The organism is Pseudomonas gingeri (genome assembly GCF_013385635.1).
GTDB lineage: Bacteria > Pseudomonadota > Gammaproteobacteria > Pseudomonadales > Pseudomonadaceae > Aquipseudomonas > Aquipseudomonas gingeri_A.
Map to the genome: position 1 here is coordinate 455,099 of NZ_JACAPR010000010.1, position 57,671 is coordinate 512,769.

The 57,671-nt window shown below is 61.2% G+C and carries 43 protein-coding genes and 1 pseudogene (2 of these 44 running past the window's edge); 26 read left to right on the forward strand and 18 right to left on the reverse strand.

Features of this window, described 5'->3' with window-relative positions; translation table 11 throughout:
* Positions 1 to 52 carry the 3' end of an NADPH-dependent 2,4-dienoyl-CoA reductase gene (locus tag HX851_RS12485; RefSeq protein WP_177065539.1) on the forward strand. 1,985 nt of this gene lie to the left of the window's left edge, so only the last 52 of its 2,037 coding nucleotides appear in the window; the start codon falls outside the window, past its left edge; it ends in the stop codon at positions 50 to 52.
* Between the two features lie 278 nt (positions 53 to 330).
* A complete protein-coding gene (locus HX851_RS12490; RefSeq protein ID WP_177065541.1) occupies positions 331 to 1,248 on the forward strand; it encodes a 1-aminocyclopropane-1-carboxylate deaminase/D-cysteine desulfhydrase in 918 nt (305 codons plus the stop codon).
* On the opposite strand, the gene HX851_RS12495 is transcribed toward HX851_RS12490, so the two are convergent.
* The gene (locus HX851_RS12495) at positions 1,238 to 1,789 is read right to left on the reverse strand and encodes a cytochrome b (RefSeq protein WP_177065543.1); all 552 of its coding nucleotides are present in this window, start codon (positions 1,787 to 1,789) and stop codon (positions 1,238 to 1,240) included. The genes HX851_RS12490 and HX851_RS12495 overlap by 11 nt on opposite strands.
* A 192-nt stretch (positions 1,790 to 1,981) precedes the next feature.
* On the opposite strand from HX851_RS12495, the gene HX851_RS12500 reads away from it, so the two are divergent.
* Together HX851_RS12500 and HX851_RS12505 are read left to right on the forward strand one after the other, a co-directional pair.
* Positions 1,982 to 2,329, forward strand: coding sequence for an ArsR/SmtB family transcription factor (locus HX851_RS12500; protein ID WP_177062441.1), 348 nt, complete (start codon positions 1,982 to 1,984; stop codon positions 2,327 to 2,329).
* Positions 2,330 to 2,372: 43 nt separating this feature from the next.
* Positions 2,373 to 3,659 carry an arsenic transporter gene (locus tag HX851_RS12505; RefSeq protein WP_177062443.1) on the forward strand — a complete coding sequence of 429 codons (1,287 nt, stop codon included), beginning with the start codon at positions 2,373 to 2,375 and terminating at the stop codon, positions 3,657 to 3,659.
* Between the two features lie 43 nt (positions 3,660 to 3,702).
* Here the strand turns inward: HX851_RS12505 and HX851_RS12510 are convergent, their stop codons facing one another.
* Entirely contained in the window at positions 3,703 to 4,653 is a 951-nt protein-coding gene (locus HX851_RS12510) for a DUF1853 family protein (protein WP_177065545.1), read from the reverse strand.
* A 106-nt stretch (positions 4,654 to 4,759) separates the two neighbouring features.
* Here HX851_RS12510 and HX851_RS12515 point away from each other — a divergent pair, with 106 nt between their 5' ends.
* The 12 genes from HX851_RS12515 to HX851_RS12570 all read left to right on the forward strand — a co-directional run bounded on the left by HX851_RS12515 (position 4,760) and on the right by HX851_RS12570 (position 17,909).
* The gene (locus HX851_RS12515; protein WP_177062447.1) at positions 4,760 to 5,650 is read left to right on the forward strand and encodes an NAD(+) kinase; all 891 of its coding nucleotides are present in this window, start codon (positions 4,760 to 4,762) and stop codon (positions 5,648 to 5,650) included.
* Complete coding sequence (locus tag HX851_RS12520; RefSeq protein ID WP_370590402.1) at positions 5,647 to 6,621, forward strand: metallophosphoesterase; 975 nt, start codon at positions 5,647 to 5,649, stop codon at positions 6,619 to 6,621. Before HX851_RS12515 ends, HX851_RS12520 begins: the two co-directional genes overlap by 4 nt.
* Positions 6,618 to 7,490: a rhomboid family intramembrane serine protease gene (locus HX851_RS12525; protein ID WP_177062451.1), complete on the forward strand. Its 873-nt coding sequence runs from the start codon at positions 6,618 to 6,620 to the stop codon at positions 7,488 to 7,490. Before HX851_RS12520 ends, HX851_RS12525 begins: the two co-directional genes overlap by 4 nt.
* Positions 7,491 to 7,521: 31 nt before the next feature.
* Positions 7,522 to 7,782 carry a YeaC family protein gene (locus HX851_RS12530; RefSeq protein ID WP_177062452.1) on the forward strand — a complete coding sequence of 87 codons (261 nt, stop codon included), beginning with the start codon at positions 7,522 to 7,524 and terminating at the stop codon, positions 7,780 to 7,782.
* The gene (locus HX851_RS12535; protein WP_177062453.1) at positions 7,779 to 8,609 is read left to right on the forward strand and encodes a DUF2797 domain-containing protein; all 831 of its coding nucleotides are present in this window, start codon (positions 7,779 to 7,781) and stop codon (positions 8,607 to 8,609) included. The genes HX851_RS12530 and HX851_RS12535 overlap by 4 nt, the downstream gene beginning before the upstream one ends.
* Positions 8,610 to 8,621: 12 nt before the next feature.
* Complete coding sequence (pepN, locus tag HX851_RS12540; RefSeq protein WP_177065547.1) at positions 8,622 to 11,291, forward strand: aminopeptidase N; 2,670 nt, start codon at positions 8,622 to 8,624, stop codon at positions 11,289 to 11,291.
* A 623-nt stretch (positions 11,292 to 11,914) separates the two neighbouring features.
* Positions 11,915 to 12,949: a YCF48-related protein gene (locus HX851_RS12545; protein ID WP_370590399.1), complete on the forward strand. Its 1,035-nt coding sequence runs from the start codon at positions 11,915 to 11,917 to the stop codon at positions 12,947 to 12,949.
* A 34-nt stretch (positions 12,950 to 12,983) separates the two neighbouring features.
* Positions 12,984 to 15,359 (forward strand): efflux RND transporter permease subunit, encoded by a 2,376-nt coding sequence (locus HX851_RS12550; protein WP_177062456.1) that lies wholly within the window; start codon positions 12,984 to 12,986, stop codon positions 15,357 to 15,359.
* 107 nt (positions 15,360 to 15,466) lie between these two features.
* Positions 15,467 to 15,760 (forward strand): DUF5629 family protein, encoded by a 294-nt coding sequence (locus tag HX851_RS12555; RefSeq protein WP_177062457.1) that lies wholly within the window; start codon positions 15,467 to 15,469, stop codon positions 15,758 to 15,760.
* Entirely contained in the window at positions 15,747 to 16,922 is a 1,176-nt protein-coding gene (locus HX851_RS12560) for a lactonase family protein (protein ID WP_177065549.1), read from the forward strand. Before HX851_RS12555 ends, HX851_RS12560 begins: the two co-directional genes overlap by 14 nt.
* Before the next feature lie 155 nt (positions 16,923 to 17,077).
* Entirely contained in the window at positions 17,078 to 17,257 is a 180-nt protein-coding gene (locus tag HX851_RS12565; RefSeq protein ID WP_177062460.1) for a hypothetical protein, read from the forward strand.
* Positions 17,258 to 17,702: 445 nt separating this feature from the next.
* A complete protein-coding gene (locus HX851_RS12570; RefSeq protein WP_177062461.1) occupies positions 17,703 to 17,909 on the forward strand; it encodes a hypothetical protein in 207 nt (68 codons plus the stop codon).
* A gap of 45 nt (positions 17,910 to 17,954) precedes the next feature.
* Here HX851_RS12570 and HX851_RS12575 read toward each other — a convergent pair whose 3' ends face one another.
* The 11 genes from HX851_RS12575 to HX851_RS12625 all read right to left on the reverse strand — a co-directional run bounded on the left by HX851_RS12575 (position 17,955) and on the right by HX851_RS12625 (position 31,857).
* A complete protein-coding gene (locus HX851_RS12575) occupies positions 17,955 to 18,563 on the reverse strand; it encodes a glutathione S-transferase (RefSeq protein ID WP_177065551.1) in 609 nt (202 codons plus the stop codon).
* Positions 18,560 to 22,201, reverse strand: coding sequence for an AAA family ATPase (locus HX851_RS12580; protein ID WP_177065553.1), 3,642 nt, complete (start codon positions 22,199 to 22,201; stop codon positions 18,560 to 18,562). Before HX851_RS12580 ends, HX851_RS12575 begins: the two co-directional genes overlap by 4 nt.
* The gene (locus tag HX851_RS12585) at positions 22,198 to 23,442 is read right to left on the reverse strand and encodes an exonuclease SbcCD subunit D C-terminal domain-containing protein (protein WP_177065554.1); all 1,245 of its coding nucleotides are present in this window, start codon (positions 23,440 to 23,442) and stop codon (positions 22,198 to 22,200) included. The genes HX851_RS12580 and HX851_RS12585 overlap by 4 nt, the downstream gene beginning before the upstream one ends.
* Positions 23,443 to 23,558: 116 nt before the next feature.
* On the reverse strand, positions 23,559 to 25,202 hold the full coding sequence (locus tag HX851_RS12590; protein ID WP_177062465.1) for a BatD family protein: 1,644 nt from the start codon (positions 25,200 to 25,202) through the stop codon (positions 23,559 to 23,561).
* Complete coding sequence (locus HX851_RS12595; protein WP_177065557.1) at positions 25,199 to 26,965, reverse strand: vWA domain-containing protein; 1,767 nt, start codon at positions 26,963 to 26,965, stop codon at positions 25,199 to 25,201. The genes HX851_RS12590 and HX851_RS12595 overlap by 4 nt, the downstream gene beginning before the upstream one ends.
* The gene (locus HX851_RS12600) at positions 26,962 to 28,038 is read right to left on the reverse strand and encodes a vWA domain-containing protein (RefSeq protein WP_177065559.1); all 1,077 of its coding nucleotides are present in this window, start codon (positions 28,036 to 28,038) and stop codon (positions 26,962 to 26,964) included. Before HX851_RS12600 ends, HX851_RS12595 begins: the two co-directional genes overlap by 4 nt.
* Positions 28,031 to 28,525, reverse strand: a complete 495-nt coding sequence (locus tag HX851_RS12605; protein ID WP_177062468.1) for a DUF4381 domain-containing protein — start codon at positions 28,523 to 28,525, stop codon at positions 28,031 to 28,033. The genes HX851_RS12600 and HX851_RS12605 overlap by 8 nt, the downstream gene beginning before the upstream one ends.
* Positions 28,522 to 29,466, reverse strand: coding sequence for a DUF58 domain-containing protein (locus HX851_RS12610; RefSeq protein ID WP_017127864.1), 945 nt, complete (start codon positions 29,464 to 29,466; stop codon positions 28,522 to 28,524). The genes HX851_RS12605 and HX851_RS12610 overlap by 4 nt, the downstream gene beginning before the upstream one ends.
* An 8-nt stretch (positions 29,467 to 29,474) precedes the next feature.
* Positions 29,475 to 30,434, reverse strand: a complete 960-nt coding sequence (locus tag HX851_RS12615; RefSeq protein WP_017127865.1) for an AAA family ATPase — start codon at positions 30,432 to 30,434, stop codon at positions 29,475 to 29,477.
* A 210-nt stretch (positions 30,435 to 30,644) separates the two neighbouring features.
* Positions 30,645 to 31,397, reverse strand: coding sequence for a CDP-diacylglycerol diphosphatase (locus HX851_RS12620; RefSeq protein WP_177065561.1), 753 nt, complete (start codon positions 31,395 to 31,397; stop codon positions 30,645 to 30,647).
* 103 nt (positions 31,398 to 31,500) lie between these two features.
* On the reverse strand, positions 31,501 to 31,857 hold the full coding sequence (locus tag HX851_RS12625) for a hypothetical protein (RefSeq protein ID WP_017127867.1): 357 nt from the start codon (positions 31,855 to 31,857) through the stop codon (positions 31,501 to 31,503).
* A 307-nt stretch (positions 31,858 to 32,164) separates the two neighbouring features.
* Here HX851_RS12625 and HX851_RS12630 point away from each other — a divergent pair, with 307 nt between their 5' ends.
* From HX851_RS12630 to HX851_RS12660, 7 genes and pseudogenes are all read left to right on the forward strand, one after another.
* The gene (locus tag HX851_RS12630) at positions 32,165 to 33,085 is read left to right on the forward strand and encodes a glycosyltransferase family 2 protein (RefSeq protein ID WP_305729174.1); all 921 of its coding nucleotides are present in this window, start codon (positions 32,165 to 32,167) and stop codon (positions 33,083 to 33,085) included.
* Between the two features lie 237 nt (positions 33,086 to 33,322).
* A complete protein-coding gene (locus tag HX851_RS12635) occupies positions 33,323 to 34,618 on the forward strand; it encodes an ABC transporter ATP-binding protein (protein WP_256262867.1) in 1,296 nt (431 codons plus the stop codon).
* Between the two features lie 46 nt (positions 34,619 to 34,664).
* Positions 34,665 to 35,519, forward strand: coding sequence for an ABC transporter permease (locus HX851_RS12640; RefSeq protein ID WP_177065564.1), 855 nt, complete (start codon positions 34,665 to 34,667; stop codon positions 35,517 to 35,519).
* Positions 35,509 to 36,255, forward strand: a pseudogene (locus HX851_RS38670) (ABC transporter ATP-binding protein); the annotation flags it as partial. The gene HX851_RS12640 and the pseudogene HX851_RS38670, both read left to right, overlap by 11 nt.
* A gap of 1,333 nt (positions 36,256 to 37,588) precedes the next feature.
* Positions 37,589 to 41,071: a glycosyltransferase gene (locus tag HX851_RS12650; RefSeq protein WP_256262771.1), complete on the forward strand. Its 3,483-nt coding sequence runs from the start codon at positions 37,589 to 37,591 to the stop codon at positions 41,069 to 41,071.
* A 384-nt stretch (positions 41,072 to 41,455) separates the two neighbouring features.
* Positions 41,456 to 46,324 (forward strand): NAD-glutamate dehydrogenase, encoded by a 4,869-nt coding sequence (locus HX851_RS12655; RefSeq protein ID WP_177065566.1) that lies wholly within the window; start codon positions 41,456 to 41,458, stop codon positions 46,322 to 46,324.
* Positions 46,325 to 46,587: 263 nt separating this feature from the next.
* A complete protein-coding gene (locus HX851_RS12660) occupies positions 46,588 to 51,618 on the forward strand; it encodes a dermonecrotic toxin domain-containing protein (protein WP_177065567.1) in 5,031 nt (1,676 codons plus the stop codon).
* A 64-nt stretch (positions 51,619 to 51,682) separates the two neighbouring features.
* On the opposite strand, the gene HX851_RS12665 is transcribed toward HX851_RS12660, so the two are convergent.
* Both HX851_RS12665 and pcrP read right to left on the reverse strand, forming a co-directional pair.
* A complete protein-coding gene (locus tag HX851_RS12665; RefSeq protein WP_177062476.1) occupies positions 51,683 to 51,946 on the reverse strand; it encodes a DUF4404 family protein in 264 nt (87 codons plus the stop codon).
* 121 nt (positions 51,947 to 52,067) lie between these two features.
* Positions 52,068 to 52,679 carry an HAD superfamily inactivated hydrolase PcrP gene (gene pcrP, locus HX851_RS12670; RefSeq protein WP_177062477.1) on the reverse strand — a complete coding sequence of 204 codons (612 nt, stop codon included), beginning with the start codon at positions 52,677 to 52,679 and terminating at the stop codon, positions 52,068 to 52,070.
* Positions 52,680 to 52,879: 200 nt separating this feature from the next.
* Between pcrP and HX851_RS12675 the strand changes: the two genes are divergently transcribed.
* A complete protein-coding gene (locus HX851_RS12675; RefSeq protein WP_177065568.1) occupies positions 52,880 to 53,566 on the forward strand; it encodes an MlaA family lipoprotein in 687 nt (228 codons plus the stop codon).
* 78 nt (positions 53,567 to 53,644) lie between these two features.
* On the opposite strand, the gene HX851_RS12680 is transcribed toward HX851_RS12675, so the two are convergent.
* On the reverse strand, positions 53,645 to 53,929 hold the full coding sequence (locus tag HX851_RS12680) for a PilZ domain-containing protein (protein ID WP_177065569.1): 285 nt from the start codon (positions 53,927 to 53,929) through the stop codon (positions 53,645 to 53,647).
* A gap of 272 nt (positions 53,930 to 54,201) precedes the next feature.
* Here HX851_RS12680 and rssB point away from each other — a divergent pair, with 272 nt between their 5' ends.
* On the forward strand, positions 54,202 to 55,383 hold the full coding sequence (rssB, locus tag HX851_RS12685) for a two-component system response regulator RssB (RefSeq protein ID WP_017127880.1): 1,182 nt from the start codon (positions 54,202 to 54,204) through the stop codon (positions 55,381 to 55,383).
* Positions 55,383 to 55,865: an anti-sigma factor antagonist RssC gene (gene rssC / locus HX851_RS12690; protein ID WP_177062480.1), complete on the forward strand. Its 483-nt coding sequence runs from the start codon at positions 55,383 to 55,385 to the stop codon at positions 55,863 to 55,865. Before rssB ends, rssC begins: the two co-directional genes overlap by 1 nt.
* A 181-nt stretch (positions 55,866 to 56,046) precedes the next feature.
* Here rssC and dusA read toward each other — a convergent pair whose 3' ends face one another.
* Both dusA and HX851_RS12700 read right to left on the reverse strand, forming a co-directional pair.
* On the reverse strand, positions 56,047 to 57,045 hold the full coding sequence (dusA, locus tag HX851_RS12695; protein WP_177065570.1) for a tRNA dihydrouridine(20/20a) synthase DusA: 999 nt from the start codon (positions 57,043 to 57,045) through the stop codon (positions 56,047 to 56,049).
* 185 nt (positions 57,046 to 57,230) lie between these two features.
* Positions 57,231 to 57,671 carry the 3' portion of a hypothetical protein gene (locus HX851_RS12700; RefSeq protein WP_017127933.1) on the reverse strand. Its footprint extends 57 nt past the window's final position, so only the last 441 of its 498 coding nucleotides appear in the window; its start codon lies beyond the right edge, outside the window; its stop codon occupies positions 57,231 to 57,233.

Below are 57,671 nucleotides of genomic sequence, written 5' to 3' on the forward strand. Positions count from 1 at the left end.
GGATGCCAAGCGGGCCATCAACCAGGGCTCGCGATTGGCCGCCGAGCTGTAAGCGTTTGATGCCCGGCGGTGTGTCTTTCCAGGCGCACCGCGTTATCGTTCTTCGCGGGCAAGCCCGCTCCCACAGGGACTTCGGCCAACCACAATACCCGGAGCCCCTCGAACATTGCAGGAGTCGGGCAAGCCCCACAGGGACTTCGGCCAACCACAATACCCGGAGCCCCTCGAACATTGTAGGAGTCGGGCTTGCCCGCGAAGAGGCCCTTCAGGTCACAGAAACCCTCCATGGTTGGTAGACTGCTGGTTCCTCTCCGATGGACTTCCACACCGATGCTGGCCCCGCTCGACTGGCGTCCCCACGCCGCCCTTGAATTGCTCCAGCTCGACTGGCTGGCCCGAGCCGGTGTCGAAGTGGCAGTTCTTCGCCTCGACCGGATCGACCCGCTGATCTCCGGCAATAAGTGGTTCAAGCTCACCGAGTACCTCGCCGCCGCCGGGCAAGCCGGTGCCGAAGGCCTGATCAGCCTGGGCGGCGCTCACTCCAACCATCTTCACGCCCTGGCCGCGGCCGGCAAGCGGTTCGGTTTCCCTACCGTCGGCCTGCTGCGCGGCCATCCCGTTGATACCCCGACCGTCAGCGATCTGCATACCTTCGGCATGGAATTGCACTGGCTCGGCTACGAGGATTATCGCCAGCGCCATGCGCCGGGTTTCTGGGAACCCTGGCAGGCACGTTATCCGAGGTTTTACCCGGTGCCCGAGGGCGGTGGTGGACTGGCGGGCGCGCGGGGCTGTGCGGCCTTGTCCGATAGGGTGGGCGAACAACTCGCGGCTATCGGCTGGACGGATTTTCATGGCTGGTGGCTGGCTGTGGGCACCGGCACCACCGCTGCCGGACTGGTGCTGGTCGAAGCCGGCCGGCGACCGGTGTATGCCGCCCTGGCGGTGCCGAACGATCATGGCGTGGCGCCGTTGATCGCAAGGATTCTCGCGCAAGCGGGGACCATGAACCGCGGGTATGAGTTGATCGACGCTTGCCGTGGTGGTTTTGCCAGGGTCGATCCGGCACTGCTGGCATTTATCGCCGAAAGCGAACGGCAAAGCGCTGTGCCACTGGAGCCGCTGTACACCGGCAAGGCCCTGTTGGCACTTCAGGAACAGGTGCAGGCCGGACGCTTCGCACCGGGCACGCGATTGGTCTTCGTGCATACCGGCGGCTTGCAGGGCCGCCGAGGGTTTACCGGTTGAGTTTGGGCATGATCCGCGCCAGGGTGTTATCCCGCACGAAGTAGTGATGATAAAGCCCGGCAATGGCATGCAGTCCGATCAGCCAGTAGCCGGTGGTGCCGGCCAGTTCGTGCCAGGCCTTTATTTCCTTGGCCAGAGGCTTGTTCTCGGCGATCAGCAGCGGCAGGTCGATCCCGTAGAACATCACCGAATGCCCTATGCCGCTGACCACCAGCCAGCCGAGCAGCGGCGTCCCGATCATGAACAGGTACAAGGCCCCGTGCATCAGTGTCGACAGCAGCCTCTGCCAGCCGGGCGGCGTCGGCACGATCTTCGGTGCCACGCCGATGGCCCGGGCCAGCAGCCGGAGCCAGACCAGTACGAATACGGTCAGCCCGAGCATGTAGTGGGATTCCACGATCAGGGTGCGACCGCCGCTACCCTTGGGAAACTGGCCACGAAACTCGATGCAGCAATAGACGAGGATCAATAACACCAGCATCAGCCAGTGCAAGGCGATCGACATGCTGCTGTAGCGGCTGTCGGTGTTCTTCCAGGGCATGGGCCGTTCCTCACTCATCAGGGCGTGAAGCTCCGTTCTTGAGCGACGGAGTCGTTCCTACACTCTAATACGCTTTTGAACCCTTTGCCTGAGATGGGTCAGTCGACAGGCGTTCACTTCTCATATACGAGTGGTTGCTAATACATATGGATTTTCGTATATTCGATATTCCATATGTTAAGGCGCTTTACCATGTCTCATGCGATCTCTCCCGTGGAACTCTTCAAATGCCTGGCCGACGACACTCGCAGCCGCATTGCCCTGTTGGTGCTGCGCGAGGGCGAGTTGTGCGTCTGTGAACTGACGGCCGCCCTCGAACTGAGCCAGCCGAAAATTTCCCGTCACCTGGCGCAACTGCGCAGTTGCGGGCTGCTGGCTGACCGGCGCCAGGGGCAGTGGGTGTTTTATCGCCTGCATCCGGAATTATTGCCCTGGGTCGGCACTCTGTTGCAGGGCACCCTCGTGGCCAATGAAGCCTGGCTGACGGCGGATATCCAACGTCTGCAAGGCATGCCCGACCGCCCGGCACGTTGCTGCTGATGACTTTCCGAGACCGCCACGCCGAGTTGAAAGGGTATTGCCCATGCTGATTGCCGTACTGATTTTCCTGCTGACCATCACCCTGGTGATCTGGCAACCCAAGGGCCTGGGGGTTGGCTGGAGCGCCGTGCTGGGTGCTGTGCTGGCCTTGCTGAGTGGCGTGGTCCAGCTCAGCGATATCCCGCTGGTGTGGCACATTATCTGGAATGCCACCGGGACCTTTATCGCGCTGATCATCATCAGCCTGTTGCTCGACGAGGCCGGGTTCTTTGCCTGGGCCGCGCTGCATGTGGCGCGCTGGGGGCAGGGCAGCGGGCGCAAGCTGTTCGCCGCCTTCGTACTGCTGGGGGCACTGGTTTCGGCGTTGTTCGCCAATGATGGCGCGGCGCTGATCCTGACACCGATCGTCATCGCCATGCTGCTGGCCCTGCGTTTTTCCAAGGCGGCGACCCTGGCCTTTGTCATGGCCGCCGGTTTTATCGCCGATACCGCGAGCCTGCCGCTGGTGGTCTCGAACCTGGTGAACATCGTCTCGGCGGACTATTTCGGCATCGGCTTCAACGCCTATGCAGCGGTCATGGTGCCGGTGAACCTGGTTAGCGTGGCGGCGACCCTGGGCATCCTGATGTGGTTTTTCCGGCGTGACATTCCCACGCGATACGACCCCGGGCAATTGGATGAGCCGGCCAGCGCGATCCACGACAAGGCGACCTTTATCGCCGGCTGGTGGGTGCTGGGTATTCTCCTGGTCGGCTGTTTCGCCCTTGAGCCGCTGGGCATTCCCATCAGCGCCATTTCGGCGGTCTGTGCCGCGCTGCTGCTGGGGATCGCGACCCGTGGCCATCGCATCTCCACGCGCAAGGTGCTGCGTGAAGCGCCCTGGCAGATCGTGATTTTTTCCCTGGGCATGTACCTGGTGGTCTATGGCCTGCGCAACGCCGGGCTGACGACCTGGCTGGCCAACTGGCTGGACTGGTTCGCCGGCTATGGCATCTGGGGCGCGGCCATGGGCACCGGGCTGTTGACGGCGTTTCTGTCGTCGATCATGAACAACCTGCCGACGGTACTGATCGGTGCCTTGTCCATCGATGCCAGCCACGCCAGCGGGGTGATCAAGGACGCGATGATCTACGCCAACGTCATCGGCAGCGACCTGGGGCCGAAGATCACGCCGATCGGCAGCCTGGCGACTCTGCTCTGGCTGCATGTGCTGGAGCGCAAGGATATCCGCATCGGCTGGGGCTATTACTTCAAGGTCGGGATCGTCCTGACCCTGCCGGTGTTGCTGGTGACCCTGGCGGCGCTGGCGCTGCGTCTGTCTTTCATTTGATCGTTCCCATGTGGTGGGAGCTGGCTTGCCAGCGATGAGGCCTTCAAGACTGGCCCGGTACGTTCGGCCAGAGATTGGCCACCAGGAACAGCCGTTCGGCTTCTTCCCAGTCGCCTTCGGTGTTTTTGCCCAGGCGTACCAGCAGTTGCGCCGGGGCCAGGGGATCGAGCTGGCCCAGCCAGTCATCCAGGCGTTCCTCGGTCCAGGCCTGATCCTCGGTGTAGTGCGCCGGGGCCAGCCAGGCATGACGGGGCAGGGGTTGCCAGCGTCCGGGTGGACTCTGGGTGCGAAAGTCGGCCCAGTCGCGCTGATGCAGCCAGCGCCCGTGCAGATGTTGCGGGTGCGCGCCGCGCGGCGGGCGCGAGGTGCCGGGCCAGGGATAGAGCAGGTAGCCACCGAGCCACAGTTGTGCGCTGAAGGCCTCGATACCCAGCGCCGCCAGCGCTTCGCGGCTTTCCGGGCGGGCGGAAATCGGCAACTGATGCTGGCTCAGGTGAGCCAGCTTGCGGTCCAGCCGATCATGGCAACCGGGACCGAGCCAGCGCGCGGCGTCTTCGCCCAGGCCTTGCTGCGGCCCCAGATAGAGCTTGATCGCCAGTTCCAGATGGTGCACGCCGTCACGGTCGCGCAGCAGCATGTCGAGTTCACCCAGGGTATGGCCTGCGCGGCGGATCGGCAGGTTGGCGCCGATCAGTTCGATGCCCGGTGCCTGCTGCACCGCGAACTGCCAGAGCCGTTCGTAATACAGCCCGAGCCGACGCGTGGCACCCAGGGCCAGCCAGTGCTGCAGGGCACTGCTGTCGCGGTCCAGTTGCCGTAGCCAGTGTTCCAGTTGTTGCGGTGCCTCGACCCAGTCGCTGCCGGCCAGCGGATGGCGCTGCGGCCAGGGCGTATCGAGGAGCATCGGCGGCGCGAGAATGACCCAGGCCAGGTCGCGCACTTCGGGGTGGCGCAACTGTCGGGGAAGGTTGAGCAAGCCGGGGAACAGGATCATTCTGCGAGCATAGCCGTTTGGCTCGCGGCTGAAAGGATTTTGTCTCGGGCCGGCTTTCGCCCATAATCGTTCTTTTGCCTGCAGCAGAACCTTTTTCAGGAGCCCCATGGAGCAATTTCGCAATATCGGCATCATTGGCCGCCTGGGCAGTTCGCAGGTGCTGGACACCGTTCGCCGCCTCAAGCGCTTTCTGCTCGAACGGCACATGCACGTGATCCTCGAAGACACCATCGCCGAAGTCCTGCCGGGCCATGGCCTGCAAACCTCGTCACGCAAGATGCTCGGCGAAGTCTGCGACATGGTCATCGTCGTCGGCGGTGACGGCAGCCTGTTGGGCGCCGCCCGTGCGCTGGCGCGGCACAATGTGCCGGTGCTGGGGATCAACCGTGGCAACCTGGGCTTTCTCACCGATATCCGTCCTGACGACCTGGAAGTCGAAGTGGCCAAGGTCCTCGACGGTCACTACCTGGTGGAGAACCGCTTCCTGCTGCAAGCCGAAGTGCGCCGCCACGCGGAAGCCATCGGCCAGGGCGACGCGCTGAATGACGTGGTACTGCACCCCGGCAAGTCGACGCGGATGATCGAGTTCGAGCTGTATATCGACGGCCAGTTCGTCTGCAGCCAGAAGGCCGACGGCCTGATCGTCGCCACGCCCACCGGTTCCACCGCCTATGCGCTGTCCGCCGGCGGTCCGATCATGCATCCCAAGCTCGATGCCATTGTGATTGTGCCGATGTACCCCCATACCTTGTCCAGCCGCCCCATTGTGGTGGATGGCAACAGCGAGCTGAAAATCGTGGTGTCCAAGGACATGCAGATCTACCCACAAGTCTCCTGCGACGGGCAGAACCATTTCACCTGCGCGCCGGGCGATACGGTGACCATCAGCAAGAAATCGCAGAAACTGCGGCTGATTCACCCGCTGGATCACAACTACTACGAAGTCTGCCGGACCAAGCTCGGCTGGGGCAGCCGGTTGGGTGGTGGAGGCGACTGATGCTCGATCCCGCGCGTGGCTACGATCTGATCGGTGATGTGCACGGTTGCGCTCATACCCTCGAACATCTGCTGGACATGCTCGGCTATCACAAGCTGGGCGGTGTCTGGCGCCACCCGTCGCGCATGGCGGTGTTCCTCGGCGATATCATCGACCGTGGCCCGCGCATCCGCGAGGCGCTGCATATCGTCCACGACATGGTCGAGGCCGGGCAGGCGCTGTGCATCATGGGCAACCATGAATTCAATGCCCTGGGCTGGACCACGGCCGCGCCGCCGGGCAGCGGCAAGCAGTTCGTGCGTGAGCACACGCCGCGCCATGCGCGCCTGCTGCAGGAAACCCTGACCCAGTTCGACCAGCATCCGGGCGACTGGCATGATTTCCTGCAATGGTTCTACGAACTGCCGCTGTTCCTCGATGCCGGGCGTTTCCGCGTGGTGCATGCCTGTTGGGATGCCGGCCTGATCGAGCCGTTGCGTGCGCAGTATCCGCACGGGCGTATCGACGAACATTTCCTCCAGGCCTCGGCGGTGCACGGCAGTTTTGCCAGCACCGTGTTCAATCGCCTGCTGCGCGGCACCGACATGCGCCTGCCGGACGGCTTGACCCTGACCGGTGGCGACGGCCTGACCCGGGCCTTCTTCCGCACCAAATTCTGGGAAGACGACCCGCAGACCTACGGCGATATCGTGTTCCAGCCCGACGCCCTGCCCGAACTGGTGGCGAGCAAGCCGTTGTCTTCCACCGAAAAGAACGCCTTGCTGCGCTATGGATTGGATGAGCCGATGCTGTTTGTCGGTCACTACTGGCGCAGCGGTAAACCGGCGCCGATTCGTCCCAACCTGGCCTGCCTGGATTACAGCGCGGTGCTCTACGGCAAGCTGGCGGCCTACCGGCTGGACCAGGAGAGCCGTCTCGACCCGAACAAATTCGTCTGGGTCGACGTTGAACGCCCCGAGGTCCTGAAATGAGTGCCACCGCTGTTCTGCGCCTGCCGCTGACCGCTGACCTGAGTGGTTTCGTCCAGTTGCTGCAACGCCTGCAGGTCCCCCATCGGGTCAGTGAGGAGGGCGACGAGCAGGTGCTGTGGGTGCCGGAGTCGATCGGTGCCGATGTGCTGTCGCTGTACCAGCGGTTCCCCGAGGGTGATCCGCAGAATCAACTGGAAGTGCCGCCCAGGGCCCTGGCGATGAAGCGCCCGAGCTTTTTCCAGCAAGTGCGCCAGAGCCCGGTGACGGCGTTGGTCCTGCTGCTGAGCGTGGTGGTTGCCGCGCTCACCTTGCTCGGCGACAACCTGGAGACGCTGCACTGGTTCACCTTCCTCGACTTCCAGGTGCGCGGCGACTATATCCAGTTCACGCCCCTGGCCGACGGCCTGGCGGCGGGGCAGTGGTGGCGGCTGGTGACACCGATGCTGATCCACTTCGGTTTCCTGCATATCGCCATGAACGGCATGTGGTACTGGGAACTGGGCAAGCGCATCGAGCTGCGCCAGGGCGGTATCAACCTGCTGGGGCTGACGCTGCTGTTCAGCCTGGTGTCGAACTTCACGCAATATTACGTCAGCGGCCCGACCCTGTTCGGCGGCCTGTCCGGCGTGCTCTACGGCCTGCTCGGCCACTGCTGGATCTACCAGGTGCTGTCGCCGAACCCGATCTACCGCCTGCCGCGTGGCGTGCTGGCGATGATGCTGATCTGGTTGCTGGTGTGCCTCTCAGGGCTGATCTCGCTGATCGGTTTCGGCGAAATCGCCAACGGCGCCCATGTCGGCGGACTGCTCATCGGATGTTTCACCGGTTTGTTGGGCGGGCTGTGGTCCCGACGTAAACTGGCTGCCTGATTCGAATGTCTTGAAAAAACTGGAGACTTTAATGTCCTCTTTCATCGAAATGATTGAAAACATCACCCCCGATATCTACGAAAGCCTGAAACTGGCGGTGGAGATCGGCAAGTGGTCCGATGGCCGCAAGTTGAGCGCCGAACAGCGCGAGCTGTCGTTGCAGGCGATGATCGCCTGGGAAACCCAGAACCTGCCCGAAGAACTGCGCACCGGCTACATGGGCCCGCAGGAGTGCGCCTCGAAGTCGGCACCGGTGCCGAATATCCTGTTCAAGTCGGATGCCATCCATTGATCGAGATTGGCCGTGGTGCAGTCAGCAAGATGTCGGTCCGCCTGGACGAACCGACCGCGCAATACACGTTTCGCCTGGGTGACAGCGAGGTGCCGGTCAATCCGTTGATCGGCCACAAGCTGCGCCTGGAATTTCTCGGTGCCATCCATTGCAGCCACTGCGGGCGCAAGACCAAGACCAGCTTCAGCCAGGGCTACTGCTACCCGTGCATGACCAAGCTGGCACAGTGCGACACCTGCATCATGAGTCCGGAGCGTTGCCATTACGACGCCGGGACCTGCCGTGATCCGGCCTGGGGCGAACAATTCTGCATGACCGACCATGTGGTCTACCTGGCCAACTCGTCGGGGATCAAGGTCGGCATCACCCGTGCCACTCAACTGCCGACCCGCTGGCTCGATCAGGGCGCCAGCCAGGCTCTTCCGATCGTACGCGTTGCGACCCGCCAGCAGTCCGGTTTCGTCGAAGACCTGTTCCGCAGCCAGGTGGCCGACAAGACCAATTGGCGCGCCCTGCTCAAGGGCGATGCGCCTGCGGTGGACCTCAAGCAGGTCCGCGAGCAGTTGTTCGAGTCCTGCGCCGAAGGCCTGCTAGCCTTGCAGGAGCGTTTCGGCTTGCAGGCGATCCAGCCGGTCCGGGATATCGAGCCGCTGGAAATCCGTTACCCGATCGAGTCCTACCCGACCAAGATCGTCAGCTTCAATCTGGACAAGAACCCGATTGCCGAAGGCACGCTGATGGGGATCAAGGGCCAATACCTGATCTTCGACACCGGCGTGATCAATATCCGTAAATACACGGCCTACCAGCTCGCCGTGCATCAGTAAAAGGACGCACCCATGCGCACCGAACAACCGAAGATGATCTATCTGAAGGACTATCAGGCCCCCGAGTACCTGATCGACGAGACGCACCTGACCTTCGAGTTGTTCGAGGATCACACCCTGGTCCATGCGCAACTGCTGATGCGCCGTAATCCTGTACGTGCCCAAGAGAACGGCACCGTTCTGCCGCCGCTGGTGCTCGACGGCCAGCAGCTGGAGTTGTTGGCGGTCAGCCTGTCGGACCGCGAACTGGCCGCCGCCGACTATCAGTTGAGCGAGAGTCACCTGACCCTGCAGCCCACCAGCGCCAGCTTCACCGTCGACACCAGGGTGCGCATCCACCCGGAAAGCAACACCGCCCTGGAAGGCCTGTACAAGTCCAGCGGCATGTTCTGCACCCAGTGCGAGGCCGAAGGCTTCCGCAAGATCACCTACTACCTCGACCGCCCGGACGTGATGAGCAAGTTCACCACCACGGTGATCGCCGAGCAGCATCGCTACCCGGTGCTACTGTCCAACGGCAACCCGGTCGGCAACGGCCCGCAGGAAGACGGCCGACACTGGGCGACCTGGGAAGACCCGTTCATGAAGCCGGCCTACCTGTTCGCCCTGGTGGCCGGTGACCTGTGGTGCGTCGAAGACAGTTTCACCACCATGACCGGGCGCGGCGTGGCGTTGCGTATCTATGTCGAACCGGAAAACATCGACAAGTGCCAGCACGCCATGAACAGCCTGAAGAAGTCCATGCGCTGGGACGAAGAAACCTATGGTCGCGAGTACGACCTGGACATCTTCATGATCGTCGCCGTCAACGACTTCAACATGGGCGCGATGGAGAACAAGGGCCTCAACATCTTCAACTCCAGCGCCGTGCTGGCCCGCGCCGAAACCGCCACCGATGCCGCGCACCAGCGGGTCGAGGCCATCGTCGCCCACGAATACTTCCACAACTGGTCGGGCAACCGCGTGACCTGTCGCGACTGGTTCCAGCTCTCGCTCAAGGAAGGCTTCACCGTGTTTCGCGACGCCGGGTTCTCCTCGGACATGAACTCGCGCACCGTCAAGCGTATCCAGGACGTGGCCTACCTGCGTACCCACCAGTTCGCCGAAGATGCCGGTCCCATGGCCCACGCGGTGCGTCCGGACAGCTTTATCGAGATCTCCAACTTCTACACCCTGACCGTCTACGAGAAGGGCTCGGAAGTGGTTGGCATGATCCACACCCTGCTCGGAGCCGAAGGTTTCCGCAAAGGCAGCGACCTGTATTTCGAGCGCCATGACGGCCAGGCCGTGACCTGCGACGACTTCGTCAAGGCCATGGAAGACGCCAACGGCATCGACCTGACCCAGTTCAAGCGCTGGTACAGCCAGGCCGGCACCCCGCGGCTGGCGGTCAGCGAAAGCTATGATGCGGCCGCGCGGACCTACAGCCTGACCTTCCGCCAGAGCTGCCCGCAGACCCCGGACAAGCAGGAAAAACAGCCGTTCGTGATCCCGGTGGAGATCGGTCTGCTGGATGCCCAGGGCGCTGAAATCGCCCTGCAACTGGCAGGCGAAGCAGCCCCCGGCGCGACCAGCCGCGTGCTGTCGGTGACCGAAGCCGAGCAGACCTTCACTTTTGTCGGCATCGCCGCCAAGCCGTTGCCGTCGCTGCTGCGCGGCTTCTCCGCACCGGTGAAGCTGAGCTTCCCGTACGACCGCGACCAGTTGATGTTCCTGATGCAGCACGACACCGACGGCTTCAACCGTTGGGACGCCGGCCAGCAATTGTCGGTGCAGGTGCTGCAGGAACTGATCGGCCAACACCAGAAGGGCCAGGCCCTGGTGCTTGACCAGCGTCTGGTCGAAGCCTTGCGCAGCGTGCTGGGCAACGACCGGCTGGACCAGGCCATGGTTGCCGAAATGCTCTCGTTGCCGAGCGAGGCGTACCTCACCGAAATCAGCGAAGTGGCGGATGTCGATGCCATTCACGGTGCCCGCGAGTTCGCCCGCAAGCAACTGGCCGAGCAGTTGTTCGACGGCCTGTGGCAGCGTTACCAGACCAATCGCGAGCTATCGAAGAAGACCGCCTATATCGCCGAGAACGAGCATTTCGCCCGCCGTGCGCTGCAGAACATCGCCTTGTCCTACCTGATGCTCAGCGGCAAGCCGCAAGTCCTGGCCGCGACCCTGGAGCAATTCGAGAGCGCCGACAACATGACCGAGCGCCTGACCGCGCTGGCCGTGCTGGTGAACTCGCCGTTCGACGCGGAAAAGGCCCTGGCCCTGGCGAGCTTCGCCGAGCACTTCAAGGACAACCCGCTGGTCATGGACCAGTGGTTCAGTGTCCAGGCCGGCAGTGTCCTGCCCGGTGGCCTGGCGCGGGTCAAGGCGTTGATGGAGCACCCTGCGTTCACCCTGAAGAACCCGAACAAGGTGCGCGCGCTGATCGGTGCGTTTGCCGGACAGAATCTGATCAACTTCCATGCGGCGGATGGCTCCGGCTATCGTTTCCTGGCGGATCTGGTGATCCAGCTCAATGCCCTCAACCCGCAGATCGCCTCGCGCCAACTGGCGCCGCTGACCCGCTGGCGCAAGTACGACAAGGCCCGCCAGGCGCTGATGAAGGCCGAGCTGGAGCATATTCGGAGTTCGGGCGAGCTGTCTGCGGACGTCTACGAGGTCGTCAGCAAAAGCCTGGCCTGATCGGCAGACGCCTGTCCCTGTAGGAGCCGGCTTGCCGGCGATGGCGTCCGCGAGATCGCTAAAAGCTTCGCGGCGATGCGGCGTCCCGACAAGCCCACTCCTACACAAGCCAGCTCCTACAAGGGATCGTATTCAGCCGGCAAGGTCAGCGTTGTTTTGCAGTTCCCCAGCAAAGGCCACACTCGTGGCCTTTGTTCATCATCCCTCCTGATGCCCCATCATTCATGCCACCCCCCGATACCCCCGGGTTAACAAAAGATAACGTGGCGTCGATTGTCAGACGATTCCAAAGCCCGATAGGATAGCTCCAGCTTTAGAAGGGGCTCTAGATTGCCGGTTTCAGACGAACCGACAACAAGGAAAACGCCCTCGAAGGCGCCCTGAAAGGTTGGATGACCGAGGGGCTGCACGAAAACTCGCCGAGCGGCGATCAGGCAAGGCAAACGACCAGCGGGAGTAACAGCCGCAGGCTGGCCCGAAGGGTGAGCGCCAGCGAATAAAAACAGGCGAGGAAGCGGAGTGTAGGGACCTACATGAGCATTCCGAGCCTGTTTTTAACGCAGCATGATCGTCGCGCAGGCAGTTTTGTGCAGATTACAACAATAATAATGGGGGAAAGGTCTATGACGGGTTCTTGCCGTCCGCCGGTATGGCGTCGTGTGGTGTTGCTGACCTCGGTATTGTCACTGTCCGGACTGGCGGCGCTGTCCGCACCGGTCTTCGCCGCCGAGGCAGGCGCCGGCGACAGCGTCTATTCCATCGAATCATCCAAATCCGTGAAGGGCCTCCTGCTCGACGTGGTCCATGCCGGTGCCCGCCTGGTCGCCGTGGGGGATCGCGGGCACATCCTCTATTCCGATGACCAGGGCAACTCCTGGACCCAGGCCAAGGTGCCGACCCGGCAGATGCTCACGGCGGTCTATTTCGTCGACGACAAGCACGGCTGGGCCGTCGGCCATGACGCGCAGATCCTCGCCAGCAGCGATGGCGGCGTCACCTGGAGCAAACAGTTCGAAGACCTCAAGCGCGAAGCGCCCCTGCTGGATGTCTGGTTCAAGGACGTCAGCACCGGCTTCGCCGTGGGTGCCTACGGTGCCTTGCTGGAAACCACCGACGGTGGTCAGCACTGGGAGGATGTCAGTGACCGCCTCGACAACGAGGACCAGTACCATCTCAACGCCATTGCCGCGGTCAAGGATTCCGGACTGTTCGTGGTGGGCGAGCAGGGCAGCATGTTCCGCTCGGCCGACTGGGGCCAGACCTGGGAGCGCCTCGACGGTCCCTACCAGGGCTCGCTGTTCGGCGTGATCGGCACCGCCCAGCCGGCAACCCTCCTGGCCTACGGCCTGCGCGGCAACCTCTACCGCTCCACTGACTTCGGTTCGAGCTGGGAGCAGGTCGAGCTGAAGGCCGCCCGTGGCGCGCTGGAGTTCGGCCTGTCCGGCGGCTCGTTGCAGGCCGACGGCTCGCTGGTGATCGTCGGCAACGGCGGCAGCGTGATTCGCAGCACCGATGACGGCGTGACATTCAGCGTCTTCAATCGTCCCGACCGCATTTCCTTGGCGGCGGTCACCGCAACCGGTAACGGCAACCTGATCCTGGTCGGCCAGGGGGGCGCTCACGTCACCTCGGCAACGGGCGGTGAGCAGGCCAAGTGAACCGGGCAAATAACAAGAAGGCGGGGAGTTTCACATGAGTAGTCATCATCAGGACAAGGCGACGTTTCTCGAGCGCCTGATTTTCAACAACCGCCCGGCAGTGATCGTGATCTGTCTGCTGGTCAGCGCTTTCCTGTTCTGGCAGGCGACACTGATCCGTCCTTCCACCAGCTTCGAGAAAATGATTCCGCTCAAGCATCCTTTCATTGAAAAGATGATGGAGCACCGCAACGACCTCGCCAACCTCGGCAACACCGTGCGCATTTCGGTGGAAGCCAAGGATGGCGATATCTTCACCAAGGACTACATGGAGACCTTGCGGCAGGTCAACGACGAGGTGTTCTACATCTCCGGCGTCGACCGCTCGGGCCTCAAGTCACTGTGGAGTCCCAGCGTGCGCTGGACCGAAGTGACGGAGGAAGGCTTCGCCGGTGGTGAAGTGATCCCGCAGAGTTACAACGGTTCGGCCGACAGTCTCGAACAACTGCGCAACAACGTGCTCAAGTCCGGGCAGGTCGGACGCCTGGTGGCCAACGACTTCAAATCGAGCATCGTCGATATCCCACTGCTGGAGTCCTACCCGGACCCGCAGGACCAGGGCAAGTTGCTGGCCCTCGACTACCAGAAGTTCTCCCACCAGTTGGAAGAGAAGATCCGCGACAAGTTCGAAGCGCAGAACCCCAATGTGAAGATCCATATCGTCGGTTTCGCCAAGAAGGTCGGCGACCTGATCGACGGGTTGATCATGGTGGTGCTGTTCTTCGGCGTGGCCTTTGTCATCACCCTGGTACTGCTGTACTGGTTCACCTGGTGTATCCGCAGCACCATCGCCGTGTTGATCACCACGCTGGTGGCGGTGGTCTGGCAACTCGGGCTGATGCATGCCGCCGGTTTCGGCCTGGACCCGTATTCGATGCTGGTGCCGTTCCTGATCTTCGCCATCGGTATTTCCCACGGTGTGCAGAAAATCAACGGTATCGCCTTGCAGTCCAGTGACGCCGACAACGCCCTGACAGCGGCGCGGCGGACCTTCCGGCAACTGTTCCTGCCGGGGATGATCGCGATCCTGGCCGACGCCGTGGGCTTCATCACCTTGTTGATCATCGATATCGGCGTGATCCGCGAGCTGGCCATCGGCGCTTCCATCGGCGTGGCGGTGATCGTGTTCACCAACCTGATCCTGCTGCCGGTGGCGATCTCCTATGTCGGTATCAGCAAGAAGGCCGTCGAGCGCAGCAAGAAGGACGCGACCCGCGAACATTCGTTCTGGCGCCTGCTGTCGAACTTCGCGAGCCCGAAGGTCGCCCCGGTGTCCATCGTCCTGGCCCTGCTGGCCTTCGGCGGCGGCCTCTGGTACAGCCAGAACCTGAAGATCGGCGACCTCGACCAGGGCGCGCCGGAGCTGCGTCCCGACTCGCGCTACAACAAGGACAACAGCTTTATCATCAACAACTACTCCACCAGTTCCGATGTGCTGGTGGTCATGGTCAAGACCGCGGCCGAAGGCTGCTCGCGTTATGCGGCCATGGCGCCGATCGACGAACTGATGTGGAAGATGCAGAACACCGAGGGCGTGCAGTCGGCGATCTCCCTGGTGACCGTGTCCAAGCAGATGATCAAGGGCATGAACGAGGGCAACCTGAAATGGGAAACCCTGTCGCGCAACCCCGATGTGCTGAACAACTCCATCGCCCGGGCCGATGGCCTGTACAACAATAACTGCTCCCTGGCGCCGGTGCTGGTGTTCCTCAACGACCACAAGGCCGCGACCCTCGACCGCGCGGTGCATGCGGTGCAGGACTTCGCCAAGGAGAACAACAAGGACGGCCTGGAATTCCTCCTCGCCGCCGGTAACGCCGGGATCGAGGCCGCGACCAACGAAGTGATCAAGGAGTCGGAACTGACCATCCTGATCCTGGTGTATATCTGCGTCGCGACCATGTGCATGATCACCTTCCGTTCCTGGGCGGCGACCCTGTGCATCGTCCTGCCGCTGGTGCTGACCTCGGTGCTCGGCAACGCCCTGATGGCCTTCATGGGGATCGGCGTGAAAGTCGCGACCTTGCCGGTGGTGGCGCTCGGCGTGGGGATCGGCGTCGACTACGGGATCTATATCTACAGTCGCCTGGAAAGCTTCCTGCGCGCCGGGTTGCCATTGCAGGAAGCCTATTACCAGACCCTGAAATCCACCGGCAAGGCGGTGCTGTTCACCGGCCTGTGCCTGGCGATCGGCGTCTGCACCTGGATCTTCTCGGCCATCAAGTTCCAGGCCGACATGGGCCTGATGCTGACCTTCATGCTGCTGTGGAACATGTTCGGTGCCTTGTGGCTGCTGCCGGCCCTGGCGCGGTTCCTGATCAAACCCGAGAAACTGGCGGGCAAGGTGGGCGGGTCGTTGTTCTCCCACTGAGTGACCGGTCTTGTGGTGAGCGGGTTTGCCCGCTCGCCACAAGGAATGGCTTCGTCACGCAGCGATATCGCCTATCATTAGCCCTTTCCCAAATACGATAGAACGCTATGACCGTCGCCACCGACACCCTGCTTGATGCCCTCGCCACCTGTGACATGCTCGAAGTCGACGGTCTCCACGCCTTCGACTTCACCCTCGATGACAACCGCCTGCTGATCGAATGCATGGATGGCCGTGCCGAAAAGCGCTGGAGCTTTACCCGGGCCCAACTCAAGGCCGCGACCTTCGACGAGACCCGGCAAAGCTGGGCGGTGAGCGACGATTCCAGCGAGTATCGGCTGGTTTGCATGAGCGCCTTCAGCGCCAAGGAAGAAGAGGACGAAGAACATGATGATGCGTAAGTTCTGGCCGTTGCTGATGGCCGGCAGCGTCGGCGCCATGCCGGTCCTGTCGGCGGCGGCCGACACCGAGCAACTGCTGGTGGGTTCCTACACCCAGGGCAAGAGCGAAGGCATCTACCGCCTGCAGTTCGACAGCCGCACCGGCAAGCTCGACGCCAAGCCGTTGCAGGTGGTCAAGACCGAGAACCCGTCCTGGCTGACGTTGTCCGGCGACCAGCGCCGGCTGTACGTGGTCAATGAGAACGGCCCGGGCCAGAAGGACCCGGTCGGCCGCGTCAGCAGCTACTCCATCGATCCCAAGAGCCACCAGCTCAAGCTGATCAACCAGGTCCAGAGCCTGGGCAACGAACCGACCCATTCCAGCCTGAGCGGTGACCAGCGTTACCTGTTCGTCGCCAACTATTCGGTGCTGGAAGACCCGGGCGGCAGCCTCGCGGTGCTGCCGGTGGATGCCAAGGGCAAGCTGTCGCCGCCGGTCCAGCTCAGCAGCCACCCGGCCAGCCTGGTCAATCTGGAACGCCAGGCGTCGGCCCATGTGCATTCGGTGGTGTCGTCGCCGGACGGGCGTTTTGTCTTCGCCAACGACCTGGGGGCGGACAAGATTTTTGTCTACCACTATGACCCCAAGGCCAATCCGGAAATGCCGCTGACGCCGGCCGAGCCGGCCTTCGTCCAGCTACCGCCCGGCAGCGGACCGCGCCACCTGTTGTTCAGCGCCGATGGCAAGCACGCCTGGCTGAGCACGGAAATGAGCGCGCAGATCACCGTGTTCGATTACCAGGACGGCAAGCTGACCCAGAAACAGCGGGTCGAACTGGCGGACCAGCAACCGCTTTCGGACAAGGCCGCCGCGGCCCTGCATGCCTCGAAGGACGGCAAGTTCCTCTATGTCAGTAACCGCGGTACCGCCAACCAGTTACTGGTGTTCGCCATCGACCCGGCCAGCGGCAAGCTGAAGGAGCTGCAGCGGCGTTCGGTGGAAGGCGATCACCCACGGGAGTTCACCCTGGACCCGAGCGGCAAATTCCTCCTGGTAGCCAACCAGAAGAGCAACGAAATCGTGGTGATCGAGCGTGACGCCAGCACCGGGTTGCTCGGCAAGACCGTGCAGAACCTGCCGTTCGATGCCCCGAGCTATCTCGGTTTCCTGCTGCGACAATAGACCGCAGTCCCTGTGTTATCAGGGACTTGCACTTCTATTAATGACGCTGATATCCGCTACTGCTGCAATGAATTTCAACGAGGTCAGCCTCGGATGTACTTTTGACTCACGGCCTGAAAGGGCAAGCAAGCCAACTGACATTCGAGGATTTACCCATGAACTTCAATCTCTTCTCCATCATCGCCGCTTCCGCCATCTCGGCTACCGTTGCCCTGCCAGCCAGTGCCAACACCGAAGTCACCGACAAAAAAGCCCACACCCAGAGCTACACCCCGAAATACCTGCAACAGAGCGCCAACTTCTACGCCGCCCTGGATCACAAAGCTCAACACTGAGCGCTGAACCACACCGCAACGCCGGATCGAATGCACTCATTCGCTCGGATGGTTTGATAACTGTCCGGTCAAAAGAGTGAATTCGCTCCGGCGTTGCCGTGTACGTCATTGCGTTTGACACTTTCGGTAGGATTTCTATCGTCATGTCATATGGCCATGTGTTTAAATTTGACGCTGATTTATTGACTCCCCACCCATACAGGGATCAACACCATGGTTATGCGTCTGGCCGTCGTGCTGCTGTTTCTCTATTCCACGCCTATCCTGTCCGCCGCTATCTCTGAAACGGTCGAAAGCCTGCACGGACCTTCGCCGCTGCTATTGGAAGACTGATCGTCACGCGCGACGATTAATATTACTGATAGCGACTATTTAGATAGTTGGCTACTTATTCCAGCGGTTATGATCGACTCTACAGGCCTGCCATTCGCCTGTGGAGAAAACCATGGCCAGCACTCTTTTGACTTCCGCCAGACACGGCGCCTACATCGCTATCGGCTTGTACGTGGCGATGGTCCTGATCGTCAGCCTGTCGTCCCTGAGCCATGGCTCGGGCGAGACAGCGCTGCAGGTGGCGGCACCCGTCCTGCAATCCGAGCACAAGGCCCAGTCTGTCGGCGTGCTCCAGCACAACGCTGAATCGGGCGTGTAATGAGCGCTCCGCGTGGGAACGATCAGGCAACAGTCAACGGTTTGCCTAAGGCTTTGCCATCACCGCGTTGAACAGTTCCGAGGCGAGAAACCGTTCCAGCCAGGCGTGTAGATGCGGGTAGGGCGCTTGCGCAAACCACGCCGCGTCGACATGGGCGAACTGCCGGACGAAGGGGGCCAGGGCGATATCCGCCAGGCTCAGGTGAGCGGCTGCCAGGCAGCCATTCTGCTCCAGCAGGCCTTCCAGTTTCCCCAGGAACAACGCCCCTTCGGCCCGGTAGTGCTCCATGGAGAACTCCGGGTAACGCACCGCGTATTTGTAGCGGTCCAGGCTCAGCTTGAATCCCCGGTCATTCTCGTCGATCAGCGCCGCAGTGGCTTCGGCCGCCGCCGGATCGCGGCTGAGCAACCAGTCCTCGGGATCATGCTGCGCCAGGGCCCAGTGCATGATCTCCAGGCTTTCCTCGATCACCCGGCCGTCAGCGCAGGCCAGCACCGGCACGGTGCCCTTGCTCGACAGCGCGAGCATCGCGGCCGGCTTGGCCTTGAGGCTGACTTCCTCGATGGTCACCGCCACCCCCGAGTAGCGCAGCGTCATGCGGGCGCGCATGGCGTAGGGGCAGCGGCGGAAGGAGTAGAGGAGTGCCGGCTTCATTTCACCTCCAGGGTGCTCAACCCGTTGCCCTGGCGCCGTACCTGGATCTGTACCGGGATCCGTTCGTGCATTTCCTGCACGTGGGAAATCACCGCGACCTTGCGTCCCTGGGCCTGCAGGCCGTCGAGGGCATCCATCGCCAGTTGCAGGGATTCCGGATCGAGGCTGCCAAAGCCTTCATCGATAAACAGCGATTCGATCTTCAGCGTGCTCGACGCCATGGACGCCAGCCCCAGCGCCAGCGCCAGCGATACCAGGAAGGTCTCGCCGCCGGACAACGAATGCACCGAGCGCAGTTCGTCGCCCATTTCGGTGTCCATCACCAGCAACCCGAGCATGCTGCCACCGCGCTTGAGGCGATAACGACGGACCAGTTGCCGCAACTGGGCGTTGGCGTGATGGACCAGCAGATCGAGGTTGTAGGCCTGGGCCAGCTTGCGGAAGCGATCACCGGTGGCCGAGCCGATCAGCGCATCCAGGCGCGCCCAGCGCTGATACTCGGCATAGGCGTCGGCGATCTGCCGGCCCAGGGCCTGGTTGGCGTTCTGTCGGCGCTGGTCATCGGCCTGTTCGGCCCGAAGTTCGGCGCAGTGTTGTTCCGTCACGCTGAACTGCGCCTGCAACTCGGCGAGGGCCGTGACCAGTTGCTCGGCGTCGAGGTTGCCGTTGTGTTGTGACTGGTGTTCGAGCAGACGCTGGTCACGTTCCTGCAAGACGACCTTGGCCTGTTCGATGGCTTTTTCATTGTGCTGCAAGTGTCGGCGCAGTTCGCCGACCTGGCCGTCATCGAGGCCGAGCAGGCCTTCCAGGCCACCATCGTCCAGCTCGGGATGGCGGGAGCGCCAGTCGGCAATCTTGCCGGCCAACTCACGGGCCTCATGCTCCAGTGCCTCCAGGCGCTCTTGCTGTGCCTTGAGTTCGGCGGCGATTTGCACAAGCTGCGTACGCACCTCCTGCAACGCCCGGGCGGTACTGGTTTCGGCCAGGCGGGTCCGCTCCACGGCCTGTTCCAGTTGCTGCTGCCAATGCTCGGCGCTGCTGTGTTCGCCAAGCAGTTGGCCGAGCTGTTGCTGGCTGGCCTGCTGTTGCTCGGCCAGTTTATTGAATTGCTGTCGGGCGCTTTCCAATTGCCGGGTGCGGGTCTGCTGGCGGTCCTGTTCTTTCTCCAGGGTCTGCTGGCGCTGTTGCTGCTCGGCGAGCTCGTCGCGTTGCTGCTCAAGCTGTTGCAGGCGTTCGGCGATCTGCCGGTCGAGCTGGATAAAGGTCGCCGCCGGTTCGTTGCGCAGGGCTTCGAGAGTCGGCGCTGGCAGCAGTGAACTGAAGGCTTGCAACTCTTCGTCCAGGCGCTGGCGGTCGCTGCTCAGTTCCCGCTGCTGGTTGGCCAACTGCTGGGCCGCCTGCTGATACGCGGTTTCAGTCTGGCGCAGTTGCTGGGTCAGGCGCACGGCATCCTGTTGCAGGGTGAGCAGGGCGTTCTGGCGCTGTTCGTCCTGGGTCAGGCTCTGGTTCAACTGGCTGGCCTGCCGGCTGAGCCAGGCATCGCGCTTGTCGGCTTCCAGGTCCAGCAGTTGCGTTGCCAGCGGATGGGCTTCGAGGCTCGGTGCCAGGGCCTGCTGCTGGGTCGCCAGTTGCTCCTGCTGCTGCAGCAGTTCCTTTTGCCGGGCGATCACTGCACCGACTTCGGTGCGCAACTCGGTGAGTTTTTCCTTGAGCCGGTCCACTGCCGCCTGGGCATTGGCCTGCTCGCTTTCATCATGACGACCGAGGCTCTGCAACAACGCCTCGGGCTGATGATAAGGATGTTCATGGCTGCCGCAGACCGGGCATGGCTGGTCATCCTGCAACTGCGCGCGCAGTTCTTCGACACTGGCACTGCGCGCCAGGCGTTGGCGCTCCAGCAGTTCGCGGGTGACATTGAAAGTCTGCTCGGCCACCATCAGCTCGGCCTTGGCCTTGACCCCGTCCTGGGTCAGCCGCTCGCGCTCCTGCTGGGCCTGGAGCTGGCGTTGTTGCAGCTCGACGGCGCGTTTATCCAGTTCCTGCTGGCCGGCCCAGAGCCGTGTCAGGTCTTCGACAGCGCGCAGTTGCTTGCGATTGTCCTGTAGCAGGCCGCCCAGGATACCGATCTGTTCGGCCACGGCGTCCGGTTCGGCACCGGCTTCCTGGTACAGCACTTCCAGCTGTTGCTTTTGCTCGCCCAGGGCTTGTGTCGCCTGCTGGGCCGTGTGTTCGAGGTTCGCCAGTTCCGCCTGGCCCTGGTTGAGCCGGTTGCCGAGCAGCATCAACTGTTGCAGGCGATCGCGGTAGGCGTTCCAGGCGTCGCTCAATGGTGCCAGATGAGCGCTTTGCTCAAGTTCGCCAACGATACGTTGCAGGCGTCCGGCAACTTGTTGTTGCTGGTCGAGCAGGGCCTGAATCGTCTTCTGACCCTCTATGCAGGTCTGCTCTGCTGTGTCTTGTGCTTGCGCACCCAGCAGGGCTTCTCTCGCCAGGTGTGTGAGGTTGTTCTGCTCTGCAAAGGCCTGGCGTAGCAAGGGCGCGCTGGCGTTCTGCTGCTGTTGCGCAGTGTTCAAGGCCGATTGCGCCGTCGAGAGATTCTGCTCCAGTTGCCCCTGACGCTCATTCAGTTCGCCGTGTTGTTGGGTATGACGGGCAATCTGCGCCGCCAGGGGCGTCAGCAAGCCATCGACTTCAACCTTGCGGGCGAATTGATGCCGTTGCGGGGCGAGCTGTTCCAGGCGCGTCAGTTTCAGGCGCTCAGCGGCCAGGCCTTGCCACTGCTGCTGGACGCTGTCCAGTTGCTCGGCGGCGGCCAGTTGCGTGTCCTGCAACTGGCGCAGTTCCTTGAGCCAGGCATGTTGCTGCTCCAACTGGCGCAACTGCGCTTTCTGCAGGTCCAGCTGTTGCTGCGCGGCGTTGAAGCGCTCGTCGAGTTCGGCACGGGCTTCGGGGGCCAAGGGCGTGACGCCGCTGGCCTGGTCCTGCAACTGCTTGTGGGCCTCGCGGGCTTCCTTGGTCTTGTCGAAGGCGCGGCGGCCGAGGCGGGTGTACAACGCGGTGTCGGTGAGTTTCTCCAGCAGTTCGCTGCGCTCGTTGTCGTCGGCCTTGAGGAAGGCGCTGAACTCGCTCTGGGCCAGCAGCACGGCGCGGGTGAACTGCTCGAAATTCAGCCCGAGGCAGGCTTCGAGCCGGGCCTTGTATTCGCCTTTCTGGCTGGCCAGCAACTGGTCGCTGTCGAGGTCGCGCAGGCTCTGGCGGCTGGCCTGCAACTTGCCATCGGCCTTGTCCCGGGCCCGGTTGGCTTCCCAGCGGGCGCGATAGCGGCGACCGTCGATACCGACAAAATCCACTTCGGCAAAACCGGCACCGGTGCCACGGCGCAACAGGGTGCGCGGATCGCCGGTACCGATCTCGCCGTCGGCGTCGGGCACCTTGGCATCCCGTGAGGCATTGTTCAGGCGCGGCACGGCGCCGAACAGCGCCAGGCACAGGGCGTCGAGCAGGGTGCTCTTGCCGGCGCCGGTCGGCCCGGTAATGGCAAACAGGCCGGCACTGGCCAGCGGTTCGGCGGTGAAGTCCAGCTCGAACGGACCAGCCAGGGAGGCGAGGTTCTTCAGGCGAATGGCGAGGATCTTCATGGCTGTTCGCCCTCCAGCTGGACTTCCTGCAAGAGCACGGCAAAGTCGTTGAGGGTCTGCTCGTCGACGGCATTGCCATAGCTGTCCTGCCAGGCACGACTGAACAGTTCCTGGGGGCTGAGCTGGTCGAGGTCGATCAACCGCTCCTTGTCATCCTCGCCGTCGCGCCCGCTGCCGCCGGCGTATTCGGCGGCGATGCGCACCAGGCGCACGGCCTTGCCTTGCAGGGCGGTTTCCACCTGCTGGCGCAGATCCGGCTGCGGCTCGTCGAGGCGCACCCGTATTTCCAGCCAGGGCTGGCGTTGCAGGTCCGCCAGCAGATCGACGTTCGGCAACTCGGCGAGCTTTTCCAGCATCTCGGCGAACGGCAGTGGGCCGAGGCGTTGCAGGTTCACGGCGCGGGGAATCAACCGCGGTTCGACGCTGGCCAGGGTTTCGCCGTCGAGGACGATATCGAGGATCTGGTGTTGATAGCCGATTTCCGAAAACGACAGCGGGATCGGCGAGCCGCAGTAACGAATGCGCTCTTCGCCGTTGACCTTCTGCGGCTTGTGCAGGTGGCCGAGTGCGACATAGCTGACACTGGCATCGAACAGGCTGGCGGGCAGGGCTTCGGCGGTGCCGATGATCAGGCTGCGCTCGGAATCTTCCGAGACCGAACCGCCGGCCATGTGCGCGTGACTGATGGCGACCAGAGCCTGGCCCGGCTGGCGTTTGGCATTGGCCGACGCGATCAGCCAGCGGTGCACCTGGCCGATACCGCGCAGGTAGTCGTCGCCCAGTTGCGTGCCGGTGACTTCGGCCGGGCGCAGGAAGGGCAACGCCAGGCACCAGGCGGCGATGGCGCCGCTGGCATCGGGCAGCGGGATCAGCAGGCGTTCGCTGTCGAGCCGGCCGTCATCGAGCCACAGCACCCGGCCCAGGGCGTGGGTGCGCAGGCGCCGCATCAGCGGTGCGGGCAGCTCGATCCGCGAACCGGAATCGTGGTTGCCGGCGATCATCACGATGGTCAGCAGCGGCTGCTGTTCGTGGGCGCTGACGATGAAGTCGTAGAGGCGTTCCTGGGCTTTGACCGGCGGGTTGACGGTGTCGAAGATATCACCGGCGATCAGCAGCACATCCGGTTGCTGGCTGGCGAGCTGGGCGAGCAGCCAGGTCAGGAAGCAGGCGTGTTCGAAATCCCGCTCCTGGCCATGAAGATTCTGGCCCAGGTGCCAGTCGGAGGTATGAAACAGGCGCAAGGCAAACTCCGCGAATACGGTGGCGACCGCTCAAGACAAGGTGGCGGCGCGAAAGACCGTCAAGTCTACTGGTAAATGGCGCAATAGGCAGGCGGCATGGCTTTTTCGGTGAAGGGCTATTTCGGATACAGCGGCGGCAGCCCGCTGTCTCCCACCGGGTCCTGCACCCGCTCGGCCGCCGGGATGGCGCGGATCACCCGCCACAATTCCTCGCCTTGCCAGTGTAGGCCGGTTTCGCTGTACAGCGCACCGTTCAAGCCATCCAGCGCATCGGACAGCGGCACGAAACGCGCGGCCATCTCGGCCAGGGTTTCCGGCTGCTGCCGGGCCCAGGCGTCCAGGGCCTGGCGCGTGGCCTGGGGGTCGTTGGCCAGGCAGGTGCGCTTGAGATCATCGAGCAGGGTGCGCGGGCTCGGGCCGGTTTGCGCGGCGCGGTGTACCGCCGGTTGCGAGCGCGCCCGCCACCAGAGGCCGAAGCCGAGCAGGGTGGTGCAGGCCAGCAGCACGGTACTGAGTTTCCACATCCACAGGCTCGCCGCATCCGCCGCGATGTTGCCCGGCACGCTGCTGACCGGTGTGTCCACCGCCAGGCTCGGGTTGTTCGTCACCTGCAGGGTCCGCGCCGGCAGGCTGCTGCGTTCCATATGTTCTTCGTGGGTGTTCCACCAGACCACGGTCACCGTCGGCAGCTCGAAGGTACCGCTGTGGGTCGGCACCAGCGCTTCGCGTTCTTCACGACTGCCGATCAGCCCGCGTTCGCTGTTCTGGTTGCTCAATTGCGGCTGGTCCGGGTAGCGGCGCAGGCCATTGATGCTGGTCGCCGGCAGCGGTGGCAGTTGGGCACTGGACAGGCCTTCGGCCTTGAGGGTGAGGCTGCGGGTCAGGGAGTCGCCGACCTGGCTGTGTTCGGGTTCCGGGCTCCAGCTTTCGCTCAGGCTCAGACTGCGCGCCGGCAGCCAGGGGATATCGGCAGGCCAGGTCGAGGGCTGTGGCTTGACGTCGAGGCTCATCTCGGCCGAGCTGACATGAATCAGCTTACCGGGCTTGGGCGCGGCGGGCACCTGGCCCTGGTTCTGGCCGACATCCACCAGCGTCGCGCTGAACACCTGCGCCGGAATAGTCAGCATGCCGCTGTGCTGCGGGTACAGCGCATAGCGCAACTCGATCACGCCGTGGCGTACGCCATTGATCAGCTTTTCATAGGTGCGCGATTCGCCCAGTTGCTCGATGCGCACATCGGTCACCTGCAAGGGACTCAGGCTGCTGTCGTCGTACAGTGACACCGAATGGTAGATACGCAAGGTCAGTACCGCCTGTGCCTGCACGTAGACACTGTCCTGGTCGAGACTGGCCTCTATGTACACCGGCGCCAGGCTGTTGGTCGCATCCTGCTCCTCGCTCTGCACCACTTGCAGGGTGATGGGCTGGCTCTTCAGTTCGCCCAGTTGCAGCGGCGGGATCACCACGCTGCCGTTCTGCTTCGGGGTCAGGGTGATGATCCAGCGCGTTGTCGCCTGCTTGTCGCCGCCGAGTGTCGTCAACTGGTTGACCTGGCGCGTACCACGCACTTCGAACTGGCTGGCCAGCGGTTCCAGGTCCGGCTTGCCGAACTGGGTGACATCGCTGGATTCCAGGGTCAGCTCCACCGACTCGCCGGAATTCAGGCGGGTACGGTCGACGCTGGCGACCAGGCCATCGGCGTAGGCCGGCAAAATCCCGCACAGCAGCCACAGCAAGAAAACGGAAAAGCGGGTGGTCATCGGGTCTTGTCCTGATGGAGCTGTTGTTCGTACCAGAATTTGCGCCGCAGCAACTCGCCCGGGTCATCGGGGATCTGCCGCAGCCATTGTTCGAGAGCCTGGTGCTGCTCGCCGTCGAGAACCTGCGAGGCGCTGCGCAGCGGCGGCCGGGTAGTCTGCTCGTCGCCCAGCTCGCTGCCCGGCACGTCATTATCACCCGTCGGCGGGGCCGTGGTCTCGGATGATTCCGTGGCCGAGGGCGGGTTGTGCTCCTGGGGGGGCGCGCTGTTGTTGGTCTGCTGGCCGGGGGGGACGCCGCCGGCCTGGGCATCGTGGCTGGCGGCAGGCGGTTCGCCGTCGGTTTCCGCGGTGTCGGCGGGCTTGCCCGGTTCAACCGCCGACTGGGCGCGTTTTTCCTCGAGCATCTGCTCCACCAGGGCCTTGTTCCTCAAGGCCGGGCGCAGGTCAGGCTGGCGCTCCAGGGCCTGTTCGTAGGCATCGAGGGCGGCGTCCAGCTCGCCGCTGCGGGCCAGGGCATTGCCGCGATTGTAATGGGCATTGGCATCGTCGCCCTCGGCGAACTTGCGCGCGGCGGCCACGTAGTCGCCGGCTTCGTAGAGGGCCAGGCCCTGCCACTGCGGGTCGTCGAAGTGCCTGACCGCCTCCAGCGGGCGCTGCTGTTCCAGCAACCGGAGGCCCTGCTGGTCCGGGCGCAGCCACAGGTCGCTGAATTCGAAAGCCTGGCTCGGCTGCGGGAACAGGAAGAACAGCGGCAGGCAGAACAGCCAGCCGCGTCGGCCGGCACAGGCGGCCAACAGCAGCAGCGGCAGTAGCAGCCAGTAACCCTGGTCGGCCCAGCTGTCGAGCTGCACGACCTGGCCGTCGTCACGCAAATGTCGCGGGCCATCGAGCAGGCCCAGGCCGCGCAGGTCGCTCTCGTCCAGGCGTGCCTGGCGATAACGGCCACCGACTTCGCCGGCAAAGGTCTTGAGGCTCTGGCCGTCGAGGCGCGGTACATGGATCGCGCCCTGGGCGTCCTTGAGGAAACCGCCGTTTTCCTGGACCACCGGTGCACCGTCACGGGTGCCGATGCCGAGGATCAGCAGGCTATGACGCTGGCCGTCCAGCGCCTGGCGAATGCCTTCACGCTCCTGTTCGCTGAGGGAGGAACCGATCAGCAGGAGGCGTCCCTGGCCTTGGGCACCGCGTTCGAGCAGGGTCAGCGCCCTGGTCACGGCGAGGTCGGCACGGTGGCCCTGCTGGGGCATGATCGAAGGCTTGAGCGCGTCCAGCAGATTGCGGCTGGTGCCCATGTCATCGGACAGCGGCACCAGGGTGTGGGCGCTGCCGGCATAGACAATGATCGCGGTCTGCGCGTCGCTGCGTGCCCGCAGCAGGTCGAACAGTTTGCGCCGGGCCTGTTCCAGGCGATTGGGCTGGACATCGGTGGCGAGCATGTCCGGGGTCAGTTCCAGCAGCACCACCAGCGGGTCCGAGGGTTTCTGCGTCGATTGTTCGACCCGTTGCCAGCTGGGGCCGAGCAACGCCAGCAGGGCCAGCACCCAGCCCAGTCCGAGGGCGATCCACGGCAGTTTGCTTTCACGCCCGCTGCCACCGCCGAGCAGGATGCGGTGAAAGGCCGGCGGCAGGATCATCTGCCAGCGTCCGGCACGTTTCTGCCGGTGCCAGAGTTGCCACAGCAACCAGCCGAGCACGGGCAGGAGCAACAGCCACCAGGGGCGGAACCAGTGCGGCCAGAGTGCTGACCAGAATTCTGCGATCATCGACGCCTCCGCAAGCGCAGGCGTTTGAGACGCTGGCGCCATTCCGGGTGCTGCGGCAGGAAGCGGCGGCGGGCCAGCCAGCGCTGCAACAGGTTGTCCGGCCAGTGCTCGCGGATCACCAGCAGCACGCTCAGCGCCAGCGCCATGGCCAGCGGCCAGTGATACAGGGCACGGGCGGGGCGGGTCTGGGTCGGTTGCTGGGCCACCGGTTCGAGTTTGTCGAGGGTGCTGCGGATCGCCTGCAGTTCATTGCCGTCGCGGGCACGGAAATACTGGCCGCCGGTGATCTGGGCGATTTCCTTGAGGGCCGGTTCGTCGAGGTCCATGCTCGGGTTCAGCCCGAGCATCGACAGGCTGCCGCTCTGTTCCGGGTCGGCACCGATGCCGATGGGGTAGATCTTCACCTGTTCTTCGGCGGCCAGGCGAGCGGCGGTGATCGGATCGATCTCGCCGCCGTTGTTGGCACCGTCGGTCACCAGGATCAGCACCCGACTCTGTGCCGGCCGCTGGCGCAGGCGCTTGAGGGCGAGGCCGATGGCATCGCCGATTGCGGTGTTTTTCCCGGCGATGCCGATCTTCGCTTCGTCCAGCCAGATCCGCACGGTGCGCCGGTCGAAGGTCAGGGGCGCCTGGACATAGGCCTTGCTGCCGAACAAGATCAGGCCGACGCGGTCGCCTTCGCGGCCTTCGAGAAAGTCGCCGAGCAGATGCTGGACCAGGCTCAGGCGGCTGACTTCCTCGTCCTGCCAGTGCATGTCGGGAAACTCCATGGAGCCGGAGACGTCCACTGCCACCAGCAGGTCGCGGCCACTGGCGGCAATCGGCAGCGGTTCACCGAGCCATTGCGGGCGGGCCGCGGCCATCAGCAGCAACAGCCAGAGCAGCAGGAACGGCGCCTGCTGACGCCAGCCCGGCAGGTTGATCCGGGCACGGCGGCGGGCGAGGGTTTCGAGGTCGGCGAGAAAACTGATCTTCAGCGCCGCTTCGCCGCTGTCGGCCACCGGCAGCACCAGGCGCAGCAACCAGGGCAGCGGCAACAGGGCGAAAATCCACGGCCAGGCGAACTCAAACATGCTTGCGAATCCAGGTGTCGATGGATTGGCTCAAGCCGGCGATGGCCTTGTCGTCGAGTTTGCATTCGGGCTTGTAGGCGCCTTCCACCAGCACCATCCAGCGGGTCAGCCCGGCGGCCGGGCAGCGGTTGTCGAGGAATGCCAGCCATTGGCGACCGTTGAGGGTATGGCTCTGGCTGTAGGGATAATCGTTGCGGCACAGGCGCTTGAGCAGGGCGTTGAGTTGTTGCAGCCAGGCACCGGCCGGCGCGCCGTCATAGGGTTTGGGCAGGCGGGCGAGTTCTTCCAGCGCGGCCAGGCGCAGCGGGTCCAGTGGCTGTTCGGCGCGCGGCAGCGGGCGTTTGCCCGGCAGCCAGCGCCGCAGGTACCAGAGGCCGACGCCCAGCAACGGCAACAGCAGCGCCAACAGCCACCAGCCGGGTGCCGGCGGCCAGAAACCCTGGAGCGGCGGACTGATCAGTGGCTGCAACTGGTCCAGGCTGCTCATGGCTGTTTGCCCGGACGTTGCGGATTGAGGTATTCGCGCAATTGCTCGACCATTTCGCTCTGGGTGCTCAGGGGCATCAGCAGCACCCGCAGTTTCTGCGCCAGAAGTTCCCAGCGGGCCACCCGCGCCTCACCCTGGGCCCGATAGGCCTGGCGCAACTCGGGGTTGAGGGTGTCGAGTTCCAGTTGCGCGCCACGTTCGGAAAAGCGCAACAGACCGGCGGCGGGCAGGGCATGGTCGAGGGGATCGGACACCGGCAGCATCAGCAGGTCGCAATGGCGCGACAGCAGGCTCAGCTGTTGTTCGGCGGCATCGGTCAGCGCCCGTTCGTCGCAGATCACGATCACCAAACTGCCCGGACGCAGCACTTCGCGCGCCCGAATCAGCGCCAGGCCGAGGGCGTCGCGGTCCGCCGCGGTTTCGGTATGCAGCGACTGGTTGACCCGCACCAGCCGGTTGAGCAACTGCAGCAGGCTCTGCTTGCTGCGCCGGGGCTTGATCTCGTAGTGCTCGTTGTCCCCGTAGACCAACCCGCCGACCCGGTCGTTGTGGCCCAGCGCGGCCCAGCCGATCAGGCTCGCGGCCTGGGCGGCTAGCACTGACTTGAAGGTCTGCCCGGAGCCGAAGAACAGCTGTCGGCTCTGCTCCACGAGAATGAAGATCGGTCGTTCGCGTTCTTCGTGGAACAGCTTGGTATGGGGTTCCTGGGTCCGCGCGGTGACCCGCCAGTCGATGGTCCGCACATCGTCACCGGCCTGGTAGACCCGTACCTGGTCGAAGTCCACCCCGCGCCCGCGCAGTTTCGAATGGTGCAGGCCGATCAGCGGGCTGCGCTGGCTCGGCGTCGAGAACAGTTGCACTTCGCGCACGCGATGGCGCATCTCGATCAACTCGGCGAGTGTGGTGCGGATGCCGGGTTCGGCGGGCAGGGGGGTGATCATTGTCGGGGTCAGGCGACGGCGACGACGTCGAGAATCCGCTGGACGACCCGGTCCTGGTCGATTCCCGCCGCTTCGGCTTCAAACGACAGGATGATGCGGTGGCGCAGCACATCGAACAGCACCGCCTGGATATCTTCCGGGCTGACGAAGTCGCGTCCGGCCAGCCAGGCGTGGGCGCGGGCACAGCGATCGAGGGCAATCGAGCCGCGCGGGCTGGCACCGTAGGCGATCCATTCAGCCATTTCCGGGTCGAACTTGGCTGGGGTGCGGGTCGCCATCACCAGTTGCACCAGGTACTCCTCCACGGCATCGGCCATGTACAAGCCGAGGATTTCCTTGCGTGCGGCGAAGATCGCCTGCTGGCTGACCCGCCGCTCGGGCTTGGTTTCGCCGTTCAGCGCTTCGCCACGGGCCTGTTGCAGGATCCGCCGTTCGACGGCGGCATCCGGGAAGCCGATCTTGACGTGCATCAGGAAGCGGTCGAGCTGGGCTTCGGGCAGCGGGTAGGTGCCTTCCTGCTCGATCGGGTTCTGGGTCGCCATCACCAGGAACAGCGGGGACAGTTCGTAGGTACTGCGGCCGACGCTGACCTGGCGCTCGGCCATGGCCTCGAGCAGGGCCGACTGGACCTTGGCCGGGGCGCGGTTGATTTCGTCCGCCAGGACCAGGTTGTGGAAGATAGGGCCTTGCTGGAACACGAAGCTGCCGGTTTCCGGGCGATAGATCTCGGTGCCGGTGATATCGGCGGGCAGCAGGTCGGGGGTGAACTGGATGCGATGGAACTGCGCTTCGATACCTTCGGCCAGCTCCTTGATGGCCTTGGTCTTGGCCAGGCCGGGGGCGCCTTCGACCAGCATGTGACCGTCGGCCAGCAATGCGATCAGCAGGCGCTCGATCAGCTTTTCCTGGCCGAGAATCTGCGCTGAGAGAAAGGTTCGCAGCGCCAGCAGCGCTTCACGATGTTCCATCGATGAGTGTTCCTGGAGAGGGTGGCCGACGGCATTCGAATAATGTCGTGGCTGGGGGCGTTACTTTAATCCATCGGGGGTGGTGGCGACTAACGGCTATGGGGATTTTTATGGATTTTGAAGAAAAGTCCTACGTTGTTGAGAAACATATCCTGTAAAAGGCCCCTCCCTGTCACTTTCGGCAGGGGCGGGACCCTGCCGCTCTCCGGTTTATCGGGCCAGGGCGCAGCCATAGTCCTGAATCTCGCCGGCGGAGCCCAGGTTGAAATCGCCGAGGCTCAGGCGGTTCGCCAGCAACAGCAAGTCACCGCCGGGCGCGACCACCAGGGCCAGGCCGTAGCGGGACATGCTGTCATCCTGCTGGCGGACATAGTCGCCCAATACCTTGAACGGGTTTTCCCGAGCCAGGTCCTGGCCGTCGAGGCGTTTCGCCAGGTATTCATGTCCATTCAGCCTGGCACCCAGTGGCTGCCAGTCGCCGGTGACCTGTGCGCCATGCTGGTCCAGCAGCGTGCGGACCTCGGGACGCAGGCAGGCCAGGTGGATATGCAACTGGCCCTGGGAGCGGCCATACCGGGAGTTGACGGCCAGCGACAGGAACTCGTCCTTGATCGGCTTGCCCGCTTCGGCGGACAGGCGCCCACGTTGTTGCCAGGCATTGGCGAAAAACGCGTAGGCGTTGTCTTCGAGCAGCAGCGGGCTTTCGATACCGGTGATCCGGTCCGTGGGAATGGTCAGGTCATGCAGGGGCCCCAGGCGATCCTTGAACAGGACATAGTGCTGTTCAAGGTCCACCACCAGGCAAGGCGCGGGATTTTGCGTGTTGCGCTGATCGGGCACGCATTGCTGGCTGACAATCCGCCACAGGGCGTTGCCGTTGCCGTGCCCCCAGATCAGCCAGGGCACCACCACCAGTACCGCTGCGATCACCAACAGCGCCAAGACTTTAAGCCACTTGCTCATTCAGGGTTCCTGATCAGAAATAAAAACCGGAGCACTCTAAACCAGTAACACTCCATTTTTATGTCTGTGCCGATCAGGGATGTTTCAGGCCGGTGGGGAACGCTCAGCCCAGTTCGCTGATGTAGGTGCCGGTGCCGTCGAGGATGTTTTTCAGCGTCTGCTCGACTTCCGCGAGGTCGGAAGCGGCGGTCGCGTGCAGGATCTCGAGGTGATCGTCGCCGTTCAAGGCATCGGCATCGCCGGGGGCGATTTCGATCAGCAGGCGCGTGGCACTCAAGGTGACCTTGACGCCGTCGAGGGTGGAAGGCTCGCCATCGAGGGTGATCTCCAATTCATCCTCGTCGGGATAGCGGGTCATCAGGAACATCTCCCCCTTGTCGCTATGGCAGCAAAGCATGGCCATGTCGTCTTCTTCATCGTCGCAAGGGTTGGCGATGAGATGGGCGGTACTGAGCTGCATGGCAGGATGTCCTGTCTGGGCGGGAGAGGCCGGTATTTTGCCTGCATTCGGGATATTTTTCAGGGCCAGATGATTGCTGGGTTCGAATCCGCTCCGGGCTTTGCTTCGAGGCGTGATCTGGTGGTTGTGGGAAATTTCCCGGTAAAAACTTTATTGATTCCATATTGGCTTCGGATTTCTCGTATATACCTGTCATTTCTGACAGTAGACGATGTCAGTCGAAGTCTTGATAATCGTCGCCAAGCCGAGTTCCAGCGTTGTCCGGTTCAAGATTTTTCATAAAATCTTCTGGCGGAGGAATAAGGCATTGAAAGTCTCGATCCTGATGTGCACCTACAATGGCCAACGTTTCCTGGCCGAGCAGATCAACTCATTTGAGCGTCAAAGTCATTCCAACTGGAACCTGGCGGTATCCGACGACGGTTCCAGCGATGCCACGCTGGATATCATCGAGAGTTGTGCCAGTAGTTGGCCAGTAGGGCGCCTGAAAGTCTTTTCCGGTCCGAAACAGGGGTTTGTCGCCAATTTCCTGTCATTGACCTTTCGTCCTGAAGTTCAGGCGGATTTCTACGCCTGGTCGGATCAGGACGATATCTGGAACGAAGACAAGCTCGAAACGGCGTTGATGTGGCTGCAGGATGTTCCTCCTCATGTCCCGGCGCTTTATTGTGGCCGTACCCAATTGATCAGTGAGTTGGGCATAGGGACCGGCCAATCCCCCCGGTTTTGTCGGCCGCCGAAGTTCGCCAATGCATTGGTTCAGAGTATTGGTGGTGGCAATACAATGGTATTTAATCATGCCGCGCGGGAACTCTTGCGGGAGGCCGGTTCCGATATCGCCATCCCTTCCCACGACTGGTGGGCCTATCAACTGGTGTCCGGTGCCGAGGCCGGCGTGGTCTTCTACGACCCCCAGGCCAAGACCCTCTATCGTCAGCACAAGGCCAACCTGGTCGGCAGCAATGCCGGTTGGTGGGCTCGTCTCTATCGTGTGCGAATGCTGGTTCATGGGCGTTTTCATGAGTGGAACAAACAGAATATCCGTGCTCTGGAACGGATGAGTCATCGCTTGAATAAAGAAAGTGTCGAAATACTTTCAAATTTCAAAAGTGCCCGGGAACAACCGCTTCTTCATCGGATTTCGGGTATCAGGCGCTCTGGTGTGTATCGGCAGACGCTCGGTGGCAATCTCGGATTGATAGTTGCGGCCTTGATCAGAAAAGTCTGATTGCCCGTTATAGGCGTTTCAGTTTTTGGCTATTTATCTGGCTTGTTCAGGTTGCAGTCGATTTCTTGCCTTCTCATATCAGGAGTATTGATTGGATGTATGAGATCACGGACGGCGCGAGGGAGATACCGGTATTGCCGATTGCCAGTATGGCAGTCTGCTTCGGTTGGTGCGTATTCCAAAGCCGTCATGGGGGACTGTTCGATGCCCTCTGATGTTGCGATTCGTGCCGAGAGTATGAGTCATTGTTATCCGGTCTACAGCCGGCCCCGCGATCGATTGTTGCAAATGCTGCCGTTGGGGAAAAGGTGCCGCTACAGAGAGTTCTGGGCACTGAAGAGTATTTCTTTCGAGATAAGTGAGGGTGAAGCCATTGGTGTTATAGGCAGAAGAGGCTCTGGAAAGTCGACCTTGTTGAAACTGGTTTATGGAACCTTGAGCCCGACCTCCGGAACTCTGCGCGTGCAGGGACGTGTCGCGGTATTGCTGGAGTTGGGGGCCGGTTTCAATGCGGAGTGCAGCGGGCGTGAAAATATCTATATGGCGGCAGCCTTGTATGGGTTGAGTCTCGAAGAAATCAATCTGCGTTTTTCCGCCATTGCTGCGTTTGCGGATATTGGCGGGCTCATGGAGCAACCGCTCATGACCTACACCCGCGACATGTGCATTCGCCTGGCTTTTGCGGTGGCTGCCCACGTGGATGCGGACATTTTGCTGATCGACGAAGCTCTTTTCATGGGCGACGCCGGCTTTCGACAGAAGTGCATGCGTTTCATGCACAAGTTCAAGGAAGAGCATGCACTGATCTTTGTCAGCCACGACATGGATGCCGTCATCAATCTGTGTGACCGGGTGATCTGGCTCGAGGGTGGCGAAGAAAGGCAGACAGGTCCGGCCAAAGTGGTCTGTGAATCTTACCTGGGTGATGTGTCTGGTTCGATGGAAACCGACCTGGAGCATCTTTCGGTTGTCCGGGGTGATGGACGCGATCGTCCGGAGTGGCGTGATCAGCGTGCCTGTGCACTCAAGTCGAGCGAACTGGAGGTTTTCCGGTTCGACCCGCAGGCGCCAGGCGCGCAGGCATTCGGTGGGGAAGAGGCGCGGATTGTCGACGTCAGGCTCAACGATGCCGCGGGTGTCGGCTTGACATGGATGCTGTCCGGCGAGCGCATCACGCTTGAGGTCGTGGCGCAGACCTCGATTTTCCTGGAAAGGCCCCTTATCGGTTTTTTTGTCAAGGATCACCTGGGGCAGACCCTGTTCGGCGACAACACCCATATCAATCAGGTCGGTCGCGATCGTGCCGCTCCGGCGGGTTCGAAGTTACGGGCCAGGTTCGAGTTCTCCATGCCATCGCTGGCCAAGGGCGACTATGTCATTCAGGTCGCCATCGCTGACGGTGAGCAACATGATCACAAGCAACTTCACTGGTGCCACGAAGCACTGCTGATCAGGTCGAACCACGATCCTGTATCGAGCACGATCAACGGCATTCCATTTATCAATAAAAGTCTCGATGTGACAAATCCATGAGCGGCCTTGTGCATTGGACTTTGGGGTTTCCCAGTCAGGAGTTCTTATGAAAGTGTTGGTTGACGCAATCAATCCCCATGCCAGGCGCTCGGTAAGTCTGCGCGAGCTGCTTGCCAGCATGTTGCGCAATAAACAGCTCATCTGGCAGATGACCAAAAGAGAAGTGATAGGGCGCTATAAAGGCTCCACGATGGGCCTGGCGTGGTCTTTTTTCAATCCTGTTGTCATGTTGCTGATCTATACATACGTCTTCTCCGAGATATTCAAAGTTCGCTGGGGCGGCACTGGCACGGAGGGAAGTAAGACTCAGTTCGCCGTCATACTGTTCGTCGGAATGATTGTCCAAGGGCTCTTTGCTGAAGTGTTCACCCGCTCGCCGGGATTGATTGTCTCCAATGTGAATTATGTGAAGAAAGTGGTTTTTCCCTTGGAGATACTTTCCGTTATCGCAATGGGGGCGGCATTGTTTCACGGGGCTATAAGTCTCCTTGTATTGCTGGTTGCGTTCTTTTTATTCAATGGTTTTATTCATTGGACAGTCATATTCATGCCGGTTGTTATTTTCCCCCTGATTGTCTTGATACTGGGGTTCTCGTGGTTTTTGGCTTCCTTGGGGGTGTTTGCACGAGACACGGGACAGTTTGCCGCGATTATCACAACGATCCTGACATTTGTGTCGCCGATTTTTTATCCGGTCTCGGCGGTTCCCGAGGGGTTCAGGCCGTTGATGATGGCCACTCCTCTGACCTTCATCATCGAGCAGTCCAGGGCGGTGCTTATCTGGGGACGAATGCCTGATTGGCCTGGCCTGGCCTTGTACACGTCAGTCGCGACGGCTTTGGCCTGGGCCGGTTTTGCCTGGTTTCAGAAAACGAGAAAAGGTTTTGCCGATGTCCTTTGAGCAGATTGCCATACGGGTCTTGAATGTCAGCAAGCGCTATGAAGTTTACCGGGCACCCCTGGATCGCTTGCGACAGTTTGTCCTGCCCCGTATCAAATTTCGCAGGCAGGAGGGTGCCCCTCATAACTATTTCAGTGAGTTCTGGGCGCTGCAGAATGTTTCCTTTGAAATCAGGCGTGGTGAAACCATCGGTGTGATAGGTCGTAACGGCAGCGGGAAATCCACGCTGCTGCAAATGATCTGCGGGACACTCAGCCCCACCGGTGGCGAGATAGAGACGCGGGGTCGGGTTGCGGCTTTGCTTGAACTCGGCTCCGGCTTCAATCCTGAGTTTACCGGGCGCGAAAACGTCTACCTGAATGCCGCGATCCTCGGCTTGGGCAAAGAAGAAATAGAAAACCGGTTTTCAGATATCGAGTCGTTTGCCGATATCGGAGATTTTCTCGATCAGCCGGTAAGAACCTATTCCAGTGGCATGCTGGCGAGGCTGGCGTTTTCGGTCGCGGTCCAGGTGGATCCCGATATTCTCGTGGTTGACGAAGCGCTCAGTGTTGGTGACATGGCTTTCCAGGAGAAGTCCTTCACCCGGATGAAGAAAATCCGCGAAGCCGGCACATCCATCCTGTTTGTTTCGCACTCCACATCGGCGGTTCGCAACTTCTGCGACAGGGCCATCTGGCTGGACAAGGGCAACGTCCGGGCGATAGGTGAGCGTCAATCGGTGTGCGATAGCTATCAGGCGGAAATGGAGCGGATGATTCGCCAGGGCAAAGCGTCTGCACAATCCACAACAAGTGGAAAAACGCAGGCATCAATTCTCAAGCCGAAAGCCAGGACCATTGCTATCGAATCGGTTGTCGCTGATAAACAGACGTACAACATGGGCGATGAAATACGTATTGAAATAAAACTGCGATTTTTCAGTGTGCCGCCAGCGTATGGCGTTGGCTTGATCATCTATGACGCCGACGAGAAAGTGGTGACGATTTTCAGTACCCTCAGAGACGATATATTTTTATCTCAAGCCAATACGAATGTTTCCCTGGTTATCCGGAATAATAATTTTGTTCCTGGAGCTTACCGCGCAGCGCTCTCTGTCTCGGATGAGCATGGGATGTTCTCATACGACAAACTGGAGTCATGCTTCAAGTTTGATATCAAGATGGAAAGAAGCATGCGAGGGTTGGCAAAAGTCGATGGTGTGTTGAGGTCCGATCATGAGTGGAGTGACCACGCCAGCTGGCAACTGAACAGTAGCGAGCGTCTGTGGCTACGGCCCGGCCTGCCGGCGAAAGCGGATCATCGAGTGCCACTGCTGGTCCTGCTCCGGGTGCGCAATGAAGCATTGGTTCTCCAGGACACACTCGATCATCTCTCGGCTTTCGCGGATTACATCTGCGTGTACGAAGATGCCAGCGACGATGCAAGCCGTGAGTTGTTGAAGTCCTGCGAGAAAGTCGTGCTGATGGTGGAAAACGACCAATGGCAGCCCGGCATCGACAATCGACTGTTGTCTGAAACCCGGCATCGGGGATTGTTGCTGGAAATGGCGCGACGTCATTTCGATTTTTCCTGGTGCATGTGCTGCGATGCGGATGAACGCTATATCGGCGGCCTTCGAGAGTATGTGACTTCGCCATTGGAGCTTAAACCCGAAGCCGTCAGGGTTCAGCTGTTTGACGCCTATATGACCCGGGGAGATGACGCTCCGTACAGGTCAGGAGCACCACTCTTGAATTTCAGGCGTCTGTTCGGGGTAGAGCGGCGCGACATCCTCATGCTCTGGCAGAACCGTGACACGGTGAGGTTTGCCGGGTTGGATGCCAGGGAGCCCGTGGTCAAGGGGCGTATTGATGTGAATTTTTTCTGCCAGCACTACGGTAAAAGCCTTTCGTATGAACACTGGGATGCCACGTGCGACTACTACAGCACTCATTTTCCCTGGGTGCCGTATGGAGAGAAATGGTCGAAGCGCAAAGGGCAGGCCCTTCATGAGCGGTCCGACTTCGGTCGTGAGCTGCTGGCGTGGAGTGGTGCGTTATTTGAAAATTCAATAAAGATCAACTGATATGAAATGCACTGAGTTCAAGGGGCAGAGGGCGCTGGTCGCGTGTTCCAGGCTGGTGGATTTTGCGGGCGCCGAAATGGCTACCCTGGAAGTGGCTTCGGCCTTGGCGGATCTCGGCTTTGAGGTGGTGCTCGCGGCCATGGAGGTGGGCGGCTTTATTGAGGCCGAGCTGAGCGCGAACGGCCTGTATTTTGTTGATCTTTCCGTTGTCAGCCTGGCCGACGAGCACTTCGATCTGGTATGGATCAGTCATTATGTGGTGGCCTATCACTTGTTGGTACGTGATCGGATTTCAGTCAGCCATGCTTTCTATTCTTCCTTGTCCCACTTCGAGCCGCTGGAAACTCCGCCGCTGCCGAATATCCTTTTTTCACAGTACCTTGTTCATTCGCAGGAGAACTTTGAGCATTTTTCCGAGCGGTATCCTCACCTCGTTGACCGACTCAGTATTTTTCCCAACGCCGCGCCCGAGGAGTATTTTGCAGTTACCCGGCACTCGGTCCAGCCCAGGCTTCGCTCTGTCGGCGTTGTTTCAAATCATGCTCCTGAAGAAGTCCTTGAACTACTGCTGTTGCTTGAAAACAGCAAGATCAATGTCGAGTTGATTGGTCTTCAGGGCACGCCGAAAAGGGTGATCCCTGAGTTGATCGGTAAGTACGATGCCGTCATCAGCATCGGAAAAACGGTCCAGTATTGTTTGGCCGCTGGCGTGCCAGTCTATTGTTATGATCGTTTCGGTGGTCCCGGCTGGATTGTCGGCAGCCATTTCGAGACAGCCTTGGCAAAAAACTTTTCAGGTCGATGTACGCCCAGAAAGCTTTCAGCGGCGCAGATCATTGGCGAGATGATAACCGGCTACGAATCGACCTTGGCGCAATCTCAGGCCTTGAGGGAACTGGCTCTCGATAGATTTTCGCTTAAACGAAACATGCTGGCGGTTCTTCACCGGTGTAAGCATTTTCCTTTGCTCAGGAAGTTCTCCAAAACTGAAATCGAGATTTTATCCCGGGAATCGGAAGTCTTTCTGGCGCAACGACGGGTCATAAAAAACTACCAGCAGACCGTCGCCGAGCGTGATGCCCGATTGGCAAACATCAATAAATCAAGAGCTGAGCAAGACGTGACAGTGATGAATTCGGATATGGACAGGATCCTGGTCGCACATGAAGTTCAGGTCGAGCTCTTGAACGCTGAACTTTCGAGTTGTGGAGGGCAGGTTGCCAGGTTGAAGGATGATCTTGAACGCTGTGTGTCCAATATGGAGACGTTCAATATGACCCGTGCCGACTGGGAAGCCAAGTTGGCGGCGACCCCAGGAGGGGAAGATAAAGGCATTTCCAGGGAGCAAGCGACGCGGCGTCCGGTTTCCAAGGACTTGTCCGATGAGCGGGAGTCTAGAATAACCAGGCTGAATCAAGAGCTTGCCCTGGCCAATCAGGAGTTGCAGGACACCTCATATTCCAGGCAGCAAGCGACGCAGGCATTGACTCGTCGGATTGCCGAACTTGAAAAGCTGTTGGCGTTGTCGCGTGGAGAGTTGATGTCGATACTCGACTCAACCAGCTGGCGAATCACCTCTCCGCTCAGGCGTCTTGTAGAGAGGTACAGGCTGCAAGCGGCATATACGAAGGTACTGCTGGGTAACGCGTCTTTTGTACTGCGCCAGCAAGGTACCGTGGCATTCTTGCGCAGGGCGGCGGGCTTTCTGGTTCGCCGGCGACAAAGAGCGATCGCGTCGCTGAAACTGGCGAGATTTCACAAGGTTGAGATCCCCCAGGCGGGTATCACCGCTCCCTTGGTTTCGTTTGTCATCCCCATCTATGACCGGGTCGATGTGTTGCGTGTCGCGGTGAACTCCGCACTGGCCCAGACACAACAGGTCTTTGAAGTCATTCTGGTTGCTGACGGTTCTCCACCTCAGACCCTGGAGGTGATCGAGGAGTTTCGCGACAATCCCCTCGTCAGGGTCTTCAAGTTTCCCACCAGTTCGGGCAACGCTGTCCGAGGTCGCAACAAGGGAATTCTTGAAGCAAGAGGCAAATATATCGCTTTCCTCGACAGTGACGATATCGCCGCCGCCGACCGCCTGGAGGTTTGCCTGCCGGTGTTGGAAAGTGGAGTGGATGTGGTTTATGGCGGTTGGCGTGCGTTGTTGGACGGCACGCGGGAAATCGATGGCTTGGCCAATGGCCAGGAAGTCTACAGTCCCGATTGTGATCTGCAGATGCTGGAAAAAATCTGCGTGCCTTGCCAAAGCACCGTCATGGTCAGGCGAGAGACGCTTTTGCGCTGCGGGTTGCTGAAACATCGGATGGAATACAGGGAAGACCACGAGCTATGGCTGCGGCTTGCCTATCAGGGCGCGAAATTCAAATCGATTCCTTATGTCCTCACCGATTTGCGTTTGCATGCCGGTAACAACGAACTGAATTTCAAAAGTGACGATAGCCATTGGCAATCCCTGCTCATGGAGGAATATCGCAAGAAGGGGCCGCGACCGAGGAAAATTGCCTTTCTCCTGGCCGGACTGGGCATTTCCGGGGGCGCGGCAGTAGCGCTGAAGCATGTGAGCCTGCTGCTTGCCGAAGGCCACGATGCTTTCGTGATCGATCTTGGCGGACAGGGCGATATTGATTGGTACGGAAATCCGGCAATCCGTGTTTACCGGCTCAATGAGTTGGCGGAGTGTGGCATCGACAACATCGATATGCTTTTTGCGACGTTCTGGACCACCGTCGAATGGCTTGAAAAGATTCCTGCTGGAAGAAAGTTGTACCTGGTTCAGTCTGATGAGCGACTTTTTTATGAGGATCCCTCATTGAAAAAACGTGTCGCCCAAACCTATGGCAAGAATATCGAATATATCGGCATTGCGAACTGGATCGTTGATTTCCTGCGGGACGAGTTTGGGCGTTCGGTCGTTTATCTTCCCAATGGCATTGATGGTGCGCTGTTCTATCCGGATATCCCTCTGTCGGAAAAAAATCCGCGGCGCCCGCGTGTGCTGATCGAGGGGCCTGTTTCCGTGCCCTTCAAGGGAGTGGCGGATGCCTACGCCGCAGTCAGCGAGCTCGATTGCGAGTTATGGGTCGTCAGCAGCGACGGTGTTCCGGAGCCGCACTGGCGTGTCGATCGGTTTTTCCAGAAGATCAGGCAGGAAGACATGCGCAGGATCTATTCGTCGTGCGACATTTTGCTGAAGATGAGCAGGATAGAGAGCTTCGCCTATCCACCGCTGGAGGCCATGGCCTGTGGCTGCGCCGTTGTCGTCATGGAAGTGAGTGGCGGGATCGAGTATGCGGTGGATGGCGAAAATGTTTTGAAGGTGGGCACGGGTGACGTGCTGGCCGCGAGAGCCGCCGTGAGGCGGCTGATGGACGACGGTGCCCTGCGTAACAGACTGAGGCATTCCGGTTTCAAGACGGTCAAGAACTGGAGCTGGGAGCCGGCAAGAAAAACCTTGTCGCAATTGACCGAGACCTGAGTCGATCAGGCACGTTTCCGTCCGCCTTCAGTGCCGACATCGGCGGGGCGGGCAACCCGCTCCGTGCCGGGCTAAAACCCGCCGTTCGCCCCTGTGCTGCCTACCCATGTCCGAATATGTCGCAGCGCCGCAAGCACTGGCATTCGCCCACTCGTTAAGCTGCGCAACGGATAGTTCTCTCCCCGGGCCCGGCCTGTAAAAGCGGCGGCGGCCCCCGAAGAAGCTAATCTTCGAACGTGAATGTGACCCCTGGGTCGCGGCCAGCTTCATCAACCTGTCACTCTGCACTGCCCGGATATACCCTGCAGAGTGATGCAGGACCCCTTTTTACGGGGAAAACGCGCGACGCTTCTCTCTATAACAAGCCCAAGCGGAGTACCACAGATGGCGTTCTTCACCGCAGCCAGCAAAGCCGACTTCCAGCATCAACTGCAAGCGGCACTGGCGCAGCACATCAGCGAACAGGCACTGCCACAAGTGGCGTTGTTTGCTGAACAGTTCTTCGGCATCATTTCCCTGGACGAGCTGACCCAGCGTCGGCTTTCCGACCTCGCCGGCTGTACCCTGTCGGCCTGGCGCCTGCTGGAGCGCTTCGATCACGCCCAGCCACAAGTACGGGTCTACAACCCCGACTACGAACGCCATGGCTGGCAGTCGACCCACACCGCCGTCGAAGTCCTGCACCACGACCTGCCATTCCTGGTGGATTCGGTGCGTACAGAACTCAACCGCCGTGGCTACAGTATCCACACCCTGCAAACCACCGTGCTCAGCATACGCCGTGGCAGCAAGGGCGAATTGCTCGAAATCCTGCCCAAAGGCACCCAGGGCGAGGGGATTCTCCACGAATCGCTGATGTACCTGGAGATCGACCGTTGCGCCAACGCCGCTGAACTGAACGTGCTGTCAAAAGAACTGGAACAGGTTCTGGCGGAAGTCCGGGTCGCGGTCGCTGACTTCGAGCCGATGAAGGCCAAGGTCCAGCAGTTGATCGAAGGCATCGACAACAGCCAGTTCGCCATCGAGGCCGATGAAAAAGGCGAGATCAAGAGCTTCCTGGAATGGCTGGTGGGCAACCACTTCACCTTCCTCGGCTACGAAGAGTTCGTGGTCCGGGACGACCAGAACGGCGGTCATATCGAGTATGACCAGAACTCCTTCCTCGGCCTGACCAAACTGCTGCGCGCCGGCCTCACCGCCGATGACCTGCGCATCGAAGACTACGCCGTGAACTACCTGGCCGAACCGACCCCGCTGTCGTTCGCCAAGGCCGCGCACCCGAGCCGCGTGCACCGTCCGGCCTACCCGGATTTCGTTTCGGTACGGGTGATCGACGCCGACGGCAAGGTGGTCAAGGAATGCCGCTTCATGGGCCTCTACACCTCGTCGGTGTATGGCGAAAGCGTGCGCGTGATTCCGTATATTCGCCGCAAGGTCGAGGAAATCGAACACCGCTCCGGCTTCCAGTCCAAGGCCCACCTGGGCAAGGAACTGGCCCAGGTGCTCGAAGTACTGCCGCGCGACGACCTGTTCCAGACTCCGGTGGACGAACTGTTCAGCACCGTGATGTCGATCGTGCAGATCCAGGAGCGCAACAAGATCCGCGTGTTCCTGCGCAAGGACCCGTACGGTCGTTTCTGCTACTGCCTGGCCTATGTGCCGCGTGACATCTACTCCACCGAAGTGCGCCAGAAGATCCAGCAAGTGCTGATGGATCGCCTGAAAGCCACCGACTGCGAGTTCTGGACCTTCTTCTCCGAGTCCGTGCTGGCCCGCGTGCAGCTGATTCTGCGGGTCGATCCGAAGAACCGCCTGGACATCGACCCGGTCCTGCTGGAAAAAGAAGTGGTCCAGGCTTGCCGCAGCTGGCAGGACGACTACGCCAGCCTGGTGGTCGAGAGCTTCGGCGAAGCTCATGGCACCAACGTGCTGTCGGACTTCCCGAAAGGCTTCCCGGCCGGCTACCGCGAGCGTTTCGCCGCGCATTCGGCCGTGGTCGACATGCAGCACCTGCTGAGTCTGACCGAAGCCAACCCGCTGGTCATGAGCTTCTACCAGCCGCTGGGCCAGGTGTCCGGCCAGCGTGAGCTGCATTGCAAGCTCTACCACGCCGATACCCCGCTGGCACTGTCCGACGTCCTGCCGATCCTGGAAAACCTCGGTCTGCGCGTGCTGGGCGAGTTCCCATACCGCCTGCGCCACAGCAACGGTCGCGAGTTCTGGATCCATGACTTCGCCTTCACCGCCGCCGAAGGCCTGGACCTGGATATCCAGCAACTGAACGACACCCTGCAGGACGCCTTCGTCCACATCGTCCGTGGCGATGCCGAGAACGATGCGTTCAACCGCCTCGTGCTCACCGCCGGCCTGCCATGGCGCGACGTGGCGCTGCTGCGTGCCTACGCCCGCTACCTGAAGCAGATCCGCCTGGGCTTCGACCTGGGTTATATCGCCAGCACCCTGAACAACCACACCGATATCGCCCGCGAGTTGACCCGGTTGTTCAAGACCCGCTTCTATCTGGCCCGCAAGCTGAGCGCCGACGACCTCGACGACAAGCAACTGCGCCTGGAACAGGCGATCCTGACCGCCCTGGACGATGTCCAGGTATTGAACGAAGACCGCATCCTGCGTCGCTACCTCGATCTGATCAAGGCGACCTTGCGGACCAACTTCTACCAGACCGACGCCAACGGCCAGAACAAGTCGTACTTCAGCTTCAAGTTCAACCCGCATGCAATTGCGGAGTTGCCGAAGCCGGTACCGAAGTTCGAAATCTTCGTCTACTCGCCGCGTGTCGAAGGCGTGCACCTGCGCTTCGGCAACGTCGCCCGTGGCGGCCTGCGCTGGTCGGACCGCGAGGAAGACTACCGCACCGAAGTCCTGGGCCTGGTAAAAGCCCAGCAAGTGAAGAACTCGGTCATCGTGCCGGTGGGTGCGAAGGGCGGCTTCCTGCCGCGTCGCCTGCCACTGGGCGGCAGCCGTGACGAGATCGCGGCCGAGGGCATCGCCTGCTACCGCATCTTCATCTCCGGCCTGCTGGACATCACCGACAACCTCAAGGACGGCGCCCTGGTGCCACCGGCCAACGTCGTGCGTCATGACGACGATGACCCGTACCTGGTGGTGGCGGCGGACAAAGGCACCGCGACCTTCTCCGACATCGCCAACGGCATTGCCATCGACTACGGTTTCTGGCTCGGCGACGCCTTCGCTTCCGGCGGCTCGGCCGGCTACGACCACAAGAAAATGGGCATCACCGCCAAGGGCGCGTGGGTCGGCGTACAGCGCCACTTCCGCGAGCGCGGCATCAACGTCCAGGAAGACAGCGTCACCGTGGTCGGTGTCGGCGACATGGCCGGCGACGTGTTCGGCAACGGCCTGTTGATGTCCGACAAGCTTAAGCTGGTCGCGGCCTTCAACCACCTGCACATCTTCATCGACCCGAACCCGGAGCCGACCTCCAGCTTCGCCGAGCGCCAGCGCCTGTTCGACCTGCCGCGTTCGGCCTGGTCCGACTACGACACCAGCATCATGTCCGAAGGCGGCGGGATCTTCTCGCGCAGCGCGAAGAGCATCGCGATCTCCGCGCAGATGAAAGAGCGTTTCGACATCAGCGCCGACAAGCTGACCCCGACCGAGCTGCTCAATGCCTTGCTCAAGGCGCCAGTGGACCTGTTATGGAACGGCGGTATCGGCACCTACGTCAAGGCCAGCACCGAAAGCCACGCCGATGTCGGCGACAAGGCCAACGATGCATTGCGCGTGAACGGTAACGAACTGCGCTGCAAGGTGGTGGGCGAGGGTGGCAATCTGGGCATGACCCAGCTCGGCCGTGTCGAGTTCGGTCTCAATGGCGGCGGTTCCAACACCGACTTCATCGACAACGCCGGTGGCGTGGACTGTTCCGACCACGAAGTGAATATCAAGATCCTGCTCAACGAAGTGGTGCAGGCCGGCGATATGACCGACAAGCAGCGTAACCAGCTGCTGGCCAGCATGACTGACGAAGTCGGCGGCCTGGTGCTCGGCAACAACTACAAGCAGACCCAGGCCCTGTCCCTGGCGGCCCGTCGTGCCTACGACCGGATCGCCGAGTACAAGCGCCTGATGAGCGACCTGGAAGGCCGTGGCAAGCTTGACCGTGCCATCGAGTTCCTGCCGGCGGAAGAGCAGCTTGTGGAGCGAGTGGCGGCCGGCCAGGGCCTGACCCGTGCCGAGTTGTCGGTGTTGATCTCCTACAGCAAGATCGACCTCAAGGCGGCCCTGCTCGACTCCAAGGTACCGGACGACGAATACCTGACCCGCGACATGGAAACCGCGTTCCCGCCGACGCTGGTGAGCAAGTTCGCCGATGCCATGCGTCGTCACCGTCTGAAGCGTGAAATCGTCAGTACCCAGATCGCCAACGACCTGGTCAACCACATGGGCATCACCTTCGTGCAGCGCCTGAAGGAGTCCACTGGCATGAGCCCGGCGAATGTCGCCGGTGCCTATGTCATCGTGCGTGACATCTTCCACCTCCCGCACTGGTTCCGTCAGATCGAGGCCCTGGACTACAAGGTCTCGGCCGAGACCCAACTGGAACTGATGGACGAACTGATGCGCCTGGGCCGTCGCGCCACGCGCTGGTTCCTGCGCAGCCGTCGCAACGAGCAGGATGCCGCCCGTGACGTCGCGCACTTCGGTCCGCACCTGGCAGCCCTGGGCCTCAAGCTCGACGAACTGCTGGAAGGTCCGACCCGCGAAGTCTGGCAGACCCGCTACCAGGCCTATGTCCAGGCCGGTGTACCGGAGTTGCTGGCGCGCATGGTGGCCGGTACCACGCACCTGTACACCCTGTTGCCGATCATCGAAGCGGCTGATGTCACCGGTCACGACGCCGCCGAAGTGGCCAAGGCCTACTTCGCGGTGGGCAGTGCCCTGGACCTGACCTGGTATTCCCAGCAGATCAGCGACCTGCGTGTCGGCAACAACTGGCAGGCCCAGGCCCGCGAAGCGTTCCGCGATGATGTCGACTGGCAGCAGCGGGCGATCACCATCTCCGTGTTGAAACTGGCCGACGCGCCGGAAGACATGGAAGCCCGCGTAGCCCTGTGGCTGGAGCAGAACGCGAGCATGGCCGATCGCTGGCGTGCAATGCTGGTGGAAATCCGTGCCGCCAGCGGCACCGACTACGCCATGTACGCAGTGGCCAACCGTGAGTTGATGGACCTGGCATTGAGCGGTTCAACCAGCGCCTTGATAGCCTGAAACAAGTGGTAACCGAAAGCCCCGGCTCGTGAGAGTCGGGGCTTTTTTTGTTCAGGGCGGTAAAAGAGTATTTGAAGTTTATAAAAAGAACCGGAGGTCAGCCGAAAATCCATTCGCCGGTTGAACCGTTAAAGGGTGTTAATAGATATATTACGGGTTGATAATATAGATGGGAAAGTAGATGAAGCGATTGGCTATTTGAGCTTTTTATCGAGTGACTGAAGATTAGTATAAGGAGATTGAAGTTATTTAAGGTTTGTGGAATGACTGTTTCTGCTCTTGAAACATCGGATGTTGCAGTGGCGCTTGACGGTGAGGAATATCATGCCCTGGTGACAAGTCGACTACCGGACTGGCTGAAGGTTGCGCCCTTTGCCACCCGTAGTTCCTACGCGGACAACCTGCGCCGCCATCAGGCGGACAAGGCCCGCCTGGCCTCTTATCTAGAGGGCTTGCAGAGCCCGGAAGCCTTTGCTGCACCGCTTTTGCAACACGGCCTGGACAAGGCGTTCGGCCCGGGATTGGACGTGCATCGGGACCAGCTCAGGCATGTTCATATACTGGCGGCGCAAACAGCGTCCACGCCCTATCAACAAAGACTTACGCAACAAACGCTGTTGCAGGCTGCCTTGCAGAACTTCGAGGAAAGTGAAACGACTTACTTTGGCTTCGACCGGGGTTCGCAGATACTGCGCCAGACTCAAGGTGTCTTGCTGAAGGAATTTACGCCACGGGCATTTGCGCGGTTATGTCGCGATCTGGATCTGGGCGGAAAATACAAGGAACATATCGAGTCTTTTCTGTTGCGCAAGAGCGCCTCCGGGCAACGCGACGATGAATTTCGTCGATTGTTCGTGGCCAACGAGGTCTCCGAGTTGGCGCTCCAGGCGGATATTGCGGTGATGAAAGGGCATATCGACGACTCTGCCTATCGCATGATAAAGCAGTGGGTCGGCGGCAACCCCAGTCCTCTGTGGAGCCTGCACGCCGTGCAGTTTCATGAGATCAAGATGCTCGATGTCCGCATTCCCGACAGTGGCTATCGAGGCGCCTTGCTCAAGGGCGTGCTACTGACCCGTTTCGACGTCGCGAGTACCCGAGAGTCTTGCCCTTGTGTGGTGTACCTGTCCGGTGATGCCGGGCAGGCGCTCAAGCAGTATTCGTCCCTGGCGGCATTCGAGGATGATCTCGGCCACAGGCTGCTCGATCAGGATTATCGGCACGAATTTCGCCGCTACCTCCATTTGCGTTCCCAGCCGGTGTTTTTCACCGCACTGAATGAGCGCCTGAATTCCTCGGGCGCCGAGACGGACCGGCGAGCGCGGCTGCAACTGCAGTTGGCGCGGATAACCGGCGATCCCTTTTTCGAACTGTATGTGCAGCACACCGACAAGCTGCTCGACGATGCCAGGATCCTGGCGGTGTCGACGGATGCGGAGGACAAGAAGACCCGTAGCGCTCGCTGGCATGCCTTTGTGGATTGGGGCGTCAACCTGCTGTTTTTCGTGCCGGGCCTGGGCGAGGCGATGCTGGCGGTGGCCGCCGCGCAGATGCTGGTACAGGTCTACGAGGGCATCGAGACGTGGCAGCACGGCGACAGGAAGCAGGCCGTGCTGGCCTTTCTCGGGGTGGTGCTGAACCTGGAGCTCGGGGCCTTCATGCACGCTTTGGCGCGCGACGCTCAAGCGGCTGCCTTTATCGACAACCTCAAGCAGGTCAAGCTGCCGGACGGCGGCACCCGGTTATGGAAAACCGACCTTACGCCCTATCGACACGCCCCGACCTTGCCCGAAGGGCTCAGGCCCGACGAATCAGGCTTGTATGTGAGCAATGGCAGTACTTATCTGCCGTTGGACGGGGATTACTACAAGCTCAGTCCCACGGGCGTCAGCCATGAGTACCGCGCCGAGCATCCCACCCGGAGCACCTATTCGCCGCTGTTCAGCCATAACGGCTCGGGCGCCTGGAGCCATGAGCTGGAGCAGCCACTGCGGTGGGATGCGTTCACCTTGTTCACGCGCCTGGGCGCGGACATGGCGGGCTTTTCCCCGGAGCAGGCGGCGCGGATAATGACCGTCAGCGGCGTGGAGGCCGAGCAGTTGCGTCCGGTCTACCTGGATCAGTTGAGCCGACCGGCACTGCTGAACGACACGGTGCAGCGTTTCAGGACCGATGCGGATATCCAGCGGTTTATCGATACCGGTACGACCAATGGCGGCGTGGTCGATTGGCGTATCCAGGAGCAGTTGCTGGAGACCTTGTGGCCGCCCACCAAGGTGTTGCGGTTCGTCAATGGCGAAGGGCGGATATTGAAGGAGTACGGCCCGGCGGATAAAGCGCGGTTGCCGGTAGTGACCGTCACCGAAGCCCAGATACGTGAGGCCGAACTGCTGCAAGTGGTGTTGCAGGGGCTCGGTCAGGACGAGATCGATACGTTGCTCGGGCGTCCGCCGGGCGCTGCACGGTTGACCAGCGCTGAACAACTGACCGCCCTGAACCGGCGACTTGCCGCCGAAGCGCAGAATCAGCGTAGCGCACTGTTCGAGGCTTACTACGCGTTTCGCAGCCGTTCGCGCAATGCCTTCGTTGCCTTGTTCAAACGCGACTTCCCCGGCTTGCCGACCGCGATTGCCGATGAGTTGGCCAGTGCGGCCAACGACTATGAGGTCGAGTCTCTGAAAGCGGGGAGGGTGCCGCTACGCCTGGCGGAAGAAAGTCGCTGGTATCTGCAGCAGGTACGTATCGCGCGAGCCTACGAAGGACTTTTCCTCGAATCTTCGGTCAGCCTGGATAGCGATCGGTTGTTCCTGCATTCACTGGAAAACCTGCCAGGTTGGTCGAAAAACCTGCGCATCGAGCTGTATGAGCCTTCTGCGCTTGCCCCGAGCGGGCAACGCCTGGTCGACAGCCTGGGGCCGATCTCATCCGCCACGCCCCTGGAGTTGCTGCGCAAGTCGGGAGGTTATGAGATCGAAGGGCGGGACCTGCCTGGCGATCTTCAGATGGCGCTATTGCGGGCTCTGCCGGAAAACCGCCTCAAAGCCCTGGGCTTCTCGCGCACAGCCCGCCCCCAGCTGTTCAGGCAGGCGGTGGTGCGTCACCTGGAGTTGTCGCGCGCGCGCATTCGCTCGCTGCTGAACATGCAGGCGATCAAGCCCGGATTCCGCTCACCCATGCGCTTGAGCGAGGGGCGAATCGGCTACCCGCTCGGTGGGCAGCAGAGTGTGCAAGCGGTATCACCGAGTCATTTGCAGTTGCTGGTGGACAAGCTTTATCCCGGCCAGGATCTGGAGACGGTCCGGCAGTTCCTGTTGCTGGAAGGGCAGGATGACAAGGTATTCCTGAGAGCCCTCAAGAAACGGCAGGAGCAGTACCAGAAGCTGAAACTGATGCTGGAATACTGGCGGCTCGACGGTGAGTACGAGCGTGGCGGTGTGGGTGGCTGGCTGGTGACCAAGGCTTCCAAGTCACGGGTGGTGGAGCGGATAAGAAGGTGCTGGCGCCGGGAGTCGCAGCAACTGCTCGATGCCAGTGGCCAACCGTTGGGGTATGAGCTGGACTTGTCGAAGGAGCGCTTGCTGAAGTTGCCCGAACTGGAGCCGGGCAGTTTCGATCATGTGGTCTCATTGAAGCTGACCCTGGTCGGACTTCGCGAACGTCGTGATTTCGATGCCTTTCTCAAGCACTTTCCCAAGCTGCGTGAGCTGCATATCACCGGGGGCCGGCTCACGCGCTTGCCATCGGGCATTGGTGAGATGGGTGAGCTGCGCAGGTTGCAGCTCAACGGCAACCGGATCGTCTGGACCCAGGTACTGGGGCAGCAACTGCGCAGCCTCAAGCGCCTGAGGCGACTGAACCTGGATGGCAATCCCCTGGGGTTGTTCAGTGCCAGGGGAATGCCCGGGTTACAGGGGCTCCAGCTACAGCGTACCGAGCTGTCCGCCTGGCCGACCGGGGTACTGGAGTTGCTTGATCTGGCGCTGCTGGATCTGCAGGGAAATCGCTTGACCTCCATACCCTGGGAATTTTTCAGCCTGAGCAGCCGCAGGATGAGAACGGTACTGCTTTACGGTAATCCGTTCGATGTAACGACACGTTATGTGATTACCCAGTTCATTGATCGACCTTCGATACGTTTCGCCCTGCCAGAGGATACGGGCATCCTGGAGCAGGGTGTGCCGAGGTTGACGCCTGTCGTGGAGAACTGGCTGGACAGCAGTGTTCCGGTTGCGGAGCAGGAGCAGAAGAGGGCGCAGTGGGACCTGCTCGCCAACGAACCGGGGAGCGAAACCTTTCTGGAGTCGATTGCCGCGCTGCGTTACTCGGCGGATTATCGCGCCGAATACCGGACGCAGTTGACCCGGCGCGTCTGGCGAATGATCGAGGCGGCAATTGCCGACTCCAGCTTGCGTCAGGTCCTGTTCGACTGGACGAGCGACCTGGAAACCTGTGCCGATGGTTTTACCGAGGTGTTCAGCCGCCTGGGAGGTGAGGTGCTGCTCTACGAGGCGGGGCAATTGACGGGCGATGCCCGGGAGGCGGCCTGCCTGGTCTTGGCTCGGGGGCGTTCGCGACTGGCGCGATTGAACGATATCTCCAAGGTCGAAACCGCCAGCCAGGACATCGCCAGGGCCGCGCGTATCGAGGACGCCAGGGCCGAGGCCGTTGCGACGGCAAGCGGGCTGCCCCTGAGCGAGGCCGAAATCGAGGAGGCCGGGCGTGTGGCGGCCGCGGCCGCCGATGCGCGCTGGCCCCATGTCGATGAGGTCGAGATCTACCTGGCTTACCGTGTCGACCTCGCCGAGCGTCTCGGACTGCCCTGGCAACCCTTGTCCATGTTGTATCGGGGGGCCAGCAATGTCAGTCGCGATATGACCCGGGAGGCGGGTGATCGCATCCTGGCGGCGGAGCAGGTGCCTGGCAAGCAGGTCGAGCTGCTGCTTGAACAGCCGCTCTGGAAGGATTACCTGAAGACTCTGCCCGAGACGGAACGTCATGCGGTCGTGGCGCAGGAACAGTTGCAAACCCTGGAGGAAGTGCGCGAGGCCCTGGAAGAGCTGGCACGACAGCCGCAGGCCTCCGCGCAGGCCATCGCCGAGTGGACCGCAACGGTGAAGCAGGGGGCGGGCACCTTGGGGATCGCCGAGGCGGATATTCCCGTTGGCCGGGAAATGAGCGATACGGTCTATGAGCAGGCGCTCGAAGTGATCGACCGAGAGCGACAAGCCGGGGAAGTGCGGATCACCCGCGAGGCACTGGATCGTGCCCAGGCGCCCGAAAGTTCGGACCTGTGAAGTCCGCCTCTTGCAGGGCGGCCCTGGCTGTGTCGGATGGGGGCGGACCGTTGCGTGGCGCTGTTCAGATACCGATATTGCCCAGGGTCTGCACGATATTGCGCAAGGTGCCGGCGATGGCGGGGTGTTCGAGTTCGAAGCGCTCGACCGCCAGGTTGACGCCGTCGGCCAGGCTGCTGTCCTGGGTCGCGGTTTCCAGTTTCAGCTTCAGTTCGATCTGCTGCATCAGTTCCTGCAGGTTCTCGCGCTCGGCTTCGGACAGCGGTGGATTCTGCTCAAGTTGCTCGCGCAGGGTATCGAGTTGTTCTTGCAGTTCGCTGGCAGGCATGGTGGTTTCCTTCTATGGATAGTCTCTGGCATAGACCTTCGTGCAGCGATAAAGGTCTGTGCCTGCCTTTCAGAGTAATCCACAGCGGCGATCCGTGCCTGATCTTGATCAAGCCCCGGGCTCAGGGCTTCTCGCCCTTGAGCCGGCGCAGGGCGATATCGTCCAGGCAGGTCGCCAGTTCACCGAGGTGATCGATCACCGAGTGCACGCCAAGGCTGAACAGCTCCACGGTGGCCTTGCCGCGCTTCCTTTCCCGTTCTTTCTGCGGCAGTGCCTGCCACTCCATGGGCGACAGGCCGCACAAAGGCCCGCAGGAGGCCAGGCCGATGGTCCACAACCCGGCGTTCAGGCCCGATTGCAGCAGGCGCGGCTCGCCGCTGACCAGCACGCAGCCCTCCAGTTGTCCCACGCCGAGTTCCATCAGCGCATGCCAGCAGGCATTGGGCGCCGGCCACTGTACGCAGTTGGCGGGCGTGAGAGAGGGTTTGATCCAGTCGGGCAGGGTTGCGGCGAGCGGTTGGCTGAGGGTGTGGGGCAATTCATCCAGCCAGGCGCAGGGCACGCCGCGTTGTTGTAGTCCCTGGAGAATCTCCAGCGCACCCGGCGTGGCGTGATTGTGTTCGTCCGGATCCAGGTGCGGGCGGGCGCGGGCGCCGAAATCCACCAGGCAACCGGTCAGGCCGAAGAGCAGGGCGGTGGGCGCGGGCAAAGGTGCGACGGCGGGTAGTGGCATGGCAGCGTCCCTGATGATGACTGCGCAGAATAAGGCGTCGCCATGACAATTGGATGACTGGGCGTCCTTGGCCTAACCTGTAATTCTTTGTAGGACTTGTCCGAGTCATACTGCCTAAACCCAAGCATCCGCTTTATACTGCCGCTCATCAATCAGGGCATGGCGCCCCGCATCCCGTCTCATCCAAGGAGTTTCTCTCTATGCGCTGGATCGATCGTCTAGCTCAGTTGTCGTTGTGTGCCAGCGTTGCGTTGGTGCCATTTGCCGCACAGGCGGCGGACGAAGATCCGTGGGAAAGCGTCAACCGTCCTATCTTCAAGTTCAACGATGTACTGGACACCTACGCCCTGAAACCCCTGGCTCAAGGCTATCAGGCGGTCACCCCGCAATTCCTTGAAGACGGTATCCACAACGTCTTTCGTAACTTCGGCGATGTCGGCAATCTGGTCAACGACGTGCTCCAGCTCAAGCCACAGGCGGCGGGTGTCGATACCGCGCGCCTGTTGCTGAACACCACCCTCGGCGTGGCGGGCTTCTTCGACGTCGGCACCAAGATGGGGCTGCAACGCAACGATGAAGACTTCGGCCAGACCCTCGGTCACTGGGGCGTCGGCAGCGGCCCGTACGTGGTCATCCCGTTCCTCGGGCCAAGCACCCTGCGGGATGCGCCGTCCAAGTACGTGGACAGCTACACCGAACCATACCGCTACATCAACGACGTCCCGGCGCGCAACATCACTTTCGGCCTGGACATCATCGACACCCGCGCCAGCCTGCTGTCGAGCGAGAAGCTGATCAGCGGCGACAAGTACATCTTCATCCGCAACGCCTACCTGCAGAACCGCGAGTTCAAGGTCAAGGACGGCAAGGTCGTGGACGACTTCTAGTCTGCGTCCCCCCGGCTTCCAGCTGCGCAAACGAAAAAAGGCGACTCGATGAGTCGCCTTTTTCATGAGGGGGACCTGTCAGCGCATTTGCAGGATGCGCAGCCCCAGCTTCTGGTCGTTGGCCCACACCACCTCGGTTTCGGCCTCCAGGCCCTTGAGCGCCGGATGGTCGGAGTCGATGCGCACCGATATCCGGTCGCCGGCATTGAACTGACGGGGTGCCTCGACCTGCATGCCGGTGCTGGACAAGTCCAGGCACACCGCGGAAATCTCCAGGCCGGCGTGGATCAGCGTCACGTCGGCATCGACGCGCATCCGGATGTAATCACGCTTTTCACTGTAGTCGCGATCGGTTTGGCTCATGGACTCTGTCCTTCGATTCCGTTGTGGTTTTCACACTTCTTATAACTCCCGGTGATTTGAGGTGTAAAGACCTCAAGCGACCATCGGCATGAGCTTGAAACGCCCGGCGGATGGGAGTACCGTCTGCGCCTTAGAAGGGCACCTCTGATACCGATGCACCGGACGTGATCGTCCGACCGTTCGAGACAGAGAGGCTAGAAAGCGAATCCAGTAGTACGCGGGCCTGTTGCCTTGCGGTCTACGCCAACCTAATTCTGGCGCCGTTTGCCCACATGCAAAAAACCAGTGCCACGCTGCTGATAATTGATGACGACGAAGTAGTGCGCGCAAGCCTTGCGGCCTATTTGGAAGACAGCGGATTCAGCGTCCTGCAAGCCAGCAACGGCCTGCAGGGACTTCAGGTATTCGAGCAAGCACAGCCCGACTTGGTGATCTGCGACCTGCGCATGCCCCAGATGGGTGGCCTCGAGCTCATTCGCCAGGTGACCGACCTCGCGCCGCAAACGCCGGTGATCGTGGTCTCGGGCGCGGGCGTCATGAACGATGCCGTCGAAGCGTTGCGCCTGGGTGCGGCGGACTACCTGATCAAGCCCCTCGAAGACCTCGCCGTTCTGGAGCACTCCGTGCGCCGGGCCCTGGACCGTGCGCGCCTGCTGCTGGAAAACCAGCGCTACCGGGAAAAGCTCGAGACCGCCAACCGCGAGCTCGAAGCCAGCCTCCATCTGTTGCAGGAAGACCAGAACGCCGGTCGCCAGGTCCAGATGAACATGCTGCCGGTCAGTCCCTGGAGCATCGACGACTTCAACTTCGCCCACCAGATCATTCCGTCCCTGTACCTGTCCGGCGATTTCGTCGACTACTTCCGGGTCGATGAACGGCGTGTGGCGTTCTACCTGGCGGATGTCTCCGGCCATGGTGCGTCGTCGGCCTTTGTCACCGTGTTGTTGAAGTTCATGACCACGCGGCTGCTGTTCGAGTCCAAGCGCAACGGCACCTTGCCGGAGTTCACCCCCTCGCAGGTGCTGGGCCATATCAACCGTGGCCTGATCAACTGCAAGCTGGGCAAGCATGTGACCATGGTCGGCGGCGTGATCGATGAAGAAACCGGGTTGTTGACCTACAGCATCGGTGGTCATCTGCCGTTGCCGGTGCTCTATACCCCGGACAGTGTGCGTTACCTGGAAGGCCGTGGCCTGCCGGTGGGCTTGTTCAACGAGGCCACCTATGAAGACCACATTCTGGAACTGCCGCCGACATTTAGTCTTACACTGATGTCTGATGGCATTCTGGATCTTTTGCAGCAAGATACACTCAAAGAGAAAGAGGCTGCCTTACCAGAATTGGTGAGAACAGCCGGCGGCAGCCTGGATGGCTTGCGCCAGGTTTTTGGATTGGCCACGCTAGGGGAGATGCCGGATGATATCGCCTTGTTAGTGTTGAGCAGGAATCTTTGATGAGTACCGGTAGAATCCAGTTCGCCGAACAGGATGGCACCTTCGTTCTGAAGTTCGTGGGTGAAGTTCGCCTGACCCTGTGTTCAGCGTTGGATGCCACGATCGAGAAGATCTTCACGGCGCTGAATTTCACGGCGATCGTGATCGACCTGACCGAAACCCGCAGCATCGACAGCACCACCCTGGGCTTGCTGGCCAAGCTCTCGATCCTGTCGCGGCAGAAAGTGGGCCTGTTGCCGACCGTGGTGACCGTCCACGACGACATCACCCGCCTGCTGCAGTCCATGGGTTTCGACCAGGTGTTCAACATCGTCAACCGCCCGATCCCGTGCCCGGAATGCCTGACCGACCTGCCTTCGCAGGACCAGTCGGAAGAAGTGGTGCGGGTCAAGGTGCTGGAAGCGCACAAGATCCTCATGGGCTTGAACGACTCCAACCGCGAAGCGTTTCACGACCTGGTGAATGCGCTGGAGCGCACTTGAGCGACTGACGCCTGTGGGAACTGGCTTGCCAGCGAAGAACGTTGTGGGAGCTGGCTTGCCAGCGAAGAACGATAACGCAGTCCCTGTGGAAGCTGGGCTTACCAGCGATAAACGATAACGCGGGCCCTGTGGGAGCTGGCTTGCCAGCGAAGAACGATAATGCGGTCTCTAGCCGGCCGCATTACCGCCCCTCCAACAACTCCCCCGCCTGATCCAGCAAGGCCAGCGGATCCTTGGTCTTGTGAATATCCACCGACAGCAACTGCCGGAAGCGCCGCGCCCCCGGAAACCCCGTGCCCAGCCCCAGCACATGGCGGGTGATATGGTGCATCGCCCCGCCATCGGCGATATGCGCCGCCACATAAGGCCGCAGCTGCACCAACGCCTCGGCGCGGGAAAGCACCGGTGCCGCACTGCCAAACAACTGCTGATCCACTTCCGCCAGCAGATACGGGTTGTGATAAGCCTCACGGCCCAGCATCACCCCGTCAAACGTCTGCAGATGCTCGTGACACTGCTCCAGCGTCTTGATCCCACCGTTGAGGACAACCTCCAGCTCCGGAAAGTCCTGCTTCAATCGCGCGGCCACGTCATAGCGCAACGGTGGAATATCGCGGTTCTCCTTGGGTGACAGTCCTTCCAGGATGGCGATCCGCGCATGCACGGTAAAACTGCGGCAACCGGCATCGCGCACCTTGCCGACGAAATCGCAGAGCTCTTCATAACTGTCACGGCCATTGATGCCGATGCGGTGCTTGACCGTCACCGGAATCGACACCGCATCGCGCATCGCCTTCACACAATCGGCCACCAGCTCGGGATGCCCCATCAGACAGGCGCCGATCATATTGTTCTGCACCCGGTCGCTGGGGCAGCCGACATTGAGGTTCACCTCGTCATAACCGGCGTCCTCGGCCATACGGGCACAGGCGGCCAGATCGGCCGGCACACTGCCGCCCAACTGCAACGCCAGTGGATGCTCGGAAGCGTTGTAGCGCAGGAAGCGCTCGTGATCGCCGTGCAGGATCGCGCCCGTGGTGACCATCTCGGTGTAGAGCAGGGTGTGCTTGGAAAGCAGGCGCAGGAAGAACCGGCAGTGGCGGTCCGTCCAGTCCATCATGGGGGCCACGCTGAAGCGGCGAGAGGGCTCGGAGCGGGTGGGGGTAGCGTTCAAAGGCATGGAAAGTCTGTCGCTGTGGGCGCAGCCGGCGCGAATGGGGCAGGGCGCGAGCTTGAGTGGCGTGGGGCTGAATGGGGTGGAGTTTATCAGGAAATGGAGTTGGCTGGCGGGGGAGGCGAGAGGGCTGGTCTTTGAAATACAAAACGCCCGATGCGGTGCATCGGGCGCTGTGATGGCAGATTCAGTTAACCAACCTGGATAATCGGCCCATCAGCTTTATTCGTCGTATTCGAAGGAAGAGGTCCGTAGATGAGTGAGACAAGGTTCAGGGTATTCGTGAAGGTTTCCTGGGCGCGTCCACTCGACACCGAGGTAGCCCACCGGACTTGGGAGTATCCACTGGAAGCAGGGGTGCACTTGCCTGTTTCATTGGGCTGAATCGCTTCCACATTGAACTCCATGGTCTGTTCCCCGTTGAAAATACTGGGGTTCCACCACCGCACGTTCGCGATCACGTTGCTCGATGCATCGCGAACGTCATCGAGGTTGATGGTGAACTTCGCCGATTTAATGGGAAAGATCGTACTGTTGTGCAGTACTGGAGCGGAAGTATAGAGCTCTTGCCTGTTCTGGTTGATCTGCAATGCACCAGGCAGATCCAGAGTGATCTTGATGCCGTTCTGGTT

Excerpts from the sequence above, each read along its gene's own strand:
- HX851_RS12675 (WP_177065568.1), top strand. The coding sequence starts at position 52,880 with ATGCGCTGGATCGATCGTCTAGCTCAGTTGTCGTTGTGTGCCAGCGTT.
- HX851_RS12610 (WP_017127864.1), bottom strand. The coding sequence starts at position 29,466 with ATGATCACCCCCCTGCCCGCCGAACCCGGCATCCGCACCACACTCGCC.
- HX851_RS12640 (WP_177065564.1), top strand. The coding sequence starts at position 34,665 with ATGAAAGTGTTGGTTGACGCAATCAATCCCCATGCCAGGCGCTCGGTA.
- HX851_RS12620 (WP_177065561.1), bottom strand. The coding sequence starts at position 31,397 with ATGAGCAAGTGGCTTAAAGTCTTGGCGCTGTTGGTGATCGCAGCGGTA.
- HX851_RS12660 (WP_177065567.1), top strand. The coding sequence starts at position 46,588 with ATGACTGTTTCTGCTCTTGAAACATCGGATGTTGCAGTGGCGCTTGAC.
- HX851_RS12595 (WP_177065557.1), bottom strand. The coding sequence starts at position 26,965 with ATGATCGCAGAATTCTGGTCAGCACTCTGGCCGCACTGGTTCCGCCCC.
- HX851_RS12625 (WP_017127867.1), bottom strand. The coding sequence starts at position 31,857 with ATGCAGCTCAGTACCGCCCATCTCATCGCCAACCCTTGCGACGATGAA.
- HX851_RS12530 (WP_177062452.1), top strand. The coding sequence starts at position 7,522 with ATGTCCTCTTTCATCGAAATGATTGAAAACATCACCCCCGATATCTAC.
- HX851_RS12525 (WP_177062451.1), top strand. The coding sequence starts at position 6,618 with ATGAGTGCCACCGCTGTTCTGCGCCTGCCGCTGACCGCTGACCTGAGT.
- rssC (WP_177062480.1), top strand. The coding sequence starts at position 55,383 with ATGAGTACCGGTAGAATCCAGTTCGCCGAACAGGATGGCACCTTCGTT.
- HX851_RS12510 (WP_177065545.1), bottom strand. The coding sequence starts at position 4,653 with ATGATCCTGTTCCCCGGCTTGCTCAACCTTCCCCGACAGTTGCGCCAC.
- HX851_RS12555 (WP_177062457.1), top strand. The coding sequence starts at position 15,467 with ATGACCGTCGCCACCGACACCCTGCTTGATGCCCTCGCCACCTGTGAC.
- rssB (WP_017127880.1), top strand. The coding sequence starts at position 54,202 with ATGCAAAAAACCAGTGCCACGCTGCTGATAATTGATGACGACGAAGTA.
- HX851_RS12635 (WP_256262867.1), top strand. The coding sequence starts at position 33,323 with ATGAGTCATTGTTATCCGGTCTACAGCCGGCCCCGCGATCGATTGTTG.
- HX851_RS12565 (WP_177062460.1), top strand. The coding sequence starts at position 17,078 with ATGAACTTCAATCTCTTCTCCATCATCGCCGCTTCCGCCATCTCGGCT.
- HX851_RS12505 (WP_177062443.1), top strand. The coding sequence starts at position 2,373 with ATGCTGATTGCCGTACTGATTTTCCTGCTGACCATCACCCTGGTGATC.
- HX851_RS12665 (WP_177062476.1), bottom strand. The coding sequence starts at position 51,946 with ATGCCTGCCAGCGAACTGCAAGAACAACTCGATACCCTGCGCGAGCAA.
- HX851_RS12495 (WP_177065543.1), bottom strand. The coding sequence starts at position 1,789 with ATGCCCTGGAAGAACACCGACAGCCGCTACAGCAGCATGTCGATCGCC.
- HX851_RS12545 (WP_370590399.1), top strand. The coding sequence starts at position 11,915 with ATGACGGGTTCTTGCCGTCCGCCGGTATGGCGTCGTGTGGTGTTGCTG.
- HX851_RS12580 (WP_177065553.1), bottom strand. The coding sequence starts at position 22,201 with ATGAAGATCCTCGCCATTCGCCTGAAGAACCTCGCCTCCCTGGCTGGT.
- HX851_RS12500 (WP_177062441.1), top strand. The coding sequence starts at position 1,982 with ATGTCTCATGCGATCTCTCCCGTGGAACTCTTCAAATGCCTGGCCGAC.
- HX851_RS12570 (WP_177062461.1), top strand. The coding sequence starts at position 17,703 with ATGGCCAGCACTCTTTTGACTTCCGCCAGACACGGCGCCTACATCGCT.
- HX851_RS12560 (WP_177065549.1), top strand. The coding sequence starts at position 15,747 with ATGATGATGCGTAAGTTCTGGCCGTTGCTGATGGCCGGCAGCGTCGGC.
- HX851_RS12680 (WP_177065569.1), bottom strand. The coding sequence starts at position 53,929 with ATGAGCCAAACCGATCGCGACTACAGTGAAAAGCGTGATTACATCCGG.
- HX851_RS12655 (WP_177065566.1), top strand. The coding sequence starts at position 41,456 with ATGGCGTTCTTCACCGCAGCCAGCAAAGCCGACTTCCAGCATCAACTG.
- pepN (WP_177065547.1), top strand. The coding sequence starts at position 8,622 with ATGCGCACCGAACAACCGAAGATGATCTATCTGAAGGACTATCAGGCC.
- dusA (WP_177065570.1), bottom strand. The coding sequence starts at position 57,045 with ATGCCTTTGAACGCTACCCCCACCCGCTCCGAGCCCTCTCGCCGCTTC.
- HX851_RS12650 (WP_256262771.1), top strand. The coding sequence starts at position 37,589 with ATGAAATGCACTGAGTTCAAGGGGCAGAGGGCGCTGGTCGCGTGTTCC.
- HX851_RS12600 (WP_177065559.1), bottom strand. The coding sequence starts at position 28,038 with ATGTTTGAGTTCGCCTGGCCGTGGATTTTCGCCCTGTTGCCGCTGCCC.
- pcrP (WP_177062477.1), bottom strand. The coding sequence starts at position 52,679 with ATGCCACTACCCGCCGTCGCACCTTTGCCCGCGCCCACCGCCCTGCTC.
- HX851_RS12605 (WP_177062468.1), bottom strand. The coding sequence starts at position 28,525 with ATGAGCAGCCTGGACCAGTTGCAGCCACTGATCAGTCCGCCGCTCCAG.
- HX851_RS12490 (WP_177065541.1), top strand. The coding sequence starts at position 331 with ATGCTGGCCCCGCTCGACTGGCGTCCCCACGCCGCCCTTGAATTGCTC.
- HX851_RS12575 (WP_177065551.1), bottom strand. The coding sequence starts at position 18,563 with ATGAAGCCGGCACTCCTCTACTCCTTCCGCCGCTGCCCCTACGCCATG.
- HX851_RS12515 (WP_177062447.1), top strand. The coding sequence starts at position 4,760 with ATGGAGCAATTTCGCAATATCGGCATCATTGGCCGCCTGGGCAGTTCG.
- HX851_RS12590 (WP_177062465.1), bottom strand. The coding sequence starts at position 25,202 with ATGACCACCCGCTTTTCCGTTTTCTTGCTGTGGCTGCTGTGCGGGATT.
- HX851_RS12615 (WP_017127865.1), bottom strand. The coding sequence starts at position 30,434 with ATGGAACATCGTGAAGCGCTGCTGGCGCTGCGAACCTTTCTCTCAGCG.
- HX851_RS12550 (WP_177062456.1), top strand. The coding sequence starts at position 12,984 with ATGAGTAGTCATCATCAGGACAAGGCGACGTTTCTCGAGCGCCTGATT.